General features: G+C 72.7%; 48 protein-coding genes. 30 read left to right on the top strand and 18 right to left on the bottom strand.

Translation table 11 applies throughout. The features are described from left to right. Positions 1-199 precede the first annotated feature (199 nt). The 5 genes from S1361_RS16520 to S1361_RS16500 all read left to right on the top strand — a co-directional run bounded on the left by S1361_RS16520 (position 200) and on the right by S1361_RS16500 (position 5,207). Complete coding sequence (locus tag S1361_RS16520; RefSeq protein WP_208032603.1) at positions 200-778, top strand: ATP-binding protein; 579 nt, start codon at positions 200-202, stop codon at positions 776-778. 205 nt (positions 779-983) lie between these two features. Continuing rightward, complete coding sequence (locus S1361_RS16515; protein WP_208032602.1) at positions 984-1,715, top strand: LPXTG cell wall anchor domain-containing protein; 732 nt, start codon at positions 984-986, stop codon at positions 1,713-1,715. Positions 1,716-1,945: 230 nt separating this feature from the next. Then, the gene (locus S1361_RS16510; RefSeq protein ID WP_243769191.1) at positions 1,946-2,758 is read left to right on the top strand and encodes a COG1470 family protein; all 813 of its coding nucleotides are present in this window, start codon (positions 1,946-1,948) and stop codon (positions 2,756-2,758) included. Between the two features lie 56 nt (positions 2,759-2,814). After that, on the top strand, positions 2,815-3,894 hold the full coding sequence (locus S1361_RS16505) for a hypothetical protein (RefSeq protein WP_425086693.1): 1,080 nt from the start codon (positions 2,815-2,817) through the stop codon (positions 3,892-3,894). Positions 3,895-3,896: 2 nt separating this feature from the next. Then, on the top strand, positions 3,897-5,207 hold the full coding sequence (locus tag S1361_RS16500; RefSeq protein ID WP_243769190.1) for a hypothetical protein: 1,311 nt from the start codon (positions 3,897-3,899) through the stop codon (positions 5,205-5,207). 183 nt (positions 5,208-5,390) lie between these two features. Here the strand turns inward: S1361_RS16500 and S1361_RS16495 are convergent, their stop codons facing one another. Further along, positions 5,391-6,896 carry a peptide MFS transporter gene (locus S1361_RS16495; protein WP_208032599.1) on the bottom strand — a complete coding sequence of 502 codons (1,506 nt, stop codon included), beginning with the start codon at positions 6,894-6,896 and terminating at the stop codon, positions 5,391-5,393. A gap of 492 nt (positions 6,897-7,388) precedes the next feature. Here S1361_RS16495 and S1361_RS16490 point away from each other — a divergent pair, with 492 nt between their 5' ends. Both S1361_RS16490 and S1361_RS16485 read left to right on the top strand, forming a co-directional pair. Further along, a complete protein-coding gene (locus S1361_RS16490; protein ID WP_189294696.1) occupies positions 7,389-8,066 on the top strand; it encodes a response regulator transcription factor in 678 nt (225 codons plus the stop codon). A gap of 167 nt (positions 8,067-8,233) precedes the next feature. Continuing rightward, complete coding sequence (locus S1361_RS16485; protein WP_208032598.1) at positions 8,234-9,505, top strand: ATP-binding protein; 1,272 nt, start codon at positions 8,234-8,236, stop codon at positions 9,503-9,505. A gap of 30 nt (positions 9,506-9,535) precedes the next feature. Here S1361_RS16485 and S1361_RS16480 read toward each other — a convergent pair whose 3' ends face one another. Then, a complete protein-coding gene (locus S1361_RS16480; protein WP_208032597.1) occupies positions 9,536-10,039 on the bottom strand; it encodes a GtrA family protein in 504 nt (167 codons plus the stop codon). 181 nt (positions 10,040-10,220) lie between these two features. Between S1361_RS16480 and S1361_RS16475 the strand changes: the two genes are divergently transcribed. The 4 genes from S1361_RS16475 to S1361_RS16460 all read left to right on the top strand — a co-directional run bounded on the left by S1361_RS16475 (position 10,221) and on the right by S1361_RS16460 (position 14,330). After that, positions 10,221-11,360, top strand: coding sequence for a 5-(carboxyamino)imidazole ribonucleotide synthase (locus tag S1361_RS16475; RefSeq protein WP_208032596.1), 1,140 nt, complete (start codon positions 10,221-10,223; stop codon positions 11,358-11,360). Beyond that, the gene (gene purE / locus S1361_RS16470) at positions 11,357-11,881 is read left to right on the top strand and encodes a 5-(carboxyamino)imidazole ribonucleotide mutase (RefSeq protein ID WP_208032595.1); all 525 of its coding nucleotides are present in this window, start codon (positions 11,357-11,359) and stop codon (positions 11,879-11,881) included. The genes S1361_RS16475 and purE overlap by 4 nt, the downstream gene beginning before the upstream one ends. Positions 11,882-11,886: 5 nt before the next feature. Further along, positions 11,887-13,080 (top strand): dipeptidase, encoded by a 1,194-nt coding sequence (locus S1361_RS16465; RefSeq protein ID WP_208036629.1) that lies wholly within the window; start codon positions 11,887-11,889, stop codon positions 13,078-13,080. A 113-nt stretch (positions 13,081-13,193) separates the two neighbouring features. Then, a complete protein-coding gene (locus S1361_RS16460; RefSeq protein ID WP_208032594.1) occupies positions 13,194-14,330 on the top strand; it encodes a dipeptidase in 1,137 nt (378 codons plus the stop codon). Between the two features lie 7 nt (positions 14,331-14,337). Here the strand turns inward: S1361_RS16460 and S1361_RS16455 are convergent, their stop codons facing one another. Further along, the gene (locus S1361_RS16455; RefSeq protein ID WP_208032593.1) at positions 14,338-14,730 is read right to left on the bottom strand and encodes a VOC family protein; all 393 of its coding nucleotides are present in this window, start codon (positions 14,728-14,730) and stop codon (positions 14,338-14,340) included. A 36-nt stretch (positions 14,731-14,766) separates the two neighbouring features. Next, positions 14,767-15,135 (bottom strand): VOC family protein, encoded by a 369-nt coding sequence (locus tag S1361_RS16450; RefSeq protein ID WP_208032592.1) that lies wholly within the window; start codon positions 15,133-15,135, stop codon positions 14,767-14,769. 86 nt (positions 15,136-15,221) lie between these two features. Here S1361_RS16450 and S1361_RS16445 point away from each other — a divergent pair, with 86 nt between their 5' ends. Then, positions 15,222-15,728 carry a CGNR zinc finger domain-containing protein gene (locus tag S1361_RS16445; protein WP_208032591.1) on the top strand — a complete coding sequence of 169 codons (507 nt, stop codon included), beginning with the start codon at positions 15,222-15,224 and terminating at the stop codon, positions 15,726-15,728. Positions 15,729-15,849: 121 nt separating this feature from the next. On the opposite strand, the gene S1361_RS16440 is transcribed toward S1361_RS16445, so the two are convergent. Then, complete coding sequence (locus S1361_RS16440; protein WP_208032590.1) at positions 15,850-17,193, bottom strand: UDP-glucose dehydrogenase family protein; 1,344 nt, start codon at positions 17,191-17,193, stop codon at positions 15,850-15,852. 190 nt (positions 17,194-17,383) lie between these two features. Between S1361_RS16440 and S1361_RS16435 the strand changes: the two genes are divergently transcribed. Together S1361_RS16435 and S1361_RS16430 are read left to right on the top strand one after the other, a co-directional pair. Further along, positions 17,384-18,541, top strand: coding sequence for an acyl-CoA dehydrogenase (locus S1361_RS16435; protein ID WP_279577614.1), 1,158 nt, complete (start codon positions 17,384-17,386; stop codon positions 18,539-18,541). 150 nt (positions 18,542-18,691) lie between these two features. Next, positions 18,692-19,066 (top strand): four-helix bundle copper-binding protein, encoded by a 375-nt coding sequence (locus S1361_RS16430; RefSeq protein ID WP_208032589.1) that lies wholly within the window; start codon positions 18,692-18,694, stop codon positions 19,064-19,066. A gap of 62 nt (positions 19,067-19,128) precedes the next feature. Here the strand turns inward: S1361_RS16430 and S1361_RS16425 are convergent, their stop codons facing one another. Beyond that, on the bottom strand, positions 19,129-20,454 hold the full coding sequence (locus S1361_RS16425; protein ID WP_208032588.1) for an LCP family protein: 1,326 nt from the start codon (positions 20,452-20,454) through the stop codon (positions 19,129-19,131). 92 nt (positions 20,455-20,546) lie between these two features. On the opposite strand from S1361_RS16425, the gene S1361_RS16420 reads away from it, so the two are divergent. Then, positions 20,547-21,122, top strand: a complete 576-nt coding sequence (locus tag S1361_RS16420) for an acyl-CoA thioesterase (RefSeq protein WP_208032587.1) — start codon at positions 20,547-20,549, stop codon at positions 21,120-21,122. Positions 21,123-21,270: 148 nt separating this feature from the next. Here S1361_RS16420 and S1361_RS16415 read toward each other — a convergent pair whose 3' ends face one another. Beyond that, positions 21,271-22,773 carry an LCP family protein gene (locus S1361_RS16415; RefSeq protein WP_481906719.1) on the bottom strand — a complete coding sequence of 501 codons (1,503 nt, stop codon included), beginning with the start codon at positions 22,771-22,773 and terminating at the stop codon, positions 21,271-21,273. Between the two features lie 128 nt (positions 22,774-22,901). Here S1361_RS16415 and S1361_RS16410 point away from each other — a divergent pair, with 128 nt between their 5' ends. Then, the gene (locus S1361_RS16410) at positions 22,902-23,930 is read left to right on the top strand and encodes a glycosyltransferase family 2 protein (protein WP_208032585.1); all 1,029 of its coding nucleotides are present in this window, start codon (positions 22,902-22,904) and stop codon (positions 23,928-23,930) included. A 57-nt stretch (positions 23,931-23,987) separates the two neighbouring features. Here the strand turns inward: S1361_RS16410 and S1361_RS16405 are convergent, their stop codons facing one another. The 4 genes from S1361_RS16405 to S1361_RS16390 form a co-directional block, all read right to left on the bottom strand. Next, positions 23,988-25,589, bottom strand: a complete 1,602-nt coding sequence (locus tag S1361_RS16405; RefSeq protein WP_208036627.1) for an LCP family protein — start codon at positions 25,587-25,589, stop codon at positions 23,988-23,990. A gap of 129 nt (positions 25,590-25,718) precedes the next feature. Then, positions 25,719-27,476: an LCP family glycopolymer transferase gene (locus tag S1361_RS16400; RefSeq protein ID WP_208032584.1), complete on the bottom strand. Its 1,758-nt coding sequence runs from the start codon at positions 27,474-27,476 to the stop codon at positions 25,719-25,721. A 239-nt stretch (positions 27,477-27,715) separates the two neighbouring features. Continuing rightward, positions 27,716-28,903: an LCP family protein gene (locus S1361_RS16395; RefSeq protein ID WP_208032583.1), complete on the bottom strand. Its 1,188-nt coding sequence runs from the start codon at positions 28,901-28,903 to the stop codon at positions 27,716-27,718. A gap of 127 nt (positions 28,904-29,030) precedes the next feature. Then, entirely contained in the window at positions 29,031-29,786 is a 756-nt protein-coding gene (locus S1361_RS16390) for a TIGR03089 family protein (protein ID WP_208032582.1), read from the bottom strand. 129 nt (positions 29,787-29,915) lie between these two features. Between S1361_RS16390 and S1361_RS16385 the strand changes: the two genes are divergently transcribed. Together S1361_RS16385 and manB are read left to right on the top strand one after the other, a co-directional pair. Beyond that, positions 29,916-31,427 carry a peptidoglycan recognition protein family protein gene (locus S1361_RS16385; protein ID WP_243769188.1) on the top strand — a complete coding sequence of 504 codons (1,512 nt, stop codon included), beginning with the start codon at positions 29,916-29,918 and terminating at the stop codon, positions 31,425-31,427. Positions 31,428-31,624: 197 nt separating this feature from the next. Continuing rightward, positions 31,625-32,707 carry a mannose-1-phosphate guanylyltransferase gene (gene manB, locus S1361_RS16380; RefSeq protein ID WP_208032580.1) on the top strand — a complete coding sequence of 361 codons (1,083 nt, stop codon included), beginning with the start codon at positions 31,625-31,627 and terminating at the stop codon, positions 32,705-32,707. Between the two features lie 241 nt (positions 32,708-32,948). Here manB and S1361_RS16375 read toward each other — a convergent pair whose 3' ends face one another. The 4 genes from S1361_RS16375 to S1361_RS16360 form a co-directional block, all read right to left on the bottom strand. After that, positions 32,949-33,971 carry a DNA-3-methyladenine glycosylase family protein gene (locus S1361_RS16375; protein ID WP_208032579.1) on the bottom strand — a complete coding sequence of 341 codons (1,023 nt, stop codon included), beginning with the start codon at positions 33,969-33,971 and terminating at the stop codon, positions 32,949-32,951. Positions 33,972-34,055: 84 nt separating this feature from the next. Then, positions 34,056-35,402 carry a coenzyme F420-0:L-glutamate ligase gene (locus tag S1361_RS16370; RefSeq protein ID WP_208032578.1) on the bottom strand — a complete coding sequence of 449 codons (1,347 nt, stop codon included), beginning with the start codon at positions 35,400-35,402 and terminating at the stop codon, positions 34,056-34,058. Next, the gene (gene cofD / locus S1361_RS16365) at positions 35,399-36,358 is read right to left on the bottom strand and encodes a 2-phospho-L-lactate transferase (RefSeq protein ID WP_208032577.1); all 960 of its coding nucleotides are present in this window, start codon (positions 36,356-36,358) and stop codon (positions 35,399-35,401) included. The genes S1361_RS16370 and cofD overlap by 4 nt, the downstream gene beginning before the upstream one ends. A 34-nt stretch (positions 36,359-36,392) precedes the next feature. Continuing rightward, positions 36,393-36,899: a cysteine dioxygenase gene (locus tag S1361_RS16360; protein ID WP_208032576.1), complete on the bottom strand. Its 507-nt coding sequence runs from the start codon at positions 36,897-36,899 to the stop codon at positions 36,393-36,395. Positions 36,900-37,575: 676 nt separating this feature from the next. Here S1361_RS16360 and S1361_RS16355 point away from each other — a divergent pair. The 3 genes from S1361_RS16355 to S1361_RS16345 all read left to right on the top strand — a co-directional run bounded on the left by S1361_RS16355 (position 37,576) and on the right by S1361_RS16345 (position 43,262). Next, positions 37,576-37,839 carry a WhiB family transcriptional regulator gene (locus S1361_RS16355; protein ID WP_003975777.1) on the top strand — a complete coding sequence of 88 codons (264 nt, stop codon included), beginning with the start codon at positions 37,576-37,578 and terminating at the stop codon, positions 37,837-37,839. A 180-nt stretch (positions 37,840-38,019) separates the two neighbouring features. Continuing rightward, a complete protein-coding gene (locus tag S1361_RS16350) occupies positions 38,020-41,739 on the top strand; it encodes a glycosyltransferase (protein ID WP_243769187.1) in 3,720 nt (1,239 codons plus the stop codon). Beyond that, a complete protein-coding gene (locus tag S1361_RS16345; RefSeq protein ID WP_208032575.1) occupies positions 41,736-43,262 on the top strand; it encodes a DUF5719 family protein in 1,527 nt (508 codons plus the stop codon). Before S1361_RS16350 ends, S1361_RS16345 begins: the two co-directional genes overlap by 4 nt. Positions 43,263-43,378: 116 nt before the next feature. Here the strand turns inward: S1361_RS16345 and S1361_RS16340 are convergent, their stop codons facing one another. Further along, positions 43,379-43,765 (bottom strand): metallopeptidase family protein, encoded by a 387-nt coding sequence (locus tag S1361_RS16340; RefSeq protein WP_208032574.1) that lies wholly within the window; start codon positions 43,763-43,765, stop codon positions 43,379-43,381. 351 nt (positions 43,766-44,116) lie between these two features. On the opposite strand from S1361_RS16340, the gene S1361_RS16335 reads away from it, so the two are divergent. The 6 genes from S1361_RS16335 (at position 44,117) to S1361_RS16310 (ending at position 49,986) form a co-directional block, all read left to right on the top strand. Further along, positions 44,117-44,542 (top strand): DUF3499 domain-containing protein, encoded by a 426-nt coding sequence (locus tag S1361_RS16335; protein ID WP_208032573.1) that lies wholly within the window; start codon positions 44,117-44,119, stop codon positions 44,540-44,542. 215 nt (positions 44,543-44,757) lie between these two features. Next, positions 44,758-46,122, top strand: coding sequence for a phosphomannomutase/phosphoglucomutase (locus S1361_RS16330; RefSeq protein ID WP_208032572.1), 1,365 nt, complete (start codon positions 44,758-44,760; stop codon positions 46,120-46,122). A 74-nt stretch (positions 46,123-46,196) separates the two neighbouring features. Next, a complete protein-coding gene (locus tag S1361_RS16325; protein ID WP_208032571.1) occupies positions 46,197-46,367 on the top strand; it encodes a Trm112 family protein in 171 nt (56 codons plus the stop codon). A 56-nt stretch (positions 46,368-46,423) separates the two neighbouring features. Beyond that, complete coding sequence (locus S1361_RS16320; protein ID WP_208032570.1) at positions 46,424-47,551, top strand: SIS domain-containing protein; 1,128 nt, start codon at positions 46,424-46,426, stop codon at positions 47,549-47,551. A gap of 135 nt (positions 47,552-47,686) precedes the next feature. Continuing rightward, positions 47,687-48,838: a mannose-6-phosphate isomerase, class I gene (gene manA, locus S1361_RS16315; protein ID WP_208032569.1), complete on the top strand. Its 1,152-nt coding sequence runs from the start codon at positions 47,687-47,689 to the stop codon at positions 48,836-48,838. A 167-nt stretch (positions 48,839-49,005) separates the two neighbouring features. Next, entirely contained in the window at positions 49,006-49,986 is a 981-nt protein-coding gene (locus tag S1361_RS16310) for a cation diffusion facilitator family transporter (RefSeq protein ID WP_208032568.1), read from the top strand. A gap of 349 nt (positions 49,987-50,335) precedes the next feature. On the opposite strand, the gene S1361_RS16305 is transcribed toward S1361_RS16310, so the two are convergent. Next, a complete protein-coding gene (locus S1361_RS16305; protein ID WP_279577655.1) occupies positions 50,336-52,414 on the bottom strand; it encodes a fructose-specific PTS transporter subunit EIIC in 2,079 nt (692 codons plus the stop codon). A gap of 456 nt (positions 52,415-52,870) precedes the next feature. Between S1361_RS16305 and ahcY the strand changes: the two genes are divergently transcribed. After that, positions 52,871-54,328 carry an adenosylhomocysteinase gene (gene ahcY, locus S1361_RS16300; protein ID WP_208032567.1) on the top strand — a complete coding sequence of 486 codons (1,458 nt, stop codon included), beginning with the start codon at positions 52,871-52,873 and terminating at the stop codon, positions 54,326-54,328. Between the two features lie 168 nt (positions 54,329-54,496). Continuing rightward, positions 54,497-55,111 carry a hypothetical protein gene (locus S1361_RS16295; RefSeq protein ID WP_208032566.1) on the top strand — a complete coding sequence of 205 codons (615 nt, stop codon included), beginning with the start codon at positions 54,497-54,499 and terminating at the stop codon, positions 55,109-55,111. A 42-nt stretch (positions 55,112-55,153) separates the two neighbouring features. Here the strand turns inward: S1361_RS16295 and S1361_RS16290 are convergent, their stop codons facing one another. Beyond that, positions 55,154-56,251, bottom strand: coding sequence for an RDD family protein (locus tag S1361_RS16290; RefSeq protein WP_208032565.1), 1,098 nt, complete (start codon positions 56,249-56,251; stop codon positions 55,154-55,156). Positions 56,252-56,394: 143 nt separating this feature from the next. Here S1361_RS16290 and S1361_RS16285 point away from each other — a divergent pair, with 143 nt between their 5' ends. Beyond that, positions 56,395-57,402 carry a stage II sporulation protein M gene (locus S1361_RS16285; protein ID WP_208032564.1) on the top strand — a complete coding sequence of 336 codons (1,008 nt, stop codon included), beginning with the start codon at positions 56,395-56,397 and terminating at the stop codon, positions 57,400-57,402. Positions 57,403-57,671 lie beyond the last annotated feature (269 nt).

The raw sequence follows: 57,671 nt of genomic DNA, 5'->3' as shown, positions 1-57,671 counted from the left end.
GACGGGACGGGACCCCGCCCGGGCGGCGGAGGAACGACGACCCGTCGGCGGACGGGACGGGGACGACCTGTGTACGACCCGCGGACGGCGTACGGACCGGCCGGCGCCGACGGTGCCGGACCCCTGGCCCGGCCGCCGGCCGGACCACTGACCGGACCTATTGAATCTTGAACTGGTGAATCGGTGAGGTGAAGCGCTGATGAGCACCACCCGGCCTTACTCGCCGGGCGACCGCGGCCCGGAGCCCAGCGGCGCTTCCGGGGCGTCCGAGGGGGAGGCGCCGGCCACCGGCGCAGCCACGGGGGCTGCCGCGCCGTCCGCGTCGTCTGTGCCGTCCGGGGCGGCCGACGGCACGTCGCAGGCCCGGGGGCGGCAGGCCCGCAGACTCCGCCTGGAAGGCGAGAGCGGGGTGGTCCCGCTCGCCCGCGACTTCACCCGCCAGGCGCTGTACGCGTGGGGCTGGCTGCCGGCGGCCACGGCCGACCAGCGGGCCGCCGCCGAGGACGTGCTGCTCGTCGTCTCCGAACTGGTCACCAACGCCTGCCTGCACGCCGAGGGCCCCGACGAGCTCCGTCTGGCCTGCGACAACAAGGTGATCCGGCTGGAGGTCTCCGACCGGGGCACCGGCCAGCCGGCCCCGCGCACCCCGCACCGCGCCGGCCGCCCCGGCGGCCACGGCATGTTCATCGTGCAGCGGCTGTGCCTGGACTGGGGTGTGCTCCGCTCGCCCGGTACGCCGGGCAAGACGGTCTGGGCGGAGCTGGGCGCCCCGGCCTGACCGCTCGTACGGCCGCCCGGACGCCGGTGCGCACCGGCACCCGCCGAGTGGCCGCCGCGTCCGGCGGTCTCCACTCCGGCACCTCTTCGCACGCGCCGGACCGCCACAACTCCGGCGTGTGACGCGTCTTCCAACCTCACGGCCCCCGGCGTACCTTGACGGCCGAATCTGATGTGCCGTCAGGAATGAATGGGGTGGACCGAACGTGTCGTACCCGAAGCGAACCGCCGCGCTCGTGTCCGCCGCGGCCCTGGCCGGCTCGGCGGTGCTGCTGGCCGCGCCGGCCGCCCACGCCGACGTCGTCGACGTCAACTATCGCTGCCAGACCCCGATCGGCGTGAAGAGCGCCGTCTCGCCCATCGACATCAAGAGCGTCAAGAGCGGCAGCGGCTACAAGGTCACCATGTCCTGGCAGAAGGGCGTCTCCTCCAGCCCGGTCGAGCTGGGCAAGGGGGCGATGACCCCGAGCGCCACCATCGCGCTGGGCGGCGCCGACAGCGGCACGCTCGCCGTCAGCGGCCCCGCCAACGCCGCCGCCATCCCGGCGAACACGCCCATCAAGATCAGCGACCTGAGCGGCACCTACACGCCGAAGAAGAGCGGAAAGGTGACCTTCACGGCGGCCACGCTCACCATCAAGGCGCTCGGTACGACGACGACCTGCACGCCGACCAACAGCCCGAAGCCCTCCCTGACCCTGGACGTGACAGCGGCCGGCGGCTCGTCGTCGTCCTCGGGGGGCTCCTCCTCGTCCTCGTCCTCGTCGTCGGGCTCGGGAGGCTCGGGCTCGGGAGGCTCGTCGACCGCAGGGCAGCTTCCGCAGACCGGCCCCGAGGACTCCGCGGTCGCCCTCGGCACCCTCGGCGGAACGGTCCTGCTCGCCGGTGCGGCGGGCGCCCTGTGGCTGACCCGGCGGGGCCAGACCGCCCGCCGCTGACCGGGCCCGGCCCGACCGCGCAGCGCCGCCCGCGTGCCGTCCGCCGCCGACCGGGACCGGCCGGACCGCACACCACCGCCCCGCACCACCGCCCCGCACCACCACCCGCGTGCCGTCCGCCGCCGACCGGGACCGCCCCGATCGCACACCGCCGCACCGGCGCCGCCCGCCGAACCGTCCGGCCACCACCGCTGGAGCCGCCCATGCCGCCCGCGCCGTCCCCTTCGCGGATGCCGCTGCTCGTCACCCTGCTCCTGCCACTGACGCTGCTGACCGCCGCCCCGCCCGCCCGCGCGCAGTCCGGCGGGTGGTCGCTCGCGCCCCTGGGCGGCGGGCGCCCCGCGTTCTACGCCGAGGGCGCGCCCGGGGCGGTGCTCCAGGACACCGTGGCCGTGACCAACCGCGGCCGGACACCGCTCACGGTCCGGCTGCGCGGCACCGGCGTGCCGGCGATCCTCGCCCGCGCCGCCCTCACCGTCCCGGCCCGGACCCGTGCCGATGTCCCCTTCACGGTGACCGTGCCGCGGGGTGCCGCGCCGGGCGAGCGCTCCGGCGCGATCGTCGCGCGCGACGCGCACGGCCGTACCGCGACCGTGCCCCTCCGGCTGCGGGTCGGCGGCCCGGCGCTGGCCGCGCTGACCGTGGAGCACCTCGCCGTGCACGCCGACCGGATCACGTACGAGCTGGTCAACCGCGGTACGACCGTCCTCGTACCGACACTCGCGGTCCGCGCCGACGGACTCCTCGGCCCGGTGCTGGACCGCGCCCCGCGCACCCTGCCGGTCCGGCTGGCCCCGGGTGCCCGGCGCGCGTTCAGCGAGCCCTGGCCCGGCCGGCCGGCGCTGGACGAGGTCCGCGTACGGCTGACGGTGACGGCACCGGGTGGCGCGCACGACACCGCGAGCACCTCGGCGACGTACGTCCCGTGGGGCGCCGTGGCCGGCACGGCGGGAGGGGTGGCGGCGGCCATGGCCGTACTCCGGCGGAGGCGGCGCGGAGCCCGCCGGCGCACCACCGGCGATCCGACGGGGGCGGTGTCGTGAGACCGGGGGTGCCGGGGCGGAGGCCGGTGCGGGGCCGGGGCCGTCACAGGGGAGGTGTGGGGGTGGGGGTCGTGGCCCTGCTGGCCCTGCTGGTGGGGCTGGTCGGGCCGGCCGGGCGGGGGTGGGCGGCGGAGCGGCCGGTGGTGAGGCTGTCGGCGGTGCAGGCCGGGGCCGGCGGGTCGGTCACCGTCAGCGGGACCGGCTGGCGGCCCCGCACGCTGCTGATGATGCTGGTGTGCGGGCGCGCCACCCCGGCCCGGGGAGTCGTCGGCGGCACCAACTCCTGCGCCAACGGCGACGGCCGGGCCGTGACCACCGGGGCCGACGGCTCCTTCAGCCGGAGACTCCCGGTCGCCGAACCCCCCGTACCCTGCCCCTGCGTGGTGCACGTGGCCACCGTCACCGGCACCGGGGCCGAGGCGGACGCCGTCCTCCAGGTCGCCGGGCACCCCGTGGCCCCGCTGCCCGCCGAGCGCTCCGCCGGCCGGCTGGCGGTGCTCTCCGACACCCGGCTGACCGGTTCGAGCGGGCTGCTGACCTGGTTCGGGGCGCCGCCCGGCCGCACCCTGGTCTTCACGGTCGGCAACACCGGCACGAGCCCGGTCGAGAACCCGGTGTTCCAGGTCGGCACCGCGCACGGCGTGTTCGCCCCCGAGTGGGACGAGCGGCAATGGCACGGCACCCTGGCCCCGGGGAAGAAGGCCCGGATCGAGCTGCCGGTCGTACTGCCGGCGGGGGCGCACGGCGACTACACCGTGACGCTGCGCCACGGCGGCCGGGTGCTCGCCGAGCAGCCGTGGGGCGTGGGCCGGCCCTGGGGCGTGACCCTGTTCTGGATCCTGCTCTGCCTGGTCGTACCGGCCGCCCTGTTCCGCATCGGCATGGCCGTGGTGGACCGGATCCGCCCGCGCCACCACGGCGGAACCCGCCGCGCGCCCCGGCCCGCCCCGCGCCTGCGCCTGCCGCTCCCGCGCTCCCGCACCGCCCGGCCCCCGGCCGTCCGGTCCGCTCCGACTCCGACCCTGCCGTGGTTCACCCCGGACTCCGCTCCGGGCGACCCGGCCGGCCGGTCCTCCGCACCGCACGACGACAGCCCGACGAGTCCTGCGACTCCCACCACGAAGGGACCCACGTGAGCATGCGAAGGAGAGGCACAGCGGCCGGGAGCACGGGCGCCCTGCTGGTGCTCTGCGCGGCGGGCGTCCTGCTGGGCCCGATGGTGGCGCCCGCGCAGGCGGCCGAGGTGGCGTACGCCACCCACTGCGTGCCGCCCGCGGGCATCGACCCCGTCGACGGCACCACGAAGGTCGAGATCACCGCGCCGGCCACGGCGAAGGTGGGTGACACGGTGGACGTCGTGTGGAAGTTCGTCCAGGCCGCCTCCAGGAACCCGGACATCATCGACCTGCCCGCGAACTCGGTCCAGCCCTCGGGCGTCCTGAAGGCGGCCGGAGCGCAGACCGCCGGCATACGGATGCAGGGCCCGCGGGAGAACCCCGCGATCCCCAAGGGCGGGGCCATGGTGCTGTCCGACATGAGGGGCAGTCTGAAGCTGACGGCGGCCGGCGAGGTGACCCTGACCCCGGACGCGTACACCGTCAACGCCATGTCGACCGACACCAGGTGCACACCCGAGGAGACCGTGCAGAAGGCGGCGACGATCCGGGTGACGGCGGGCGGCACGTCGACCTCCACCGCGACCCCGACGAGGACGGCGCCACCCACCCGCTCGGCCACGGCCACGGCGACCGGCGGCCCCGGGCAGACCGACTTCCCCGGCAAGGAGGTGCAGGTCCCGTACGCCTGCAAGACCCCGATCGGAGACAGGAGCGCGACCTCGCCGGTGCAGATCGACGCGAAGAAGGACGGCGGGAGCTACGCCCTCACCGTGCAGTTCAAGAAGTCGGTGATGGACAGCCCCGTCGACATCCCGAAGGACTCCGTGAAGCCGTCCATGGAGGTGGTGCTGGGCGGCGCCGACAAGGGCACGGTGCACGTGGAGGGGCCGGCGAACGCGGGTCCCGTCAAGGCGGGCGACCCGATCGAGATCCCCGACCTCACCGGCACCTACAAGCCCGGCGCGAGCGGCACCTCCACGCTGTCCCCGGGCGTCCTGACGGTCAAGGCCCTCGGCACCACCACGACCTGCACCCCGACGAAGACGTCGGTCTCCCTCACCCTGGACACCACCGAACAGCCGGGGGGCGCCGCGGGCGGCACCTCCGCCTCCGGCGGCTCCTCCTCGTCCGGCGGAAGCGGCACAGGCGGAAGCAGCACCGGCGCGAGCAGCACCGGCGCGAGCGGCACCGGCGACAGCGGCTCCGGCGGCCTGGCCGAGACCGGCGCGGGTGACCACGGCGCGCTGAAGGCCCTGGGCCTGATCTCGGGCACGGTGATCCTGCTCGGGGCGGCGGTCTTCACGGTCCTGCCGAGACGAAGGACGCGATAGCCGACCCCGGGGGGCGCGGGGCCGTGCCGGCATGCGGCCCCGCCGCCTGGGCGCGCTCGGCCACGAGGACCCGGCAACCGCCGACCCGCGGCAACCGGCACGGCGCTCCCGCACCCGCACACGGACGGAGGGCCACCCCATCCCAAGGATGCGGTGGCCCTCCGTCGGCCGAGCCCCACCGGGCTAGTGCACGCTGCCCATGAGCTTCTTCACCTTGCCGCGGTACATCCACACCGCGACACCCGCGACCACGGCGAGGCCGGCCTCAAGGGCGACGAAGCCCATCCGGTCGAGGTTGACGCCGCCGACGGCCGGGTTGGACAGCAGCGCGGTGACCGAGTCGCCCGCGGTGACCGCGAGGAACCAGACGCCCATCATCTGCGAGGCGTACTTCTTCGGCGCCATCTTCGTCGTCACGGACAGACCCACCGGGGACAGCGTCAGCTCACCGATGGTCTGCGCGAAGTAGATCGCGACCAGCCACATCGCCGCGGCCTTGTGACCGCCCTGCGCGATGGACAGCGGGGCGAGGAAGACGAAGAAGGACGCACCCACCAGCACCAGGCCGGAGGCGAACTTCACGATGGTGCTCGGCTCCTGGCCGCGGCGGTTCAGCCACAGCCACAGCCAGGCGAAGACCGGCGCCAGCGCCATGATCATGACCGGGTTGACCGACTGGTACCAGGAGACCGGGAACTCCCAGCCGAAGATGGTGTTGTCGGCCCGCTTCTCGGCGAACAGCGACAGCGTCGAGCCACCCTGGTCGTAGATCATCCAGAACACGGCGGCGGCGACGAAGAACCAGATGTACGCCGACACCTTCGACCGCTCGGCGGAGTCCAGGTCCTTGTCCCGCAGGATGCGGGTGATGACCAGGATCGGCACGAGCAGGCCGACGAGGGTGAGCGGGATCAGCGCCCAGTTCAGGGTGAAGTGGCCGGTGCCGCCGACGATGCCGTAGAAGACCACGGCGATGGCCAGCCAGATCAGGCCCTTGCGCAGGGTGGTCGCCTTCTCGGCGGGCGTCAGCGGGGTCGGGACCTCACTGCTCTTCGCGCTCAGGTGGCGTCCGCCGAGCAGGTACTGGGCGAGGCCCAGCGCCATGCCGAGCGCGGCCAGCGCGAAGCCCAGGTGCCAGTTGACGTTCTCACCGACGGTGCCGATGACCAGCGGGGCGACGAAGGCACCGAGGTTGATGCCGATGTAGAAGAGCGTGAAGCCGCCGTCCCGGCGCGGGTCCCCCGGGCCGTTGTAGAGGTGGCCGACCATCGTGGAGATGTTGGCCTTCAGCAGACCGGAACCGATGGCGACGAGACCCAGGCCGACGAAGAAGCTCGCGGCGACGGGCAGCGCCAGGCACAGGTGGCCCAGCATGATGACGATGCCCGCGACGGTGACCGTCTTGCGGGGGCCGAGCACACGGTCGGCGAACCAGCCGCCGGGCAGGGTGAGCAGGTAGACGAGCGAGACGTAGACGGCGTAGATCGCCGTCGCCGTGCCCGCGTTCAGGTGCAGGCCACCCGGGGCCACCAGGTACAGCGGGAGCAGGGCCCTCATGCCGTAGTAGGAGAAGCGCTCCCACATCTCGGTCATGAAGAGAGTGGCCAGTCCGCGGGGGTGGCCGAAGAAGGTCTTCTCGGAACCGGGGGTGCCCGGGCGGACCGAGTCCTTCGTCAGGCTGGACGCCATGGTCGTTCCTTGCTGGTCGGGACGCGGCTGCTGGAGCGTTGCGCGCCCGGTGGGGGTGCGGCCGGCACCGGCGGGTCGGTCGTCCACCCCCCACGCCCAGGGGGGAGTCCGCTCCGGATCACGGAGTGGCGGACGGCGACCACCGGGATCCACGCCCCGCGACGCTTCGGTTGCGTCCGGAGCCCGGCCAGAGGTCATTCCTTTCGAGCTGATCTTGGTCAGCCCGTACACAAAAGAGACCTTCAGCGTCCACTGCCCGCCAAAGGCCCCGGTGTACTACAGGCGTTCAGATCACCATACGGCAGGACACTGCCGGATATGGAAGGACTTGAGACCGGGATCACAGGTGTCGCGGGAACCGCACGCGGGAATCGAAGGTCCCTCCCAGGATCGCATCCGCAGGTCAATGGTTCGTACCAGCAGGCCGGAAGGTAAGAACCCTGCGAACCGATCACACCCCGGCACCGCACCCGGGCGGTCTACCATCACCTCATGACCCGTGTACTGCTCGCCGAGGACGACGCGTCCATCTCGGAGCCGCTGGCCCGCGCCCTGCGCCGGGAAGGTTACGAGGTCGAGGTGCGCGAGGACGGACCCGCCGCACTCGACGCCGGAATGCAGGGCGGCGTCGATCTGGTCGTGCTGGACCTGGGCCTGCCCGGCATGGACGGCCTGGAGGTCGCCCGCCGGCTGCGCGCCGACGGCCACACCGTGCCGATCCTCATCCTGACCGCGCGGGCCGACGAGGTGGACACCGTCGTCGGCCTGGACGCGGGCGCCGACGACTACGTCACCAAGCCCTTCCGGCTCGCCGAACTGCTCGCCCGGGTCCGGGCCCTGCTCCGGCGCGGCGCCGCCGAGCCGCAGCAGCCGCCGGCCACGCACGGGGTGCGGATCGACGTCGAGTCGCACCGGGCCTGGATGGGCGAGGAGGAGCTCCAGCTCACGGCGAAGGAGTTCGACCTGCTGCGGGTGCTGGTGCGGGACGCCGGCCGGGTGGTCACCCGGGACCAGCTGATGCGCGAGGTCTGGGACACCACGTGGTGGTCCTCGACCAAGACCCTCGACATGCACATCTCCTGGCTGCGCAAGAAGCTCGGGGACGACGCGGCGAACCCCCGGTACATCGCCACGGTGCGCGGAGTCGGCTTCCGGTTCGAGAAGAGCTGAGCTCCCCCGGAGGGGGCACCCCCGGCCGCTGGGGCTTGACCGGCATGACGGGTCGCGTCGTGGGGGCTCGGGCGGCCGCCCGGCCGCCGGTCCGCCGTGGCCGGTCGCGCCGTTCCCCGCGCCCCTTCGGGGCGTGCACCACTGGATAAAGCCCCCCGGAGAATCCCATGCGCCGACGTCTCATCCAGTCCACCCTCGCCGTCGTCCTCGTGGTGATCGCGGTCTTCGGCGTCTCCCTCGTGATCGTCGAGACGCGGACGATCAGCAACAGCGCCCAGGAGCGGGTGGAGTCGGAGGCGGTGCGGCTGGCCAGCATCGTGGACAGCCGGATCCTCGCCGCGGAGAACGTCAACGCGGACGTCCTGCGCAACCCGGTCAGCAAGGACCAGTACGCGGTCATCCGCCTGCCCGGCAGGTCGCCCATAGAGATCGGCAGCAAGCCCGAGGGCGACACCATCAGCTACACCCAGCACGGCGAGGAGGGCGAGACGGTCACCGTGCAGGAGCCCCGCTCCGCGGTGACCCGCGAGGTCGGCCGGACCCTGCTGATCATCGGGCTGGTCGCGCTGCTCGCCGTGGTGGCGGCGGTGCTGCTCGCCGTACGGCAGGCCAACCGGCTCGCCTCCCCGCTGACCGACCTCGCCGAGACCGCCGAACGCCTCGGCTCCGGCGACCCGCGCCCGCGCCACAAGCGCTACGGCGTCCCCGAGCTGGACCGGGTCGCCGATGTGCTGGACGCCTCCGCCGAGCGGATCGGGCGCATGCTGACCGCCGAGCGGCGCCTCGCGGCCGACGCCTCCCACCAGCTCCGTACACCGCTGACCGCGCTGTCCATGCGGCTGGAGGAGATCACCCTCACCGACGACCCGGACACCGTGAAGGAGGAGGCGACGATCGCGCTGACGCAGGTCGAGCGGCTGACGGACGTCGTGCAGCGGCTGCTGACGAACTCCCGCGACCCGCGCACCGGCTCCGCCGTCACCTTCGACCTGGACGAGGTCATCCAGCAGCAGCTCGCCGAGTGGCGGCCCGCCTACCGCAGCGTCGGCCGGGCCATCGTCAGCTCCGGCAAGCGGCACCTCCAGGCGGTGGGCACCCCGGGCGCGGTCGCCCAGGTACTGGCCGCGCTGATCGAGAACTCGCTCATGCACGGCGGCGGCACCGTCGCGCTGCGCACCCGGGTCACCGGCAACCAGGCCGTCATCGAGGTCACCGACGAGGGACCGGGCGTGCCGGCGGACCTCGGCGCGCGGATCTTCGAGCGCACGATCAGCGGGCGGAACTCCACCGGGATCGGCCTGGCCGTGGCCCGCGACCTCGCGGAGGCCGACGGCGGCCGGCTGGAACTGCTCCAGGCGCAGCCCCCGGTCTTCGGCCTCTTCCTGTCGCGCACACCCCCGCCGCGCAAGCCGGACCAGGACCGGCCCACGGTCCGCTAGCCGGCCGGGGCCGCGGGGACCGCGGCGGGACTACGGGACGCGCTGCCTCGGCGGCTGCTTCTTCGACTCCTGCTTCAGGATCGATTCCGCGCTCGCCACGGTCTCCCGGGCCGGCAGCGTCCGGAACACCCAGCTGCGGTACGACCAGAAGCGGAACAGGGTCGCGACGCCGATGCCGACGAACTTGAAGATGTTGCTCTGCAGCGGGCTGTCCCAGCCGAAGGCGTAGGTCGCCAGGTAGAGCACGCCGTTCTCGATCACCAGGCCGACGGCGCTGAACAGCAGGAACAGCGTGAGTTCCTTGGTGCGCCCGCCCTTGTCGCGGTCCCGGTACGTCCAGTAACGGAAGCCGACGTAGTTGAAGGCGATGGCCACGACGGTCGCGATGATGCTGGCCCGCACCACCGGCAGGTCGGAGACGTGCCGGACCAGGTTGAACACGCCCAGATTGACGAGGACGCCGGCACCGCCGACGGCCCCGAACTTGACGACCTCGCGTACGAGCCGTTGCAGCCCCGAGGAACGAGGTTCCATGGCTGTGCAGCTCCCGTCGGTAGGTTTCGTCGACCCCGCCATGCTAGCCGCGCGGGCCCACCGGTGCCTGTGGACCGGGCCACTGCCCGGAAACGGGTCGTAAAGAAGAGGGGAAGCCCTCGGTAAGAGTCTGCGCGAGGGACGGATTCGGCCTCCCCGGCGTGGCCGATACCCTAGGGGTGTGACGTTCCCGGTAGTCGGCATGATCGGCGGGGGGCAGCTCGCGCGTATGACGCACGAAGCGGGCATCCCGTTCGGCATCAGGTTCAAGCTTCTCAGTGACACTCCGCAGGATTCCGCCGCGCAGGTCGTGAGCGACGTCGTCATCGGCGACTACCGCGACCTGGAGACGCTGCGCGCGTTCGCGCGCGGCTGCGACGTGATCACCTTCGACCACGAGCACGTGCCCACCGAGCACCTGCGCGCCCTGGAGGCGGACGGCATCCCCGTGCGCCCCGGTCCGGACGCGCTGGTGCACGCCCAGGACAAGGGCGTGATGCGGGCGAAGCTCGACGCGATCGGCATCCCGTGCCCCCGGCACCGGATCGTCAGCGACCCGGAGGACGTCGTCCGGTTCGCCGCCGAGGGCGACGGCTTCCCCGTCGTCCTCAAGACGGTCCGCGGCGGCTACGACGGCAAGGGCGTGTGGGTCGTGGACAGTGCCGAGGAGGCCGCCGAGCCCTTCCGCGCCGGCGTCCCCGTGCTCGCCGAGGAGAAGGTCGACTACGTCCGCGAGCTGGCCGCCAACGTCGTCCGCTCCCCGCACGGCCAGGCCGTCGCCTACCCCGTGGTGGAGTCGCAGCAGGTCGACGGCGTCTGCGACACGGTCATAGCCCCCGCGCCCGACCTCCAGGAGGACCTGGCGCTGCGGGCCGAGGAGATGGCGCTGACCATCGCCAAGGAACTGGGCGTCGTCGGCCACCTCGCCGTCGAGCTGTTCCAGACCCGCGACGGCCGCATCCTCGTCAACGAGCTGGCGATGCGTCCGCACAACTCCGGCCACTGGACCATGGACGGCGCGATCACCTCGCAGTTCGCCAACCACGTCCGCGCGGTCCTGGACCTGCCGCTGGGCGACCCGCGCCCGCGCGCCCGGTGGACCGTGATGGTCAACGTGCTGGGCGGCGACTACCCGGACATGTACTCCGCGTACCTGCACTGCATGGCCCGCGACCCCAAGCTCAAGATCCACATGTACGGCAAGGACGTGAAGCCCGGCCGCAAGGTCGGACACGTGAACACCTACGGCGACGACCTGGACGAGGTGCTGGAGCGCGCCCGCCACGCAGCCGGCTACCTGAGAGGCACCATCACCGAATGAGCCCCGTTGTTGGCATCGTCATGGGGTCGGACTCCGACTGGCCCGTCATGGAAGCCGCCGCCAAGGCCCTGGACGAGTTCGAGATCTCCTACGAGGTCGACGTCGTCTCCGCGCACCGCATGCCCCGCGAGATGATCACGTACGGCGAGCAGGCCGCCGACCGCGGCCTGAAGGTGATCATCGCCGGCGCGGGCGGTGCCGCCCACCTGCCCGGCATGCTCGCCTCCGTCACCCCGCTGCCGGTCATCGGCGTGCCCGTGCCGCTGAAGTACCTGGACGGCATGGACTCGCTGCTCTCCATCGTGCAGATGCCCGCCGGCGTCCCGGTCGCCACGGTCTCCGTCGCCGGTGCCCGCAACGCCGGTCTCCTCGCCGCCCGGATGCTCGCCGCGCACGACGAGGACCTGCTGCACAAGATGCGCGACTTCCAGCAGGACCTCAACGACCAGGCCACCGAGAAGGGCAAAAGGCTGCGCGCCAAGGTCGAGGGCGCCGGCAGCGGCTTCGGCTTCGGGAAGTGACCGCCGTGGCCGCCCTGGACGAAGCCCGCGCGCTGCTGCGCGAGTTCCCCGTGGTCGACGGGCACAACGACCTCCCGTGGGCGCTGCGCAAGCAGGCCGGCTACGACCTGGACGCCCTGGACATCGCCGGCGACCGGCACGAGCAGCTGCACACCGACCTGCCGCGGCTGCGCGCGGGCGGCGTCGGTGCCCAGTACTGGTCGGTGTACGTCCCCTGCGAGGAGCCCGAGCCGGTCGCGGCCACGCTGGAGCAGATCGACTGCGTCCGCCGGCTGCTGGACCGCTACCCGGCGGACCTGGCGCCCGCGCTGACCGCCGCGGACATGGAGGCGGCCCGCCGGGACGGCCGTATCGCCTCGCTCATGGGCGCCGAGGGCGGCCACTCCATAGCCAACTCGCTGGGCACCCTGCGCGGCCTGTACGCGCTCGGCGTGCGCTACATGACGCTCACCCACAACGACAACGTGGACTGGGCGGACTCCGCGACCGACGAGCCCGGCGTGGGCGGCCTGTCCGCCTTCGGCCGCGAGGTCGTCCGCGAGATGAACCGCCTCGGCATGCTCGTCGACCTCTCCCACGTGGCGGCGACCACCATGCGGGACGCGCTGGACGCAGCCTCGGCGCCGGTGATCTTCTCGCACTCCTCCGCCCGCGCGGTGTGCGACCACCCCCGCAACATCCCCGACGACGTCCTGGAGCGCCTGCCCGCCAACGGCGGCATGGCCATGGTGACGTTCGTGCCCAAGTTCGTGCTCCAGGCCGCCGTCGACTGGACGGCCGCCGCCGACGAGCACCTGCGCGCCCACGGCCTGCACCACCTGGACACCAGCCCCGAGGCGATGAAGCTCCACCGCGCCTTCGAGGAGCGCCACCCGCGCCCGGTCGCCACGGTGTCCACGGTCGCGGACCACCTGGACCACATGCGCGAGGTCGCCGGCATCGACCACCTGGGCATCGGCGGCGACTACGACGGCACCGCGTTCACCCCGGACGGCCTGGACGACGTCTCCGGCTACCCCAACCTGCTCGCCGAACTGCTCGAACGCGGCTGGTCCAGGGCCGACCTGGCCAAGCTGACCTGGCAGAACGCGGTCCGCGTCCTGGGCGCCGCCGAGGACGCGGCGCGGGACCTCCAGGCCACCCGCGCGCCGTCCCTCGCCACCATCGAGGCGCTCGACGGCACGCCCGGCGGGAGCTGACCGGGGTACCCCCGAACGCCCCACTCACCAGGAAGGCCACCTCCGCTCCGTGCGACCGTGTCGGTACGCCTGCCACAGCACGCCGTAGCCGACGACGACGTACGGAGCCCGCCATGGCCGACCTCCAGGACGACATCCCCACCACGACCGAGGTCGGCCGGGACGACGGCCTGCCGGACGGCGACGGGGCGGCCCCGGCCTCGCTCGACCCGGCGTACCCCCCTTCCGCGCAGCAGGCCGGCGAGTTGCTGGAACGGGCGCACGCCCTGCTCGCCGCCCACCCGGTCGCCGACGGCTACAGCGGCCTGCCCTGGGCCCTGCGCCACCTGCCCTGGTACGACCTGGAGCTGGGCGAGGCCGCCATCGACACGGACGTGCCCCGGCTGCGCGAGGGACATGTCGCCGCGCTGTTCTGGTCGCTGCACCTGCCCGAGGAGCCGAGCGGCGAACGTGCCGTGACGACGACCCTGGAGCAGCTGGACCTGGTCCGCATGGTCGTCGACAGCCACCCGGAGGGGCTGCGGCTGGCGCGCACCGCCGGACAGGTCATCGACGCCCACAACTGCGGCCGGGTCGCCGTGGTGCCGGGCCCCGCACCCGCCGCCGCCCTGGACGACTCCCTGGGCCTCCTGCGCATCCTGCACACCCTCGGGCTGCGCGTGCTCACCCTCGCGGACACCGCCTGGGCGGGCACCTCGGGGCTGACCCGGTTCGGGGAGGAGGTCGTCCGCGAGATGAACCGGCTCGGGGTGCTCGCCGACGTCTCGGGAGCCACCCCCGACACCGTCGAGCGGACCATCGCCCTGTCCAAGACCCCGGTGCTGTGCAGCCGCTCGGCCGCCCGCGCCCTGCGCCCGCACCCGGCCAACCTGCCCGACGAACTGCTCGCCGCCCTGGGCCGGGCGAAGGGCCTGTGCATGGTGCCGCTGACCGCCGAGCAGACCGGCCCGACCGTCCCGGACGTCGCCGACCACCTCGACCACATCCGCGACGTGGCCGGCCCCGACTGCGTCGGCCTGTCCGGCACCTATGACTCCGGGGCCGTCCACCCCCGGGACCTCGCCGACGCCTCCCGCTACCCCCACCTGATCGCCGAGCTGCTCCGGCGCGGCTGGTCCGAGACCGAGCTGTCCCTGCTGACCTGGGGCAACGTGCAGCGGGTGCTGCGCAGCGCGGACTTCGTCGCACGGGCCACGCAGCTGCGCCGGGAGGCGTCCACCGCGAAGATCACCGAGCTGGACGCCTCCTAGGACGTCGTCACGCCCCCTCGATCCGGCACAGGCAGAACGGGTGCCCGGCCGGGTCGGCGTACACCTGGAAGTCCTTCTTCTCGCGGTCCTCCAGGTCCAGCGGGCGGGCACCCAGCGCCAGCACCCGCTCGTGCGCCGCGTCGAGCTCCGCCCAGGTCGCACCCGCGTCGAAGTCCAGGTGAAGCTGCTGGCCGTTGCGGTCCGCGCGCGGCCACTCCGGCGGGGTGTGCCCCTCGGCCCGCTGGAAGGCGAGCCGGGGACCGTCCGGGACCTGGAGCACCACCCAGTCGTCGTCCTCCGCCTGCGGGGTACCGCCGGCCACCGCCGCGTAGAAGGCGGCCAGCGCGTGCGGGTCGGGGCAGTCGAGCACGACGTTACGGAAACGGGCCACGGACGTCATGGAGTTCTCCTTCGAGACGGTTGCGCGGGCGCCCCGTCAGCAGGCGCACAGACAGAACGGGTGCCCAGCGGGGTCGGCGTAGACACGGAAGGTCCGCTCGCGGTCCTCCGCGTCCAGCGGCTTGGCGCCCAGCTCCAGGACCCCCTTCTCCGCCGCGTCCAGGTCCTCCACGGTGAGGTCGAGGTGGAACTGCTGCGAGTGGTCCGGCGCGGGCCACCGCGGCGGCACGAAACCGGGCGCCTGCTGGAAGGCCAGCGTCGGCCCGCCCGGCACCTTCAGATCCACCCACGAGCCGTCCTCGGGGTTCTCCTCGACCGTCCCGCCCAGCACACCGGCGTAGAAGCCGGCCAGCGCGCGCGGATCGGGACAGTCCAGGACCACGACATCGAGCTTGGCGAGCGCCATGACTACCTCCTCCATGGGTTACCTGCAGAAGCGGGTAACCGGTAACGGTTACTGCATGCTCCCGCATCGGGGGTAACGTCGCAAGCATGAGCGAGAGATCGGCCGCTCCCGGCGGCCTGGCCCTGATCGAGTCCCTGGTGAACACGCTGGACATCGAGACGGGCGCCGACTCGCTGGACACGCCGGAGGGTCGCGGGCGCCTCGGCATCACGGAGGCCGAGCTGGCCGACGCGCGGGAGCTGCGCGAATCGCTGCGGGCGGTACTGCTGGCCCACGCCGGCCATCCGCCGCACCGCGCGGTGACCCCGCTGGGCGCCCTGCTGGCGCGCGCCCCGCTCCGCGTCGCCGTCGACGAGCGGGACGGCTCGGCACGCCTCGCCCCCGCCGAGGAGGGCCCGCTGCTCTCCCGGGTGGCCGCCGCCGTCGCCGAGGCACTGGTCGCCGGAACCTGGACCAGGCTGAAGGCGTGCGAGGCCGGCACCTGCCACTGGGCGTACTACGACCGCAGCCCCGCCGGCCGCGGCCGCTGGTGCTCGATGCAGGTGTGCGGAGCCCGCGCGAAGATGCGCCGGTACCGGGCCAAGGGTGCGTGAGTCACAGCGGAGTGGTGCACAATGCGGACAGACGCCGGTTCGGCCGACTGAGCCTCGGCCGAACCGGCGTCACCCGATGCCGCCGCGTTCTTCAGTCGGTGGGGCGTCATGCGGTGGGGCGTTATGCGGTGGGGCGGCCCATCGCCCGGTACGTCCAGCCCGCCCGCCGCCACTGCTCCGGGTCCAGGGTGTTGCGCCCGTCGAGGATCACCCGGGCCGTCACCGCCTCGCCGAGCGCCGCCGGGTCCAGCTCGCGGAACTCGCCCCACTCGGTCAGGTGCAGCACCACGTCGGCGCCCCGGGCGGCCTCCAGCGCCGAGTCGGCGTACCCCAGGGTCGGGAACACCTTGCGGGCGTTGTCCATGCCCTTCGGGTCGTACACCGTCACCTGGCCGCCCTGGAGGTGGATCTGGCCCGCGACGTTCAGCGCGGGGGAGTCGCGGACGTCGTCGGAGTCCGGCTTGAAGGTGGCGCCGAGCACCGCGACCCGCTTGCCGAGGAAGGAACCGCCGCCCAGCGCCTCCCGGGTCATCTCCACCATCTGCCCGCGCCGGCGCATGTTGATGGAGTCGATCTCCCGCAGGAAGGTGAGCGCCTGGTCCGCGCCCAGCTCGCCCGCCCGGGCCATGAACGCCCGGATGTCCTTGGGCAGACAGCCGCCGCCGAAGCCGATACCGGCGCGCAGGAACTTCCGCCCGATCCGGTCGTCGTGGCCGATGGCCTCCGCCAGCTTCGCCACGTCACCGCCGGCCGCCTCGCAGACCTCGGCCATCGCGTTGATGAAGGAGATCTTGGTGGCGAGGAAGGAGTTCGCGGCCGTCTTCACCAGCTCGGCGGTCGGGAAGTCGGTGACCACGAACGGCGTGCCCTCGCCGACCGGGCCGGCGTACACCTCGCGCAGCAGCTTCTCCGCGCGCTCGCTGCGCACCCCGACGACGATCCGGTCCGGGTGCAGGGTGTCCTGGACGGCGAAGCCCTCGCGCAGGAACTCCGGGTTCCAGGCCAGCTCGGCGTCCGCGCCGGCCGGGGCGTGCTCGGCGAGGTAGGCGGCCAGCCGGTCGGCCGAGCCCACCGGCACGGTCGACTTGCCCACCACCAGGGCCGGGCCGTGCAGGTGCGGGGCGAGCGAGGCGATCGCGGAGTCGACGTACCTCATGTCACAGGCGTACTCGCCGTGCTTCTGCGGGGTGTTCACGCACACGAAGTGCACGTCGCCGAAGGCACCGACCTCGGCCCAGTCCGTGGTGAACCGCAGCCGTCCCGAGGAGCCCTCGATCCCGGCCACGTGCCGGCGCAGCAGTTCGTCGAGCCCCGGCTCGTACATCGGGGTCTCGCCGCGCTCCAGCAGGGCGATCTTCTCCGGTACGACGTCCAGGCCCAGCACCTCGAAGCCCAGCTCGGCCATGGCCGCGGCGTGTGTGGCGCCGAGATAGCCGGTGCCGATCACGGTGATCTTCAGGCTCATGGGTGTGCTCCAGCTCCGGTCCGTCGGTCCTGCTCGGTCATGCGGTGCCTGAGCATAGTCGGGCCGCTCAGCGGGCACTTTTTCCGCTGTCAGCAAGCTCACGTAGGCGTGTTCACGCCGGCGCTCTAAAATTCAGTTACTTAACGGTAATTAGCGTCAGTATCACTGCGTCTTTGGAGCGTGAGACACCGTGGCCGGATCGGCTGACTTCGACCTGTACCGCCCGTCCGAGGAGCACGACATGCTCCGGGACGCCGTCCGTTCGCTGGTCGAGGCGAAGATCGCGCCGTTCGCCACTGCGGTGGACGAGGAGGCCCGTTTCCCGCAGGAGGCCCTCGACGCCCTCGTCGCCAACGAGCTGCACGCCGTGCACGTCCCCGAGGAGTACGGCGGCGCCGGCGCCGACGCGCTCGCCACGGTCATCGTGATCGAGGAGGTGGCCCGCGCCTGCGTCTCCTCCTCCCTCATCCCGGCCGTGAACAAGCTGGGCTCGCTCCCGGTGATCCTCTCCGGCTCCGAGGAGCTGAAGAAGAAGTACCTGGGCCCGCTCGCCCAGGGCGACGCGATGTTCTCGTACTGCCTGTCCGAGCCGGAGGCGGGCTCGGACGCGGCCGGCATGAAGACCAAGGCCGTCCGCGACGGCGACCACTGGGTGCTCAACGGCGTCAAGCGCTGGATCACCAACGCGGGCGTCTCCGAGTACTACACGGTGATGGCCGTGACGGACCCCTCGAAGCGCTCCAAGGGCATCTCGGCCTTCGTGGTCGAGAAGTCGGACGAGGGTGTCTCCTTCGGCGCCCCGGAGAAGAAGCTCGGCATCAAGGGTTCCCCGACCCGCGAGGTCTACTTCGACAACGTACGCATCCCCGCCGACCGCATGATCGGCGAAGAGGGCACGGGCTTCCTGACGGCCATGAAGACCCTGGACCACACCCGCATCACCATCGCCGCCCAGGCGCTCGGCGTCGCCCAGGGTGCCTTCGACTACGCCAAGGGCTACGTCCAGGAGCGCAAGCAGTTCGGCAAGGCGATCGCCGACTTCCAGGGCATCCAGTTCATGCTCGCCGACATGTCCATGAAGATCTCGGCGGCCCGCGCCCTGACCTACCAGGCCGCCGCCGCCTCCGAGCGCGGCGACTCCGACCTCACCTACCTGGGCGCCGCCGCCAAGTGCTTCGCCTCGGACGTGGCCATGGAGGTCACCACCGACGCCGTCCAGCTCCTCGGCGGCTACGGCTACACCCGCGACTACCCGGTGGAGCGCATGATGCGCGACGCCAAGATCACCCAGATCTACGAGGGCACGAACCAGGTCCAGCGGATCGTCATGGCCCGCAACCTGCCGTAAGGCGTCCGCTCCCCCGAAAGGCGCCCCTCGGGGCGCCTTTTCCGCGTTGGGCAGGAAGCCGTAACCCGACGTGCGGGACACCGCTCCGCGGCGTAGGACGGAAGCACACGGGGCCCGCCCCGGGGCCCACCCGCCTTCCCAGGAGGAGCCATGACCCAGTCCCAGTCCCGGTCCGGGATGATGCCCGCCCTCACGCAGCAGATGCAGGACTGCATCGAGGCCTGCATGAACTGCCACAACATGTGCGAGGAGACCATGAGCTCCTGCATGCAGCAGGGCGGCCAGGCGCAGATGCAGGTCATGCGGGCGCTCATGGACTGCTCCGAGACGACCCGCATGTGCGCCGACATGATGATGCGGCGCTCGCCCATGGCCGGCGAGATGTGCGCGCTCTGCGCGAAGGTCTGCGACATGTGCGTCGAGGCGTGTATGTCCATGCCGGACGACCAGCAGATGATGCGCTGCGCCGAGGCGTGTCGCCGCTGCGCGGAGACCTGCCGGGCGATGGCGGGCGCCGCCATGTGAGCCCACCGCGCACGGCCGAGGGCACCCCGCGGGGTGCCCTCGGACCGTCGCGCGCGCCGCCGTCAGTTGCCGGAGACGGTGACCTTCTCGTCGTTGTTCAGCTGGTCCACCAGCGTCTTCACCTTCGCCTTGTCCCAGACGAGGTTGCCGCCGGAGGAGCCGGAGATGGGCATGTTCATCGAGGTGCCGTCACCGCCGCTGACGCCCTTCATCGCCCAGAACATCGAGGCCAGGTCCCACAGGCCCATGTCCTTGTCGACGATCAGGGAGTCCAGGCCCGCGCCCATGGTCGGGTAGAACTTGAAGGGGTTCAGCACCGTGGACGGGGTGGCCACCTGGTGGGCCAGGGCGGCCAGGAACTTCTGCTGGTTCTTGGTGCGCTGCAGGTCGGACGCGGCGAACGCGTGCCGGGTCCGGACGAAGGCGAGCGCCTGCTGGCCGTTCAGGGTCTGCTTGCCGGCCTCGAAGTCGGCGCCCGACCACTTGTCCTTGAAGCCCTTGTCGATGTCGATCTCGACGCCGCCCACCGCGTCGACGATGTTCGCGAAGCCCTGGAAGCCGATCTCCACGTAGTGGTCGATGTGCAGACCGGTGTTCGCCTCGATCGTGCGGACCAGCAGCGTCGGCCCGTCCTCGGCGTAGGTGGCGTTCAGCTTCGCGTGCCGCCCCCGCGCCGGGTACACCTTCCCGGACGTCGACCCCTTGTACGACGGGACCACCACGTCCGAGTCGCGCGGCAGCGATATGAGCGTGTCGCCGTTGTCGCCGACGTGCAGGATCATCATCGAGTCGGTGCGCTTGCCCTCGGCGCCGCCGGTGTGCAGCTTCTTCTCGTCCTCCTTGGACATGCCCTCACGGCTGTCCGAGCCGACGATCAGGTAGTTGGTGCCCGACCCCGACCCGGGCCGGTCGATGACCGTCGACAGGTCCACCTCACGGCGCAGCTTGGAGTCGGCCCAGAAGTAGGTGGCCACCGAGGTGACGACCAGCACGGTAGCCAGCGTGATCGCCGTCCACTTGATCCGGCGCCGCCAGTTCGGCGCGGGGCGCGGGGCACGGGTGGACGCGCCTTCCGGGCCGCCCGGGCCCCGGCCGCCGGGGCTGCCGTAGACCTGGCCCGTGTTGTAGCCGCTGTCGTAGTCGCCGTAGCCGGCGCCTTCCTCGCGTCCGCTGCCGTTCACGTACGACGGCTGCTGCGGCACACCGGCCCCGTACGGCGGCGCCGCCGGGCCGGGGTCGCCGTACGCCGAGCGCGGTCCGGGCGGTACCGCCGGGCCGCGCCGCACCTGACGCATCACGCGAGCCCCCTCCGGCTGTGCGCCGGCACTGCCGCGTCCGTAGCGCGGGCCGCGGTTGTCGTCGGACCATCCCTCGGGCCAGTCATTCATGCGCCCCAGTGTGCAGGGCGCCGATACGTGCTCGACAAGGGATGTCGGGAAATCAGGGCCCCGCTGTTGCGAACCCGACACAAATTCCGCGAATGCGCCGTCGGCATAAGGTGGAGGGCATGACAGACCAGGTCACGGGCACGGATCCGGACATCCCGGGCAAGCCCACCTCAGCCTCGCGCACCACCCTCAGCCACATCATGACCCACAACGACACCAACCTGCTGGGTACGGTGCACGGCGGGGTGATCATGAAGCTGGTCGACGACGCGGCGGGCGCGGTGGCCGGCCGGCACTCCGGCGGTCCCGCCGTCACCGCGTCCATGGACGAGATGGCGTTCCTGGAGCCGGTCCGCGTCGGTGACCTGGTCCACGTCAAGGCGCAGGTGAACTGGACCGGCCGGACCTCGATGGAGATCGGCGTCCGGGTGCTCGCCGAGCGCTGGAACGAGTCGGACCCGGCCACCCAGGTGGGCTCGGCCTACCTGGTCTTCGCGGCCGTCGACGCCGACGGCAAGCCGCGCCGCGTGCCGCCGGTCATACCGGAGACCGACCGGGACCGCCGCCGCTACCAGGAGGCCCAGATCCGCCGCACCCACCGCCTGGCCCGCCGCCGGGCGATCCGTGAGCTGCGGGAGAAGCGGGCGGCGGAGGGCTTCGACGACTAGCCGCGGACGCAACGGCGGACCGGACGCGGACGGGACGACGGACTGGACGGCGGACCACACGCGGGCGGGACGGGCGCACTCGACGCGGACCGTACGGCGGCGCCGGGCGAGGGCCGCACGGCGTGCTGCGGTGCTCCGGGCCGAGCGCTCAGCACGCCACCTCGTTGCCCCGCACCACGTTCTGCTCCGGCCGCGCCGGGTCGTCGAACCGCACCTTGCGTACCTTCCGCACGTCGGCGAAGTCCGCGCCGGCCGTCACCTTCAGCAGCGGCCCCTGCCCCGGCACCGCGCGCAGCTCGCTGCCCGGCAGGGCCGCGGCCAGGGAGCGGGCGGAGCGGTCCCAGCGGGGGTCGTAGGAGATCACCGTGCGCGGCACACGGACGGGCGCGGTCACCGGCAGGCGGGTGGTGGCGAAGCCGGTCGCCGCGAGTGCCGCGTCGACCCGCCTGGCCAGCCCGACCGTGCCGCTGCCGTTCGCCACCTGCACCCGGATCGTGTCCGGGGCCACCTCCACCGGCACCGCGGTCCGCGCCGGGTCCCGGTGCGGACGCTCCCCGGCGAGCGGCTTGTCGTCGCGCAGCGCCCGGAACAGCTCGTCGGCCTTGGCCGGGTCCCACTTCAGGGTCGAGCCGATGCCCTTGACCTGGTAGTTCAGCTGTCCGATGGGGACGGTGGCGAACTCGGACGAGGAGGGGGAGAAGTCCCGCATCGCGCGGCCGAGGTCGAGCAGCTCGTCGGTGCCGAAGCCCTCGTCGGCGCGGACCGAGCCGAGCACCGCCCGGGTCACGTCCCGGAACCGCATCGGGTTCAGCAGCACCCCGGAGGAGGTCGTCCGCTCCAGCAGCGCGGCCAGGAACCGCTGCTGCCGTTTCATCCGGCCCAGGTCGCTTGCGCCGTCGATGTGCCGGGCGCGCACGTACTGCAGCGCCTGCCCGCCCAGCAGGGTGTGGGTGCCGGGTCCGAGGTCGAGCCCGGTGTACGCGTCCCTCAGCGGCGTCGGCGTGCACACCTTGACCCCGCCGAGCACGTCGACGGTCTTCATGAAGCTGGTGAAGTCGACCTCCAGATAGTGGTCGATCTTCACGTGGGTCATGTTCTCGACCGTGCGGATGGTCAGCTGGGGGCCGCCCTCGGCGTAGGCCGCGTTGAGCCTGACCGGGTGCGGTCCGTGCCGCCGCCCCGAGTTCATGTCGGTGTGCGCGGGCATCTCGGCGTAGGAGTCGCGCGGCAGGCTCACCACGGTGGCCCGCTCCCGGTCCTCCGAGATGTGCACGATCATCATCGTGTCGGTGCAGTGGCAGGGCTGCCCGCCCAGCCGGTAGGCGCGCCGGTCCTGCTCGCTGATCTTGTCGCGGCCGTCGGTGCCTACCAGCAGCAGGTTCATGCCGTGGCCGGCCCGGGGCCGGTTCTTCATGTCCTTGAAGGCGTCGATCCGGGCGATCCCCGCGTCCAGACTGGCGACGACCGCGTGCCCGATCCCGGCGGAGGCGAGCACCACGACCGAGAGCGTGGTGACCGCCCGCATGGCCCAGCGGGGCCGCCGCCGCGGCGGCCGGACGGACCGCACCGGCCGCCGCTCGGGCGGACGCGGCACACGGCGGGGCGGCTGGCGGCGTTGCGGAGGCGCGGGGGACCGAGGCGGGCTGGGCAAGGAGGACACCTCCGGACGAGGCCGTACGTGGGATCCGTGAGCACAGTAGGCCGATACGATCTCCAGCCCGCGTCGCAGCCCCGGCGGCGCGCATCCGTGTCCCCCGTTCGCGGTAACGTGAGGCTCCTATGAACGCCAAGCCCGACGTGCGGCTCCCCGCCGTGTCAGTGATCATGCCCGTGCTCAACGAGGAGCGGCATCTGCGCGGGGCCGTCCAAGCGATCCTCGCGCAGGAGTACGCCGGCGAGATGGAGGTCGTGATCGCCCTCGGTCCGTCCACGGACCGCACGGACGAGATCGCCGCCGAGCTGGTCCGTGACGACCCGCGCGTGCACACCGTCCCCAACCCGACCGGCCGCACCCCGGCCGCGCTGAACGCGGCGATCAAGGCGTCCCGGCACCCGATCGTGGTCCGCGTCGACGGCCACGGCATGCTCTCGCCGAACTACATCGCGACCGCCGTGCGCCTGCTGGAGGAGACCGGCGCGCAGAACGTCGGCGGCATCATGCACGCCGAGGGCGAGAACGACTGGGAGCACGCGGTGGCCGCCGCGATGACCTCGAAGATCGGCGTCGGCAACGCGGCCTTCCACACCGGCGGCCAGGCCGGCCCCGCGGAGACGGTCTACCTCGGTGTGTTCCGCCGCGAGGCGCTGGAGCAGCAGGGCGGCTACAACGAGGAGTTCATCCGCGCCCAGGACTGGGAGCTGAACTTCCGTATCCGCGAGGCGGGCGGGCTCATCTGGTTCTCGCCCGAGCTGAAGGTGTCGTACCGGCCGCGGCCGTCGGTGCGGGCGCTGGCCAAGCAGTACAAGGACTACGGCCGCTGGCGGCACGTCGTCGCCCGCTACCACTCCGGTTCCATCAACCTGCGCTACCTGGCCCCGCCGGTGGCGGTGTGCGCGATAGCGGCGGGCCTGGTCGTCGGCGCGGCGCTGACCCCGTGGGGCTTCCTGGTTCCCGGCGGCTACCTGGCGGCGATCGTCGCGGGCTCCCTGCCGGCCGGCAAGGGGCTGTCCCCGAAGGCCCGGCTGCAGATCCCGGTGGCCCTCGCCACCATGCACATGTCCTGGGGCTGGGGCTTCCTGACCAGCCCGAAGTCGCTGGCGAGGAAGGTCATCGCCTCCCGGCGGCCCGCGGTCCTGGACGCCGTCTGACGATCCGCGAAGGGCCCCTCCCGTCCGAGGAGGGGCCCTTCGCGCTGCGCCGGTCCGTCAGTGCCACTGGTAGGGCTTGTACACGTCCATGCACGTCGGCTTGTCGGAGGCGTTGGCGGCGTCGGTGCCCTCCGGCAGGTCTCCGGCCTTCGGGGCGGACTGCTTGGGATAGGCGGTGCCGGTGCGCCAGTCCGCGCCGACGACGACCGTGACCCCCGACACGTCGGTGGACTTCTGCACCTGGCTCATCGGGATGCCCAGCGCCTTGGCCACGGCCTGGGCGTCACCTTCGAGGTCCGCGCTCGGATACCGCACGATCGTCTTGTCCTCGGCCAGGCTCCCCGAGGTGTCGGCCTGCGCCCGGGCGTAGCCCTTCTGCACGAGCACCTGGCCGATCGCCGAGGCCCGCTGCGAGACCGCGGCCTCGGTGGAGGTCCGGGTGGCGTTCTGCACCAGCACGCCGAGCCGGGCCGCGTCGACCGAGGGGGTCTTGGCCGGCTTGTCCTTGCCCGCGTCCTTCTTGCCGCCGGACTTCCCGCCGTTCTTGTCGAACGGCACGTCGTCCTGGAGCATCTGCCACACCTTGTCGGCCTTGGCCTTGTCCGGCACGACGTGGTTGTCCGGGTCGTCGGGGTCCGGGACGTTGGGCATGGTCACACTGGTGATGCGGTCGGTCGGCACCGACTTCATCTCCATGCCGAGGTCGTACAGCTTCTTGACCGTGCCGATCTCCTCGGAGACCTTCAGCGACTTGGTGGCCGCCTCGGCCAGGTCCATCAGCCGGCCGGTGTCGGTGAACACGTTCTGCTTCTTCAGCGTGCGGATCATCGAGTTCAGGTACATGTGCTGGGCGCGGGCGCGCATCAGGTCGCTGCCCCAGGCGTGCCGGGTGCGCAGCCACTGGAGGGCCTGCTCGCCCTTCACCTTGTGCGATCCCCTGGTCAGCTTCAGGCCGGAGCCGCCGCGCTGACTGGGGGTCGAGTGGTCCCAGACGTTCTGGTTCACGCAGACCTCGACACCCCCGATCGCGTCCGCCATCCGCACCACGCCCGCGAAGTCGATCGTCATCCAGTGGTCGATGTAGACCCCGGTCAGCTCCTCCCAGGTGAGCAGCGTGCAGCCGGCTCCGCCCCGGGCCAGGGTGACGTTGATGATGTCGTCCGTCGGCGGGAAGTCCTTGCCCTTCTCGTCCTTGCACTCGGGTATGTGCACGCGGGTGTCCCGCGGGATGCTGACCATGGCGGCGCTCTTGCGGTCCGCCGAGAGGTGGATGAGCATCTGCACGTCCGCGAGCGGCGGGTCGCCGACGTGGTCCCGGCTGCCGCCGAGCTTCACGTTCTCCTTGGAGTTCCGGCTGTCGGAGCCGATCAGGAGGATGTTCAGCGGGGTCTGGCCCGCCGCGTTCGGGGCGGTCCGGTGCGCCTTGGAGTCGTCGCCGCCTGCGCGCTTGCCCTTCTGGATGTTGCCGTTGAGATGCTGGTAGTACAGATATCCGGCCCCCGCCGTGCCGAGTATCACCACCGCCAGCACGGTCGCCGACCAGCGCAGCACCCGCCGTCTGCGTGTCCGCCGGTCGGTCTTCGGACCGCCGGCCCGCCGTCGGCCGCCGTGCCGGCCGGAACGCGCCGGGGCGTCCGTGATCCGCGACGTGAGCGACATCGTGTCCTCGACCGCCGGAGCCTCCCCGCGCACCTCGCTCTGCGCCAAACTCCCTGCCCTCCCCACCCTGCGCCAAGCAACGGGCCCGTCCCGCGTCCGTTTAGACGCTTGACGGGCCCATAGGGTTACCTACGAGGCGCACTTCACCTTGTCTGCCGTGGACTTGTCGACGTCCGGCGCCTTCGTCGGCACCGTGAGGGGCACGCCCGCACCCTTGAAATCCCTGCCCAGGGTCAGCGTCATGGCCGGCAGCCCCTGGGAGTTGGTCACGCTCTTGCCCGGTTTCATGGCGGCCCCGGACAGCCCCATGATCGCGGCCAGCCGGCGGGCCTGGGCCGCCTGGTCGGGCGCGTACTCCAGCGTGGTCCTGCCCAGCGGGGCGGGCGCGTTGCCGGCGTTCTCCGACTTGGTCACGCCCTCGTCGTTCTGCAGCCAGCTGAGCACCGCCTGGGCGCTGCCGGCCGCGGCCCCGCCGTTGAGGATGCGCACCCGCACCTCGGAGGCGGGCGCCTTGGTGCCCTTGAGCCGGGCGGCCTGGGCGTTCCTGGCCGCCTTCTGCTTCTTCTTCACGTCGGTGAAGGAGACGTCGTTGCGGATGGCCTCGAAGACCGCCGGGGCCTTCGACCCGTTGAGGACGACCGTGGACTTGACCTTCTCCGCCGGGTTGTCCACGACCGGCACCGTGGTGAAGGTCAGGTTCTTCGGGTTGAGCTTGCCCAGCTCCAGACCCAGGTCCTTCAGCTTGCCGATGGTGTCCAGCTTGTCGTCGACCGTCAGCGCCTTGGTGCCCGCCTCCGCCAGCTTCAGCATCTTCGTCGGGCTGCTGAGCGTGGAGTTGCCCTTCAGCTTGCGCATCAGCGCGCTCAGGAACTGCTGCTGCAGCCCGATCCGGCTCAGGTCGCCGCCGAAGCCGACGGAGTGCCGGGTGCGCACGAACGCCAGCGCCTGCTCACCGGAGATGTTGTGCGTGCCCTTGGACAGCTTCAGATGCGAGTCCTTGTCGTTGATGTCCTTGGCCAGACAGACCTCGACCCCGCCGACCGCCTCGGTCAGCGTCTTGACCGCGTTGAAGTCGGCGACCATGAAGTCGTCCGGCTTGATCCCGGTCAGCTCCGTCACCGTGCGCATCGTGCAGCTCGGCGTACGGTCGTCCTGCCCGAGGCTCGTGTTGAAACGGACACCCCGCGAGCCGGGGATGACCTTGCGGCTGCCGTCCTCCTGCTGGGTCGGGCAGTCCGGGATGTCGACGATCAGGTCACGCGGGATGCTGAGCGCGGTCGCGTTGGACCGGTCCTTGGAGACGTGCAGCAGGATCGTGGTGTCGGCGTGGCCGACGCTGCCCGAGTCGCCGTAGCCCTCGTTGCCCTTGCCGGTGCGCTTGTCGGTGCCGATCAGCAGGATGTTGATCGCCTCGTCCTTGCGGAAGCCGCCGGTGCCGGCGCCGTCGTCGGACACGGAGGTGATGTTGTCGTTCAGGTGCTTGATGTAGAGGTAGCCGGCGGCCGTCACGGCGACCAGCACGAAGGCCATGGACCCGCCGGTCCACAGCAGCACCTTCTTCGCCGTCGACTTCTTCTTGACCGGCCGCCGGGACGCGCGCCGTCCCTGCGGCGGCTCCGGTTCGGCGCCCCGGCGCCGGGCCGAGCGCGGCGCGGGCACATCGGTGCCGCGCGCCCGGGGGGACTGCCGGTTCTGCCCGGCCGGCTGCCGCGTACGGCCGCCCGTCGCACCGCCCCCGTCCCGGGAGGACGGTCTACGCGGTCCGGGAACCGGCGACTGCGCTGCGGAAGGGCTCAGTCGCAGTTCGTATTCGCCGGTGTTCGGATTGAATACCCACTGGTCTGCGGGGTCGATGTTGTCCGCCCGCCCACGGCCTTGCGCGTCCACGGTTGTCCGAATCCTCCGTCGGGGCCACGCGGCGCCTTCCCCCTCCAAGGCGCTCGGGTCTCGGTGAATCAGTGCACGGCCCCGACTAAGCCCGTCGGACCTCGCGGCCAGGTGCACCGGATCGCTCACACTATCCGCCCAGTTCAGCGTCGAGCGACGCCGGTGACAAATTCCACCTGCCTACAACCGGGCAATCCCCCTCATTTTCTGAACGGAAGTTCGGGTTCTTACCCAGCGCCTTACTCACAGGTCTGTTCGGCGGCGGTGTTCCCGCGAAACGTCGGTGCGGGCGCGGGGCCGTCCGGCCCGCCCGACCCTGTGTCCGCCCCGGGAACGTTCTGTGGAATCTCCTGGGTCACCACCACCGGCTGGTCGGCCCGCAGCCGCGCGAACAGCTTCTCGGCCTCCGGCTCCACGAGTTGATCACGGTTGGCGTCGTAGACGTACGACTCCCTCGGCACGGTCAGGAACTGCACCCGTTCCGTGGGGATGTCACGCAGCCCGCGCACCAACTGGTACAAGCCACGCAGACTGGCCAGTTCCGGGTCGGTGGTCAGCGAGGAGGTCGCCGCGTCCAGCACCGGATACAGCTTCACGGGGTTCAGCAGCACGTCGTTGCTCTGCACCTTGTTGACCAGCGCGCCGAGGAACCGCTGCTGGCGTTCCATCCGTTCGGTGTCGCTGCCGTTGCCGAGCGACTTGCGGGCCCGGACGAATCCGAGTGCCTGCTCCCCGTCGAGCGTGACCTTCCCCGCGGGCAGTTTCAGCTTCGCCGCCGCGTCGTCGACGGGTTCCTTCAGGCACACCTCCACCCCGTCGACGGCGTCCACCATCTCCTTGAACCCGCTGAAGTCCACGACCATGTGGTGGTCGACGCGGATGCCGGTCAGCTTCTCGACGGTCCGGATCGTGCACGCCGAACCGCCCACCTGGAAAGCGTGGTTGAACATCGCGAACACCGGGTCGCTGCGTCTGCCGTCCTCCTGCCGGCAGCCCGGGATGTCCACCATCAGGTCCCGGGGCAGCGAGACGGCGGTGGCGCTGTGCCGGTCGGCGGCCAGGTGCAGCAGGATCGTGGTGTCCGACCGCTCGCTGCCGAGGTCACGGCCGTACTTGCCGTTGCCGTCCCCGGCCCGGGTGTCGGACCCGATCAGCAGGATGTTCTGCGCGTCCCGCACCAGCGCGGTGGGCCGCTCCCGCTCGTACCGGGCGAGTTCGGCGGCAGCGGCGTCGTCGGCGGTGATGTTGCCGCTCAGCTTCGCGTAGACGGCCCAGCCGGCGCCGCCGGCCGCGGCGACCAGGACGGCCGCCGCCAGCGCGGAACCGTGCAGCCTGCGCCGGCGCCGCCGTCGTGTCAGGCCGTCCCCGGTCGCCGAGGCGCCCGACCCGAGACCGGGACCGAGGGGCTTGCCTGCGGTGTCGGTCACGATGGGGCCATCCCCTCACGGCGTACGAGCGTCGCGTCCTGCACTTACGACGATGGCGGGGGAGGGGGCCGGAAGCGCCCTGTACTACTCCGATCGGGGGAACGGCGGCCCTGCCCCCGCCGCGCCCTCACCGTCGTACTGCCGTCACCCGCTCGCTCTCCACCCGCTTGGCGAGCGCGTCCTCGTCCAGCCGCTCCAGGTTCCGGCACAGCACCACGGACCCCCCGACGGCCAGCGGCGAGAACAGTCCCGCGCTCAGCCCCTCCCAGGTGTCGTACGGCAGCCCGGACAGCAGCCTCGAACCCGGTCCCGTCAGTCCCAGCGCGCCCGCCTCGGAAGCGGCCCGGTCGACGACCTCGGCTCCGCTGAACTCCCGCCCCGCGACGATGAGCGCCGGCTCCTGCGGGTCCACCGGCGCGAACGGGGCGAACCGGTCGCCCTGTCCGGGCACTTCCACGGCGTAGTCGAGGAAACCGGCCGGGGTCTGCGGGAAGCGCCCGCCCAACGGCCGCAGCGCCAGCGCCACTCGCTCACCGGAGCAGGCCAGCGCGGCGTCCAGCGAGTCCGGCCCGCTCACCACCACGTCGGCCGCCGCCGGATTCCCGCCGACGTCCGCGACCGCGCCCACCGAGGAACAGGCCACCAGCCACACCGCCGTCTGCCAGTGCGCGGGCAGCAGCAGCGCGACCCGGTCGCCGGGCCCGGCGGAGAGGTCGCCCTGGAGGAGGTTGGCGGTCTTGGCCACCCAATTGGCGAAGGTGGCCACGGACAGTTCGACGCGTTCGCCCGTGGCGTCGTCGTAGAAGGTCACCAGCGGGCGGCCGGGATCCGTGGCGAGCGCGGAAGTCAGCAGGTCGGCAGGGGTGCGATCGGTGGCGTTCACCCGGGACAGGGTACGCGCGGGCGGGCGGGTGCGCCGGGCGGTGGGGCCACCGGTTCGGCGGAACGCCTCCCGACACCCCGTCAGTTTCCGGATGGACATATTTGTCTGACTATGTCCAAGATCATGCTCATGCGTGGATTCCTCACTTCCTGTCCCGGCGTCTCCCCGCTCACCGCCTGCTCGATCGGCGTCGGCCTCGCCGCGGCCGTCGCGCTCGCCCCGGCCCTGCCGGCGACCGCCGCGACGGCACCGGCCGGGTCCGCCGTTCCGGGCGGCACCCGGTCGCTGCCGCTCGTCCCCCTCGCCCGGGAACGCGTCCTCGGCACCGCCCCGGAACAGGGGCTGTACCGCACCGGCCTCGAACGGTTCGCGCTGCTCGGCGTCGTCTGGGACGACCCGGGCACCGAGTTGCGCGGCCGGGTGCAGGTGCGCACGCGGTCCGCCGCCACGGGCGAGTGGTCCGGCTGGCAGGACGTCGAGACGCACACCGCCGACCACGGCGCCGACCCGGGTGCGACGGAGGGCTCGGCCCGCCGGGTGCGCGGGGGGACCGCGCCGCTGTGGGTGGGGGAGTCGGACGGCGTGGACGTACGGGTGCAGGCGGAAGGGGCGGGGGGCGCGTCCGGGAAGCGTGCCGGAGTCCCGCGGCCGCTGCCGGCGGGGCTGCGGCTGGAGCTGGTCGACCCCGGGAAGGACGGAGGCGACGGCGGGGGCGGAGGCGACACGGGCGTCGCGGACGCCGTGGATGCCGACGAGGCCGGTGAAGCACTGGAGGCGCAGGAGGCGAAGGAGGCCAAGGCCCGGGAGACCAAGGAGGCCGGCGAGGCCGGCGAAAGGGTGCCCGAGCCCCTGCCGGCCGACGACCCGCCCCGCACCGCCCTGGACACGGAGGCCGCGATCGCCGCGTCCGGCGCCAACGCCGACATCACCGAGTTCGGCGCCACCGCGATCCCGGAACTGGACCGGAAGGCCACCGAACTGGAGCTGGGCCGTCTCCAGGGCACCACGCTCGACGACTCCTCGCGGGGCAAGCCGTACATCGGGCCGCGCCCGCGGATCGTCACCCGCCGGGGCTGGGGCGCGGACGAGTCACTGCGCGAACGCGGGTTCGTCTACACGAAGAAGGTCAAGGCGGCCTTCGTCCACCACACGGCCTCGGGCAACAAGTACACCTGCGCCCAGGCGCCGTCCGTCATCCGCGGTATCTACCGCTACCACGTCAAGAGCATGGGCTGGCGGGACATCGGCTACAACTTCCTCGTCGACAAGTGCGGAACCCTCTACGAGGGCCGGGCCGGGGGCGTGGCCAAGGCGGTGCTCGGCGCGCACACCCTCGGGTTCAACACCAACAGCATGGGCATCGCGGTGATCGGCACGTACGCGTCGAGCAAGCCGTCGGGCAGCGCGGTGACGGCCGTCGCCCGGCTCACCGCGTGGAAGCTCGGGCTCTATGGGGCCAATCCGCTCGGAAAGACATATCTCACGTCGGGCGGTGGCAATCTCTACCCCAAGGGGAAGAACGTACGACTGAACGTCATCTCCGGCCACCGCGACGGGTTCGCCACCGAGTGCCCCGGCAAGCGGCTCTACGCCAAGCTCGGCACGGTCCGCTCCAGCGCGGCGACGTACCAGGGGCGCTGAGGCCGGGGCCCGCGTTCACCGCCGTCGGGGGACGAGTGGGGGGACGGGTGGGGGACGGGTGGGGGAAACCGCACGCCGATCTCGCGGGACACCGCGCGGCCATCGAGGGCGTCGTCGCACGGTCTGCATACACTGACCGGCCGGAACGAGTGTTCACGAGAAGTTCGGCCGGTCCCGGCAGGAAGCAGAGACGACAGGTGACAGAAGCGATCCTCCTGGTCGGCGGCAAAGGCACCCGGCTGCGGCCGCTCACGGTGCACACGCCCAAGCCGATGGTGCCGGCCGCCGGGGTGCCGTTCCTCACCCACCAGCTGGCACGGGCGCGGGCGGCGGGCGTCGAGCACATCGTCCTCGCGACCAGTTATCTGGCCGAGGTCTTCGAGCCGTACTTCGGCGACGGATCCGCGCTGGGCCTGCACATCGAGTACGTGACGGAGGAGGAGCCGCTCGGCACGGGCGGGGCCATCCGCAACGTCGCCGCCCGCCTGCACTCCGGGCCGGACGACCCGGTGCTGATCTTCAACGGCGACATCCTGACGGGCCTGGACATCAGGGCCCTGGTGAACACCCACGAGTCGACGGGCGCCGACGTCTCGCTCCACCTGACGAAGGTGACGGACCCGCGCGCGTACGGCCTCGTGCCCACGGACGAGACCGGCCGCGTGCTGGCCTTCCTGGAGAAGCCGCAGACCCCGGAGGAGATCGTCACCGACCAGATCAACGCGGGGGCGTACGTCTTCCGCCGCTCGCTGATCGACACGATCCCGGCCGGCCGTCCGGTCTCGGTGGAGCGGGAGACCTTTCCCGGCCTGCTGGCCGCGGGCGCGCATCTGCAGGGCATGGTCGACTCCACGTACTGGCTGGACCTCGGCACCCCGGCCGCGTTCGTCCGCGGCTCGGCCGACCTGGTCCTCGGCCGCGCGCCGTCCCCGGCCGTGCCCGGCCGCCGCGGCGACCGCCTCGTGCTGCCCACGGCCACGGTGGCGCCGGACGCCAAGCTGACGGGCGGCACGGTGGTGGGCGAGGGCGCGTTCGTGGCGGAGGGCGCGCGGATCTTCGGCTCCACCATCCTCGCGGGTGCCGTCATCGAGCCCGGGGCCGTCATCACCGACTCCCTCATCGGGGCTCGCGCCCGCGTCGGGGAGCGTTCCGTCCTCACCGGGACGGTCATCGGTGACGGCGCGGTCGTGGGCGCCGACAACGAGCTCCGCGAGGGGGTACGGGTGTGGTGCGACGCCCACATCCCGTCGGGCGCCGTCCGCTTCTCCTCCGACCAGTAACCTCCCGAGTTCTCCTCGGGCCGGTCCCCGGGCGCCGTCCATGGGGGCTGCGCCCACCAGACCCCCATCGGCCCAGCGCCCCCGCCGTCGTCCTGCGCGGCCCGCCGGGGGCTCCTCGCGCGGTTCCCCGCGCCCCTGGGGAACTGCCCCACCGCCGGCTACGAGGCACCGTTGCCGCGCGGCGGCCCCGTTAAGTGATCCGGCCCCCGGCCGGCTCGGGCTCGGGTGTCGTGACGGCGGGTCAGAGCAAGCCGATGTCGACGCGGCGCATCTTGGGGGCGCGTCGCGCCGGTACCGCCCCGCTCAGCAGGATCAGGCGAGCCGCCCGATGCCGCTGCCCGGCATACGGCTCCAGCAACCGCAGCATCTCCGCGTCGTCCGCGTCCCGGTCCCCCGCCAGCGCCCAGCCCACGATGCCCGGCAGATGCAGGTCCCCGACGGTCACCGCGTCCGCCGCCCCATGACTGCGCTGCACCACTTCCGCCGACGTCCAGGGTCCTACCCCCGGCACGACCTCCAACCGCGCCCGGGCCTCGGCCGCCGGCATCCCCACCGTCTGCTCCAGCCGCGCGGCGACCCGCACGGCCCGCAGAACCGTGGACGCCCGCTTGTCGTCGACCCCGGCCCGATGCCACTCCCAGGACGGAATCAGCGCCCAGGTCCGCGGCGCCGGCATCACCCGCATCGGCCGTTCGCCCGACCCCGCGGGCCCCGGCGCCGGCTCACCGAACCGCCGCACGAGCCGCCGCCACGCCCGGTACGCCTCGTCGGTGGTGACCTTCTGCTCCAGCACGGACGGGATCAGCGACTCCAGCACCAGCCCGGTCCGGGTCAGCCGCAGCCCCGGCCGCCGGTGCCGCGCCAGTGCCACCAGCCGGTGCCGCGGCACGAACGCGCCGGGATCGTCGGCGGCACCGAGCAGCTCCGGCAACTGCTCCAGCAGCCACTCGGCGCCCGGCCCCCACGCCTCACCGAGCACCTCGCCGCCGTACGCCCGCACCCGCAGCGTGCCCGGCCCGGCGGGCGTACGGCAGGCCCGCCACACGGAGCCGTCCGCCGTGGCCCGGAACGTCGGGTCGGCGGGCCCGCGCCGCAGCGGGCCGAGGGTCAGCCCGAGGTCCAGGGGCCCGTCCGGCACCCACCGCCGTACCCGCGCGGGAACCGCCGCCTGCCGCGGTATCCCGGCAGCGGCCGCCGCGGGCGCGGCGACCTGTCCGCCGCGCACGGTCGTGCGTGTGGGCCGCTGGGGGAAACGTCCTGCCACGAGTGGGTCCTAGGGGTGCCGGTCGGTATCTGGAGGTGCCGGTCGAGCCCCGGCGTGCCGGTGCCGTCCTACGAGACTAGGCGCTCAGCGCACCGTCACGAACGCCCCCGCGTCCCGCTCCGGCCGCGGTCTGGGCTCCTCCGCCGGACGGCCGACCGCCACCGCGCCCATCGGATCCCAGTCCGCCGGCAGCTCCAGCACCTCGCGCACCACGTCCCGGCAGAACATCGTGGACGACACCCAGGCCGAGCCCAGCTGCTCCCCGGCCAGCGCGACCAGCAGGTTCTGCACGCCCGCGCCCATGGCGACCACGAACATCTCGCGCTCGGCACCGTCCCGCCGGGCGTCCCCGTAGGTGTGCGAGCCGTCCATCACGAGGCACGGCACGATCAGGTACGGCGCGTTGCGCAGCACGTCACCGCGCCGGATCCGCTTGGCGACGGACTCCTCGCTCTTGCCGTCCCGGCGCAGGTCGGCGATCCAGGCGTCCCGCATCGCGTCCAGCAGCCGTACCCGCGACTCCCGCGACTCCAGCAGCACGAACCGCCAGGGCGTGGTGTGGTGCGGGGCGGGCGCGGTGACCGCCGCGGCCACCGCGCGGCGGACCGCGCCGGGGTCCACGGGCTCGTCGGTGAAGGCCCGCACGGTACGGCGCTGGGTGACGGCCTCCCGCACCGCCTCGGAGGTGCCGAGCCGGAACATGTCGTCCCGCGCGGTGCGCACCAGCGCCCGCGCGCCCTCGTCGGCACCGCCGTCCTCGCCGTCCTCACCGGCCAGGACGTGGGGCAGTCCGCGGACCACGGCCACCGGCCGCCCCGCCGTCTTGCCCTTGACCAGGTCACCGGCGGCGGCCAGCTCGTCCGCGGTGGCGACGACGGTCGCGCTCAGCGGGTTGCCGTGGGCGTCCGTGCCGCCGCGCAGATCGTCCAGCACGCGCACCCCGGCTGCGCCGATCGCCACGTCGGTGAGCCCCGCGCGCCAGGGCCGCCCGAAGGTGTCGGTGACGACGACGCCGACGTCGACGCCGAGGGAGTCGCGCAGCCCGGCCCGGATCGCGCGCGCGGACGCGTCCGGGTCCTCGGGCAGCAACAGCACGGTCCCGGCAGGGGTGTTGGACGCGTCGACGCCCGCCGCTGCCATGACCAGGCCCTGCCGGGTCTCCACGATGCGCAGCGGACCGCGCCGGGCCACGACCCGGACCGTCTCGGCGTCGATCGCGGCCTCCCGGTCGGCGGCCTGCACGACCCGCCCCTCCGCCTTGGAGACGATCTTGGAGGTGACGATCAGCACGTCCCCGTCGGCCAGGCCCGGCTCGGCGGCGGCGATCAGCTTGGCGACGTCGTCGCCCGGCCGCACCTCGGGGATGCCGGACAGGGCCCAGACCCGGTACCCGGGCTGCTCGGCCGGCCCGGCGGACGCCGTTGCGCTCACGCCCCCCGCACCTCCTCGGCCAGCGCCAGCGCCTCCCGCACCATCTGCGCGGTCGCGTCCACGTCGGTCATCATCAGCGGTACGGCCCGGCAGCGGATGCCGTCCGCCTCGATCCGCTCGACGGCGTCCGCGTCGACGGTGTCGACCAGCCAGCCGTCGAGCAGCCCCGAGCCGTAGTGCTCGGCGACCGCGGCGGCCGTGGACTCCACGCCGACCGCGGCGAGCACCTTGTCGGCCATGCCGCGCACCGGCGCGTCCCCGACGATCGGGGAGAGGCCGATCACCGGCACGCCCGCCTCGGCGATGGCCTCCCGGATGCCGGGCACGGCGAGGATGGTGCCGATGGACACGACCGGGTTGGACGGCGGGAAGAGGATGACGTCCGCCTCCGCGATGGCCTCCAGCACGCCCGGGGCCGGCTTGGCCTGCTCGGCGCCGACCGGGACGACCGCCTCGGCCGGGACCGAGGCCCGCAGCTTCACCCAGTACTCCTGGAAGTGGATCGCCTTGCGCTCACCCTCCAGCTCGACGGCCACGTGCGTCTCGACGCGGTCGTCGGTCATCGGGATGAGCCGCACGCCCGGCTTCCAGCGGTCGCACAGCGCCTCGGTGACCGCGCTCAGCGGATAGCCGGCGCCCAGCATCTGCGTCCGCACGATGTGCGTGGCGAAGTCCCGGTCGCCCAGCCCGAACCACTCCGGGCCGACGCCGTAGGCCGCCAGTTCCTCCTTGAGGTGGAAGGTCTCGTCGGACCGCCCCCAGCCCTGCTCCTCGTTGATGCCGCCGCCGAGCGTGTACATCACCGTGTCCAGGTCCGGGCAGACCTTCAGACCGAAGAGGTGGATGTCGTCGCCGGTGTTGCCGATGACCGTGATGTCCGCGTCCGGCACGGCCCGCTTCAGACCGCGCAGGAAACGGGCACCGCCGATGCCGCCTGCCAGAACCACAATGCGCATGGGGGCAAGTCTTGCAGGCGGGTCCGACAATGCGTCAGGCAGTCACGGCACCCGGCGTGGTCCGCGCCTCGCAGTGCGGGGAGGTGTGCATCGGCATCTCGGTCAGGCCGGGGTGGTACACGTGCAGGCTGACCGCCGGTTCCAGCGCGTCGTTGACGACCTCGTGCACGTACCCCGGCGCGAACACCCGCTGGGTGCCCGCAGCCAGCGCGCGCGTGCCGCGCTCGGTGCGCTCGGTGAGGGTGCCGTCCAGGACCGTGAGCACGCCGGACGAGCGCCCGTGGTCGTGCAGCCCGCTGCCCTGCCCGGGCACCCAGGACAGCAGCCACACCTCGTAGCCGGGGCCGGTGCGCAGCCGGTGGTACCAGCGGGTGGTGGCGTCGTACCGGACGAGGTGGGCCCACTGGGCGCGGTCGTCGGCGATCGAGCGGGCGAGGCCCACGAACTCGGCGACGGTGGCAGGGTGCTCGCGCGGCGGCTGGAGCAGGTGCGGGACCTCGAGGATGTCGCCGGCGATCTGGAGGTCGTTGTCGCTGTTCATCGGGGTGCGCTGGTCCTCGGTGAAAGAGTGGGGGCTGATGCTGGGTGACGCGTTCGGTCCGCCCGGGTCACGGGCGGGCGGGGTGCCCTGGATGAGGGATCACTGAGCGGGAGACGCGACCGAGCCGGGATGGACTCGGGGACAGCCGGAGCGGGCTCGGCTCAACAGCTGGGACAGCAACAACAGCTACAGCGCGCGCGGGCGGCACCGAGGGACCCGGCGGTGCGGGTCGAGGTGGGTGCCAAGTTCGCGAGCATGCCCACTAGGACACCGGTTCACACCCGCACTGTCAACTCCGCGCCCGGTATGTGGGACATGTTTCACCTCATCCGGTTCATCTGCGCGGTGAAAGGTTTGCTCACCGGGAGGTGGGGACACATGGGGCACATCCGAGCGCTCGAGCCTCGCGGAACGCGATCGAACACGGAGACGTCCTTCTCCGTACAGAGTTCTGTACGGAGGTACGGCCGCCCCCGCGGGCCCCGCTGCGTGCCGAGGTTTATGCCGATTTGAACACTTTCCGCACGGCCTTGGTTCCGCAGAGTGAATAACGGGCTCAATAGCAGATCTCGGCTTGACTCGCCCGGAGCAGCACACTTGTAATTTCACTCGTGTCGTTCAGCCGAAATCGGTAACGGCTACGCACGGGGACGCGAAAGACAGACGAGGGGCGCACATGACCGAGCTGGTGCAGCAACTGCTGGTCGACGACGCGGACGAGGAACTCGGCTGGCAGGAGCGCGCGCTGTGCGCCCAGACCGACCCCGAGTCCTTCTTTCCCGAGAAGGGCGGCTCCACCAGAGAGGCCAAGAAGGTCTGCCTCGCCTGTGAGGTCCGCTCCGAGTGCCTCGAGTACGCCCTCGCCAACGACGAGCGTTTCGGCATCTGGGGCGGCCTGTCCGAGCGCGAACGCCGCCGCCTGAAGAAGGCCGCCGTGTGACGGTACGTACGACCGCAAACGTCACGAACGGCCCGTCGCCCGTGGGTTGTCCACAGGCGGCGGGCCGTCGTCATGGCCAGCCGATAGTGTGGTCGCTCGTCCGAGACGCCCCGCTGTCCCCTCGTCCCCGAGAAGACGCGGGCGTCCACCGCAGTCCATCGAACCGGGGCCCGTACCTCGATGTCCGTGCACAGCCATACGGCCGCCCGCACCGGCGCCGCCACCGCTGGGTTTGACCCGACCCGCCCGCCAGAGTTCCCGCGTCATGTGGTGACCGCGGTCCTCGTCTCCCACGACGGCGCCCGCTGGCTGCCCGACGCGCTCGCCGGGCTGCTCGGCCAGGAGCGCCCCGTCCAGTACGCGGTGGCCGCCGACACCGGCAGCGCGGACGACTCCGCCCAGCTGCTCACCGACGCCCTCGGCGACGCCCGGGTGCTGCACCTCGCCCGCCGCACCGGCTTCGGCCAGGCCGTGGAGGAGGCGACCCGCACCGCACCCCTCCTCACCCCCGAGGACCTGCCGTACCTCAAGCGCCCCAGCGGCTGGGACCCCGTCACGCGCAGCTGGCGCGACGACGCCTACGACCTGCCCGAACTGCCGCACGGCGAGCCCGTCCACTGGCTGTGGCTGCTGCACGACGACTGCGCCCCGGAACCCGACGCCCTCGCCCAGCTGCTGCGGGTCGTCGACAACGAACTCGAACTCGGCCGCGACGACGTCGCGGTCGTCGGCCCCAAGCTGCGCGGCTGGTACGACCGCCGCCAGCTGCTGGAGGTCGGCGTCTCCATCGCCAACTCCGGCCGCCGCTGGACCGGCCTGGACCGGCGCGAGCAGGACCAGGGCCAGCACGACCACGTCCGCACCGTGCTGTCCGTGTCCACCGCCGGCATGCTCATCCGCCGGGACGTCTTCGAACAGCTCGGCGGCTTCGACCGCCGGCTGCCCCTCATGCGTGACGACGTCGACCTGTGCTGGCGCGCCCACACCGCCGGCCACCGCGTCCTGATCGCCCCCGACGCGGTCGTCCGGCACGCCGAGGCCGCCTCCCGCGAGCGCCGCACGGTCGACTGCGCCGGCCGCACCGCCGCCTCCCCGCACAAGGTCGACAAGGCCGGCGCCGTCTACACCCTGCTCGTCAACACCCGTGCGGCCGCGCTGCCCTGGGTGCTGCTGCGGCTCGTCGTCGGCACCGTCCTGCGCACCCTCGCCTACCTCGTCGGCAAGGTCCCCGGCCAGGCCGTCGACGAGATCCGCGGCCTGCTCAGCACGCTGCTGCGGCCCGAGCGGATCCTCGCCGCCCGGCGCCGCCGCGGCCCCGCCCGGATCGACAAGGGCGAACTGCGCCCGCTGTTCCCGCCGCCCGGCGCCACCGTCCGGGCCACTGTGGAACAGATCGCGGGCAGCTTCACCAGCGGCACCGACACCGACACCTCCTCGGCCGGCCGGCACGGCGGCGCCGTGGAATCCGGGCCCGGCGGCGACGACGCCGAGTTCCTGGAGGTCGAGCAGTTCGCCCGGCTCAAGCGCATCGCCCGCAAACCCGGCCCGGCGCTCTTCCTCGCGCTGCTGCTCATCTCCTTCGTCGCCTGCCGCGCTCTCCTCGGTGGCGGTGCCCTCGCCGGCGGCGCCCTGCTGCCCGCCCCGGCCGGCGCCGGCGACCTGTGGTCCCGCTACCTGGACGCCTGGCACCCGGTGGGCGCCGGCGGCACCCCGTCCGCGCCGCCCTACCTGGCGATCGTCGCGGCCCTCGCCTCGATCCTCTTCGGCTCCACCGGACTCGCCGTCACCGTCCTGCTGGTCTGCTCGGTGCCGCTCGCCGGATGCACCGCCTACTTCGCCTCCCGGCCCTTGGTCTCCTCCCGGCTGCTGCGCGCGTGGGCGGCCATCGCCTACGCCTTCCTGCCCGCCACCACCGGCGCCCTGGCCGGCGGCCGCATCGGCACCGCCGTCCTCGCCGTGCTGCTGCCGCTCGTCGCGCGCGCGGGCATCGCCGCGAGCGGCCTGGCCAACCGCACCGGCGCGCGCGGCAGCTGGCGGGCCACCTGGGCGTACGCGCTGCTGCTGACCATCACCACCGCCTTCACCCCGATCGTCTGGCCCATCGCGCTGATCCTCGGTTTCGGCGTGCTGGTGCTGCGCCGCGGCGACCTCGTCGCCCACGGCCTGCGCTTCCTCGCCCAGCTCGGCACCCCGCTGCTGGTACTGGCCCCCTGGTCGCTGACCCTGCTGCCGGCCGGCTTCTTCCGGGAGGCCGGCCTGGAGTACGGCCCCTCGGCCGCCTCCGCGCTCGACCTGCTCGGCGCCGCCCCCGGCGGCCCCGGCACCGTGGACGGCCTGATGCTCATCGGCATCGTGCTCGCCGCGCTCGCCGCCCTGCTGCGCTCCGAGCGGCAGCTCGGCATCCGTACCGCGTGGGCCGCCGCCCTGGTCGGCCTGGTCTTCGCGGTCCTGTCCAACAAGTCCGCCTGGGCCGGACCGGCCACCCTCGTCTACGGCATCGCCCTGCTGGCCGCCGCGGCCCTCGGCGCCGACGGGGCACGCGCGCGCGTGGCCGAGCAGAGCTTCGGCTGGCGCCAGCCAGTCGCCGCACTGATCGCCTTCGCCTCGGCCGCCGGCCCGCTGCTCGTCGCCGCCGGCTGGATGATCGGCGGCGCCGACGGCCCCCTGGAGCGCCGCGACCCCGCCCAGGTTCCCGCGTTCGTCGCCGAGGACTCCTCCGGCGGCGACCAGGCCCGCACCCTGGTCCTCGACAGCGACTCCACCGCGCGCGTGCGCTACACCCTGGTCCGCGGCTCCGGCGCGCGCATGGGCGACGCCGAACTCGCCGCCGCCGACGGCGCGAACGCCCGCCTGGACAAGATCGTCGCCAACCTCGTCGCCGGCTCCGGAGCCGACCAGGCCGACGAACTCGGCGGCTTCGCCGTGCGCTACGTCCTCGTCCACAAGGGCGCCCCCCGCGACATCACCCGGATCCTCGACGCCACCCCCGGCCTGTCCCGGCTCAGCCAGCAGAACGGCAACGCCCTGTGGCGCGTCGGCCAGGACGTCGCCCGCGCGGCCATCGTGCCCGCCGCCGGCCCGGGCAAGGCCCAGCCCGTCACCGCGGGACCGGTCGAGATCCACACGACGATCCCCGCCGGCTCCGGCAGCCGCGTCCTGCGCCTCGCCGACAGCGCCGCCGACGGCTGGACGGCCACCCTCGACGGCAAGCCGCTCACCCGCACCACGGTCGACGGCTGGGCCCAGGGCTTCCGGTTGCCCTCCGCCGGAGGCAGGCTGGACGTCACCTACGACGCCCCGATCGCCCACACCGCCTGGCTCTGGGCGCAGGGCGCGCTCGCCGTCGTCCTGGTCGTCCTCGCGCTGCCCGGCCGCCGCCGCGACGTCGACGACGACCTGCCCGAGGAGCAGCCCCTGCCCGCCCAGGCCACCACGGGCGAGGGCCGCCGCGCCCGCCGCCTGCGCGCCCAGGCCGAGGAAGCCTCCGCCGAGGACCACCCCGGCACACCCCCGCAGCCCGAGCAGCCCCCGGCCGCCGCACCGGCCGTACCACAGCAGCAGTCGTACGACGAGGAGGTCGCCCCGGCCGGGCAGGGCCGGGACTGGGGGAGCGACCCGGCCGCCTACGGGAACTCCGGATACGCCGGTTACGGCGGCACGGACCCGTACCAGACCGGGACGGGCTACGACCAGCAGCCGTACCAGCAGCCCGACCCCTACCAGACGGCCCCCTACGACCCGTACGCGTACAACGGCACCGCCGACCAGATGACGTACGACCCGGCCGCCTACCAGCAGCAGGGCTACGACCCGGCGTACGACCCCGCCCAGCAGGGCTACGACCCGGCCCAGCACCCCCACGGCACCGGCAGCCAGCGCCCCGACGGGAGCCAGCAGTGAACCGCACCACCCTGTCCCTGATCGCCGGTACGACCGCGCTGGCCGCCGTCACCGCGTTCGCCGCGTTCGACTCGCCGTCGGCGTCCGGCGCCGCCGCCCCGGAGGCAGCCGCCCAACTGCCCGTGGAGCGCACCGGTCTGCTGTGCCCGGCGCCGAGCATGTCGGACATCGCCGACACGGCGTACACGTCGTTCACGCCCGTCACCAAGGGGGCCGCGAGCGGCGGCAAGGCCCAACTCCAGGCCGCCGGCGGGCAGTCGGCGGACGGCGCGGAAGGCGGCAAGGGCGGCAGGAACGGCAAGGGCGGCAAGGCAGCGGGGAAGAAGGCCGAGGAGCCGGTGCTCACCCCGAAGGCACCGGGCACGCCGGTCACCGGCGAGACCTCCGGCGCCGAGACACCCGCGCTGATCGGCACCGCGGACGGCCGGTTCGCGCCCGGCTGGACCGTCCAGGAGACCACCGAGGTCGCCGCCGGCACCGGCCGGGGCCTTCAGGGGGTCAACTGCACCGGAGCGGACACCGAGTTCTGGTTCCCCGGCGCCGCCACGGCCACCGGCCGCACCGACTACGTCCATCTGACCAACCCCGACGACTCCGCCGCCGTGGTCGACATCGAGCTGTACGGCAAGGGCGGCGCGATCAAGTCCCCGCTGGGCGAGAACCTCACGGTCAAGCCGCATGCGAGCGAGCCGATCCTGCTCTCCACCCTCACCGACGAGCGGCAGGCCGACGTGACCGTGCACGTCAGCGTGCGCAGCGGCCGGGTCGGCGCGGCCGTGCAGGCCCTGGACGACAAGGCGGGCGGCGACTGGCTGGCCGCCGCCACCGACCCGGCCGGCAGCCAGGTCCTGCCCGGCATCCCGAAGGACGCCACCGACGTCCGCCTGATCGCCTTCACCCCGGGCGACGACGACGCCGACCTGAAGATCCGCCTGGCCTCGCCCGACGGCCTGATCACCCCGGCCGGGAACGAGACCGTGCACGTGAAGTCCGGCATGACGACGGCGGTCGACCTCGGCGACGTCACGCGCGGCGAGCCCGGCTCCCTGGTCCTCACCCCCACCGGCCAGACGGTCCCGGTCGTGGCGGCCCTCCAGGTCGTCCGGGGCAAGGGCGACAAGCGGGAAACCGCGTTCATCCCGGCCACCGCCGCCGTCGGCGCGCGCGCGACCTCCGCCGACAACAGCGCCAAGGGCACGACCCTCGCCCTGACCGCCCCGAGCGGCACGGCCACGGTCAAGGTCACCGCCTCCGCCGGCAGCGAGGGCGGCACCCCGGCGACCAAGACCTTCACCATCAGGTCCGGCACCACGCAGGACGTCGACGTCCCGGCCCCGGCCGGCCTGAAGGGCACGTACGCCCTGACGGTCGAACCCGTCTCCGGCGGCCCGGTCTACGCCTCCCGCACCCTCGCCGCCAGCGAGGGAGGCATCCCCGCCTTCACCATCCAGACCCTCCCGAACGACCACGGAACGGTCGCGGTACCGCAGACGAAGGAGGACCTGTCGGTCCTGCAGAGGTAGGAACGCGCGGTCGCCCGGAAGCACAGGGCGCCCGGGAGGCACAGGGGCGCCGGAAGGCGGAGGACCCCGGAAAGCAGAGGACGCCGGAGAGGACGGGGTGCCAGGAAGAGGCGCGCCTAGTCCTCCCCGTACCGGGGATCCACCGTCTCCGGTGTCAGCCCGAGCAGCTCCGCCACCTGCTCCACGACCACCTCGTGCACCAACGCGGCCCGCTCGTCCCGTCCCTTGGTCCGGATCTCCACCGGCCGCCGGTACACGACCACCCGGGCCCGCCGCCCGTCCCGCGCAGGGATGATCCCGCCGAGCGGCACGGCATCGTCCGCCCACGTCACCTGGTCGCCCCGCCCCTCCAGCCGGGGCACCTCCAGCACCAGGAAGTCGATGTCGGCCAGCTGCGGCCACCGCCGCTCCAGGCGCTCCACGGAGTCCTGCACCAGGTCCGCGAACACCTCGGCACGGCTCGCCGCCAGCGGCACCTGGGGCGGGGCGATCGGCCCCCGCATGCCCCGCCCGTGGCGGTCACGGCGACGGGGCCCGGGGCCGGCGGCACGGGGCGGTACACGGTTGTCCATCACTGGTGAAGCGTAGTCCCCGCACCCTCCGCCCGTCCGGCTCCACGCGGCAACCGGCCCACAGCCCCCTCTGTCGCAGTGTGAACATTCCAGCCAAGCTCTGGCTCGTTTCCGTAACTCTCCGAGACTGCCGAACTCAAGCCAATTGACTGTGTTTGTACCGACTCATGACCGGATGCTGCCTCGCCCGGCGCTCGCCGGAAATCCGTCCGCGCAGGTCAACAGGCCCTGTATGAAGGGGTATGTGGGGCGTCTCACAGCACGACACGGTGGAGTGACCTGGTGGAGAGTCGTCGCGGCCCGCTCAAGAGTGCGGTACCGTCCAACGTCGTGAGCCCTGTACGTCGCTGTTCGCGCACCGCCTGCGGCCGACCCGCCGTCGCGACGCTGACGTACGTCTACGCCGACTCGACCGCGGTCCTCGGCCCGCTCGCCACCTACGCCGAACCCCACTGCTACGACCTGTGCGCCGAGCACTCCGAGCGCCTCACCGCCCCGCGCGGCTGGGAGGTCGTACGACTCCTGGACGCCTCCGCGCCCGCGCGGCCCAGCGGAGACGATCTGGAAGCGCTTGCCAACGCCGTGCGCGAGGCGGCCCGCCCCCAGGAGCGCGCGGCCGAGGCGGGCGGCGGCGGTACCCGCGCCGCGGACCCGATGGAGGTCGCCCGCCGCGGCCACCTGAGGGTGCTGCGCTCCCCGGACAACTGAGCGCCCCGGCCGAGGACGACTGAGCGCCCCGGCCGAGCGCCATCCCGCGCCACCCCGCCGTCGGCGTGACGGTCCGGCCCGTCCGGGCGTTACCGAGGGGGGTCCGCAGAGGGTCCCCCGAGAGGTCGCCGAGGGGCCACCCGGTGTCCGCGCACCGCTCCCTTACTCCCGGCGGGTAGTTTGTGGGCACCCATAGGACTTCAGGAGGGTTGGCCGTGACTGCTGATCTGTCGCAGATCGTGAAGGCGTACGACGTACGCGGAGTGGTCCCGGACCAGTGGGACGAGGCACTGGCCGGACTCTTCGGCGCCGCCTTCGCGGAGGTGACCGGAGCGGCGGCCATCGTCGTCGGCCACGACATGCGGCCCTCGTCCCCCGGTCTCTCCCGCGCCTTCGCGCGCGGCGCGGCGGACCGCGGCGTGGACGTCACCGAGATCGGCCTGTGCTCCACGGACCAGCTGTACTACGCCTCCGGCGCGCTGAACCTGCCGGGCGCGATGTTCACGGCCTCCCACAACCCGGCCCAGTACAACGGCATCAAGCTGTGCCGCGCGGGCGCCGCCCCCGTCGGCCAGGACACGGGTCTCACGCAGATCCGCGAGCTGGCCGAGCGCTGGCTGGCGCAGGGCGCCCCGGAACCCGTGGAGCGGCCGGGAACCCTCTCCTCGCGCGAGACGTTGGAGGATTACGCGGCGCACCTGCGCTCACTGGTCGACCTCACCTCCATCCGCCCCCTGAAGGTCGTGGTCGACGCCGGCAACGGCATGGGCGGCCACACGGTCCCCTCGGTCTTCGCCGGTCTGCCCCTGACCCTCGTCCCGATGTACTTCGAACTGGACGGCACCTTCCCCAACCACGAGGCCAACCCGCTCGACCCGGCCAACCTCGTGGACCTGCAGAAGCGGGTCCCGGCGGAGGGCGCCGACCTCGGCATCGCCTTCGACGGCGACGCCGACCGCTGCTTCGTCGTGGACGAGAACGGCGACCCGGTCTCCCCGTCCGCGATCACCGCCCTGGTCGCCGCCCGCGAACTGGCCCGCAACGGCGGCACGGGCACGGTCATCCACAACCTGATCACGTCCCGCACGGTTCCGGAGGTCGTCCGGGAGAACGGCGGCACGCCGGTCCGCACCCGGGTCGGCCACTCCTTCATCAAGGCCGAGATGGCCCGCACCGGCGCCATCTTCGGCGGCGAGCACTCGGCCCACTACTACTTCAAGGACTTCTGGAACGCCGACACGGGCATGCTGGCCGCCCTGCACGTCCTCGCGGCCCTCGGCGGCCAGGAGGTCCCGCTGTCCGCCCTGGTCGCCCAGTACGACCGCTACACCGGCTCCGGCGAGATCAACTCCACCGTCGCCGACCAGGCCGCCCGCCTCGCCGCGATCCGCACCGCGTACGAGGGCCGCGCCGACGTCACCCTGGACGACCTCGACGGCCTCACGGTCGCCGGGACCGACTGGTGGTTCAACGTCCGTCCGTCCAACACCGAGCCGCTCCTCCGCCTGAACGCCGAGGCCAGGGACGAGGCCACGATGACGAAGATCCGCGACGAGGCACTGGCGATCATCAGGGGCTGAGCGTCCTGCCCATCAGCGGTACGCTGACCGGGCCTATCCACATGACACACACCCGCCCCCCGAAGGGACTTCCCATGGCGCTCGAAGCCGGCCTCCTGGAGATCCTCGCCTGCCCGGCCTGCCACGCCCCCCTGAAGGAGCAGGACACCGAGTTGATCTGCACGGGACAGGGCTGCGACCTCGCCTACCCGGTCCGCGACGGCATCCCCGTCCTGCTGGTCGACGAGGCCCGCCGCCCCGAGTGACGAGGCCCCGCACCTCGTAGGACCCCCAGATCCCCGGCGATCGGAGGCTGCCGCCCATGCTGGACGAATCGCTGCTCGACACCCCGGAAGGCCTCGCCGAGGCCGACCGCCGCGGTCTGCTGCGCGGCGCGGCGGAGGCGGGCGCCCGTGTCCGCACCGCCGCCCGGCACGCCGCCGAGGCCGGCATCGGCGACCTCAAGCCGGACGGCCGCCCCCGCGCGGTCCTCATCGCGGGCCCCGGCGCCGCCGCCACCCACACCGCCGACCTCATCGGCACGCTGGCCGGGGTGGGCAGTCCCGTCGTCCGGCTGGCCCCCATCGGCGTCGCCCCGGCCGCGGGCGCCCTGCGCTGGGAGCTCCCGGGCTGGGCCGGTTCCGTGGACCTGCTGCTGATCGCCACCCCGGACGGCACGGAACCGAGCCTCTCCCTCCTCGCCGACCAGGCCTACCGCCGCGGCTGCTCGGTCGTCGCCGTGGCCCCGCCGCACACCCCGCTCGCCGAGGCCGTCGCCGGCGCGCACGGCCTGTTCGTACCGATGGCGACGGCACCGTACGACCAGGAGGAACCGCTCGCCGCGTCCTCCCCGGGCGTCTTCTGGGCGCTGCTGACCCCGCTGCTGGCGCTGCTGGACCGGATCGGCCTGATCACCGCTCCGGGGGACGCCCTGGAGAAGGTCGCCGACCGCCTGGACCACATCGCCGAGCGCTGCGGCCCCGCCATCGCGACCTACAGCAACCCCGCCAAGACCCTCGCCGCCGAACTGGCCGACGCCCTGCCCCTGGTGTGGACCGAGGGCGACTCGGCCGGTCCGGCCGGCCGCCGGTTCGCCTCCGCCCTCGCCGAACTCGCCGGCCGCCCCGCCCTGGTCGCCGAACTTCCCGAAGCGCTCGCCGCGCACAGCGCCCTGCTGGCCGGCCCGCTCGCCGCCAGCGCCGACCCCGACGACTTCTTCCGCGACCGCGTGGAAGAGCCGCCCGCGCTGCACGCGCGCGTGGTGCTGCTCCGCGACCGCCCGATCGGCGGCCTCACCGCCGCCCCCGCCGCCCGTGACGTGGCCCTCAGCCACGACACGCCGATCAGCGAACTCGAACCGGAGGAGGGCGGCGAACTGGAGACCCTCGCGGAACTGATCGCCGTCACGGATTTCGCCGCCGTTTACCTGGCGCTCGCTTCGGGGGCCTGATCTGACTCCTGGCCGACCGCCCGCGCCCGCCGACGGCACGACACGTGCCCCGGCGGCCCGGGGAGTCCCGCCGGCGGCGCGACAAGACGCGACAGCGCCGGCTGAGCAGCGCACGTACGGAGACAGAGAAGACACATGGACCGCCTCGACAACACCATCCGCCCCTACGCCTGGGGTTCCCCCACCGCCATCCCGCACCTCCTCGGCGTCGAGCCGACCGGCGAACCCCAGGCGGAGATGTGGATGGGCGCGCACCCCGGTGCCCCCTCGCGCACCCCGCGCGGGACGCTCGTCGAGGTCATCGAAGCCGACCCGGAGCGGGAACTCGGCGCCCGCGCGGTCGCCAGGTTCGGGCCGCACCTGCCGTTCCTGCTCAAGATCCTCGCCGCCGGAGCGCCCCTGTCCCTCCAGGTGCACCCCGACCTGAAGCAGGCCACGGAGGGCTACGCCGACGAGGAGCGGCGCGGCATCCCGGTCGACGCCCCGCACCGCAACTACAAGGACGCCAACCACAAGCCCGAACTGATCTGCGCGCTCACCGAGTTCGAGGGCCTGTGCGGCTTCCGCGACCCGGTCCGGGCCGCCGACCTGCTCGACGGGCTCGGCGTCGACTCCCTCAAGCCGTACGTCGACCTGCTGCACGCCCACCCCGAGGACGCGGCCCTGCGCGAGGTGCTCACCGCGATCCTGAGCGCCGACCCGGAGGAGATGGCGCACACGGTCGCCGAGGCCACCGCCGCCTGCACCCGCCTCGGTGGCGCCTACGCCCCCTACGCCGACATCGCCCACCACTACCCGGGCGACCCCGGCGTGATCGCGGCCATGCTGCTCAACCACGTCCGCCTCCAGCCCGGCGAGGCCCTGTTCCTCGGTGCCGGCATCCCGCACGCCTACCTGAGCGGCCTCGGCGTCGAGATCATGGCCAACTCCGACAACGTCCTGCGCTGCGGCCTGACCCCGAAGCACGTCGACGTCCCCGAACTCCTGCGGATCGTCCGCTTCGAGCCGGCCGACCCGGGCGTGCTGCGTCCCGAGGCCTCACCGGAGGGCGAGGAGGTCTACGAGACGCCGACCGACGAGTTCCGGCTCTCGCGGTACGTCCTCCCCGAGGGCGGCACCGCCCACGACCTCACCCGGGACACCCCGCAGATCCTGCTCTGCACGGCAGGCACCGTCCGCGCGGGCGAACACGAACTGCGCCCCGGTCAGTCGGTCTTCGTCCCGGCCGGCGAGCGGGCGGAGATCTCCGGCGCGGGCACGGTCTTCCGCGCCACCGTGATCGTATGACCAGGCCTGTGGGCGACCGTCGGATCGTATGACCGGGGTTGTGGATACCTGACGCTCCGCTGCCCGGCCGGGCTGCAAGAATGACCCACCGGCAAAGGCTGGGCAAAACCGGGCACACGCCTGGACGGAGCCATGAGGCGACAGAGGCGAAGGGACAACGCGGACACATGAGCGCGTCAGGCGGTACCAGGGCGATCGTGGCGGCACTCGGCGCCAATCTCGCGATCGCGGCATCGAAGTTCGTGGCGTTCGCGTTCAGCGGCTCCTCCTCGATGCTCGCCGAGGGCGTCCACTCGCTCGCCGACTCCGGCAACCAGTTCCTGCTGCTCGTCGGCGGCAAGAAGGCGCAACGCGAGGCAACCCCGCAGCACCCCTTCGGCTACGGCCGCGAGCGGTACATCTACGCCTTCCTCGTCTCGATCGTGCTCTTCTCCATCGGCGGCATGTTCGCCATCTACGAGGGCTACGAGAAGATCCGCCACCCGCACGAACTGGAGCACTGGTACTGGCCGGTCGGCGTCCTCGTCTTCGCGATCATCGCCGAGGGCTTCTCCTTCCGCACGGCCATCAAGGAGTCCAACGAACTGCGGGGCAAGCTCTCCTGGTCCCAGTTCATCCGCCGCGCCAAGGCGCCCGAGCTGCCCGTCGTCCTCCTGGAGGACTTCGGCGCGCTCATCGGTCTGGTGCTCGCCCTCGGCGGTGTCGGCCTGGCCCTGCTCACCGGCGACGGCACCTGGGACGGCATCGGCACCGTCTGCATCGGTGTCCTGCTCGTCCTGATCGCCCTGGTCCTGGCCGCCGAGACCAAGTCGCTGCTGCTGGGTGAGGCGGCCGGCCTCGAGGACGTCAGGAAGATCGAGGCCGCGATCGTCGACGGCGACACGGTCACCGGCATCATCCACATGCGCACGCTGCACCTCGGCCCCGAGGAGCTGCTGGTCGCCGCCAAGATCGCCGTGCGGCACGACGACACGGCCGCCGAGGTCGCGAGCGCCATCAACGCCGCCGAGGCCCGCATCCGCGCCGCCGTCCCGATCGCCCGCGTCATCTACCTGGAGCCGGACATCTACAGCGAGGCCGAGGCCGCCAAGGGCCCCGACCCGGAGGCGACCCCGGGCGGCCCGACCCCGCACTCCGCCGGGCACTGACCGGTACCGTCCTGCGAGACCGGCGCCAACCTCCGACCGGCATCGCTCTCGCAGGACGGGCGTCCGCCCTGGACCGGCTGCGTCGGCCAGGGCGCCGACGGCACCGGTCGGCGCCTTCCGCTCTCCGCGGGGGGCCTGTCGGACCCGGGCCCTCGCCCTGAGCGGCCTTCCCGTCCGGGGCGGGCTCGGGAGGCCTGTTGCGGGACGACGGTCCGGGCCCGCCGGATTCCGCGGGAGTCCAGGCGGAACCCCGCCCTCGCCCCGGGCCGCTCGCCGGCTCCCGCGCGGGCCGGGGCGGAGGCCCGTACGCGGAACCCGCCGCCCCAACTGCCCCGTCAGCCCTGTCGGCTCACCCCACCTCGGCCAGCACCTCCAGCACCGCCCGCTCGTCCGGCGCCGCCAGCAGCCGCTCCCGGAACCCGGTGTCCATCAGCTTGCGGGACAGAAGCGCGAGGATCCGCAGATGCTCGTCGCCCGCGGCAGCCTCCGGTACGGCGATCATGAAGATCAGCCGGGCCCTCGTACCGTCCAGCGAACCCCACTCCACGCCCTCCGACGACCGCGCGAAGCCGACGACCGGTGCCGTCACCGCGTCCGTCTTGGCGTGCGGTATCGCGATCTCCTCGCCGAGGCCGGTGCTCCCCTGCTCCTCGCGCCGCAGCGCGGTCGCCACCAGCTCGGCCACATCGGCGACCCGGCCACTGCGCGCCAGCAGCTCCGCCATCTCCCGGATCGCGGGCTCCTTCTCCACCGCCCCGAGCGCCACCCGCACGGTCCGCTCGGTCAGATACCCGGACAGCACCTCGGGCACCGCGTCCCCGGCGGTCCGCGCAGCGGCCCCCGTCGCCGTACCGCGCGCAACCGGACCAGCTGCCACCTCGACGGCAGCGGCCCCGACCGGCGACAGCTCCCGCCCCGCCTGTCCCGGTACGACAGCCCCGGCACCACCCTCGCCGACGGCCTCCGTACGCCCCCGGCGCCCGCTCACGTCGACCAGGGCCACCGTCGTCAGCGCCGTCACCACCGTGCCGATCGCCACGGCCACGAAGAACATCGGCACCCCGCTCACCGCGCCCAGCACCGCCACGATCGGCCCGCCGTGCGGCACCGCGTCCTTCACCCCGGCCAGCCCCGCGACCGCGCCGGCCACCGCGCCGCCGAGCATGTTCGCCGGGATGACCTGCGCGGGCCGCGCCGCAGCGAACGGGATCGCACCCTCCGAGATACCGAAGCACCCCATGAACAGGGCCGCCAGACCCGTCTCCCGCTCCTGCTCGGTGTACAGCCGCCGGCGGATCAGCGTGGCCACGCCCTGGCCGAGCGGCATCACCGGGATCGCCGCCGCGCACATGCCCATCACCGTCTGGTTGCCGCTCGCGATGAGCCCCGCGCCGAACAGGAACGCCGTCTTGTTCACCGGGCCGCCCATGTCGAACGCGATCATCAGGCCCAGGATCGCGCCGAGCAGCACCGCGCTGGTGCCGGTCATCCCGCCGAGCCAGCTCGTCAGATGTTCGAACACCCACGAGATCGGCTTGCCGATGACGTAGATGAAGAACAGTCCGAGTGCCGTCGTCGCCACGATCGGGATCACGATGATCGGCATGATCGGCTGCACGAACCTCGGCACCCGGACCTTCTTGATCCACAGCACCAGGTACCCGGCGAGGAACCCCGTCACGATGGCTCCGATGAAGCCCGCGCCGGCCTCGGAGTCGTACAGCGCCCCCGTGTTGGCGATCCAGCCGCCGATCATGCCCGGCACCAGCGCGGGCCGGTCGGCGATGGCGTAGGCGATGTAGCCGGACAGGACCGGGATCATCAGCTGGAAGCCGATCCCGCCGACCGCGTTGACGTGCGCCCAGAAGGTGCCCTCCGGGATCACGTAGCCCTTGGCCGTGGCATGGCCGCCGAGCGCCAGCGAGACCGCGATCAGCAGGCCGCCGGCCACGACGAACGGGATCATGTACGACACGCCGTTCATCAGCGCCTTGTACACCGCTCCCCGCTCGCTGCTCCCGCCCGGGGCGGACGGCAGGCGGCCGTCGCCGGCCCCGACCGCCCGGTGCACAGGCGCCGACCGCACCCGCTCTATCAGCTGCTCGGGGTGGTGGATGCCCTCGGCGACCCCGACCGTGAGCACCCGCTTCCCCACGAAACGGCTCAGGTCGACGTCCTTGTCGGCGGCGACGATCACACCGTCCGCGTGTCTGACATCGTTGTCATCGAGGACGTTCTCGGCCCCGATGGACCCTTGCGTCTCCACCTTCATCTCGATGCCCCGGCCGGCAGCGGCCTGGGCGAGCTTCTCCGCCGCCATGTAGGTGTGCGCGATGCCGGTCGGGCAGGCGGTCACCGCCAGCAGCCGCAGCGGCTGCCGCCCGTCATCGAGGCCACCCGTGGCGGGCGGCCCGGCCGGATTGGTCACGTCGATCTCCTCACGCCGTCGTCGCACGGGGTGTCGTCCTCGCCACCCCGCGAGCGCAACCGGAACTCCCGGTCCCCTGCATCCTGCACCACCCCACCTCCGGCCCAAAGACGTAAAAGTCCCTGTTCATGCCGCTCTGGCGGCACCGGCTCCACGGTTTCCGCACAACCACCAGCGCCCGCGCCCACCCCGCGGCCCGCCCCGCATGCGGCCCCGCGAATGCCCAGGCGGGCTGGGGCCGACCGGGCCGTCCGGTGTAGCTTGGGACGGAGCCAGACGTCGCTGCTGATGGCGGTCGGGCGGTCCCGAGCGGACCGACCGAGGGAGAGAGGGCCTCCGACGGACTGCGCTGCGCGTACGTGGGCATGCCTGTGTCCTCTTCTCGGGCACCCCTGTGTCCGCCGCCGCGCAGACCAGCCGTACCCACCTCGACCCAACCCCGAGGAGCAGCTCGCAATGACGACTGTCGAGAACCGACAGGACTTCAAGGTCGCCGACCTCTCGCTGGCCGAGTTCGGCCGCAAGGAGATCACCCTCGCCGAGCACGAGATGCCCGGCCTCATGGCGATCCGCAAGGAGTACGCCGAGGCCCAGCCCCTCGCCGGCGCCCGCATCACCGGCTCGCTGCACATGACCGTGCAGACCGCCGTGCTCATCGAGACCCTGGTCGCCCTCGGCGCGCAGGTCCGCTGGGCCTCCTGCAACATCTTCTCCACCCAGGACCACGCGGCCGCCGCCATCGCCGTCGGCCCGAACGGCACGCCCGACAACCCGCAGGGCGTCCCGGTCTTCGCCTGGAAGGGCGAGACCCTGGAGGAGTACTGGTGGTGCACCGAGCAGGCGCTGACCTGGCCGGACACCCCCACCGGCGGCCCCAACATGATCCTGGACGACGGTGGCGACGCCACCCTCCTCGTCCACAAGGGCGTCGAGTACGAGAAGGCCGGCAAGGTCCCCGCCCTGGAGACCGCCGAGTCCGACGAGCACCGCGTCATCCTCCAGCTGCTGCACCGCACCCTGGACGAGAACCCCCAGAAGTGGACCCAGCTGGCCTCCGAGATCCGGGGCGTCACCGAGGAGACCACCACCGGTGTCCACCGCCTGTACGAGATGCAGCGCGACGGCTCCCTCCTCTTCCCGGCGATCAACGTCAACGACGCCGTCACCAAGTCGAAGTTCGACAACAAGTACGGCTGCCGCCACTCCCTGGTCGACGGCATCAACCGCGCCACCGACGTCCTGATCGGCGGCAAGACCGCCGTCGTCTGCGGCTACGGCGACGTGGGCAAGGGCTGCGCCGAGTCCCTGCGCGGCCAGGGCGCCCGGGTCATCGTCACCGAGATCGACCCGATCTGCGCCCTGCAGGCCGCGATGGACGGCTACCAGGTCACCACCCTGGACGAGGTCGTCGAGACCGCCGACATCTTCATCACCACGACCGGCAACAAGGACATCATCCTCGCGTCGGACATGGCGAAGATGAAGCACCAGGCGATCGTCGGCAACATCGGCCACTTCGACAACGAGATCGACATGGCGGGTCTCGCGAAGATCCCGGGCATCGTCAAGGACGAGGTCAAGCCGCAGGTCCACACCTGGACCTTCCCCGACGGCAAGAAGATCATCGTGCTGTCCGAGGGCCGCCTGCTGAACCTGGGCAACGCCACCGGCCACCCGTCGTTCGTGATGTCCAACTCCTTCGCGGACCAGACCCTGGCCCAGATCGAGCTGTTCACCAAGCCCGACGAGTACCCGATCGGCGTCTACGTGCTGCCCAAGCACCTCGACGAGAAGGTCGCCCGCCTCCACCTGGACGCGCTCGGCGTCAAGCTCACCAAGCTGCGCCCGGAGCAGGCCGCGTACATCGGCGTGGAGGTCGACGGCCCGTACAAGCCGGACCACTACCGCTACTGAGCCGGCGATCCCACAGCCCGGCCGGCCGGGGGAGCGCCGGTGCACCGACGCATCCCCTGGCAGCAGGTCCTCCGAGGCAGGCCCCCGCACCCCCGTGCCGGGGGCCTGCCCCTTTGGCCCCCCGACCTATGGCTTCCGGCCGGACCAGCCCCGAGACCCAGGACCCCCATGCCCCGCGGCCGCTATTCGCTCCACGATCCGCACGATCACACCCCCCTCGCAGAAGAACACTTCCAGTGCGCCCCCGGCCCGTCCGGCTGGCGCTATGTCTCGCGACTGACCGGCCCCGCCGGTGACCAGCGCGGCTCGGTCGACCTCGCCCTGGACGACCTCGGCCGTCCCATCCGCCTCGAACTCCACGCGGGCGGCTGGCAGGTGCGCGGCGCCGCCCTCGACGGCGTCACCTGGGTCCGCACCGACCCCACCGGCACCCATGCCACCGAAGGCAATGTGCGCGCCCACGCCTTCACCGGCACGTCCCCCGCGTTCCTCGTCGCCACTGCCCGGCTCCTGCGCCTCACCCCCTCCTCCGCCGCGACCCGCGTACGCCTCGTGGCCTTCACCGACCCCGTCCTCGCCCCCCGGACCCTGGACCAGTCCTGGGCTCTGGTGAACAGCGAAGCACACGCCACTGACAACGGCCCCCTGACCGTGGACGAATACCAGGTCACGGCCCTGGACACCGGCGAACAGCACGCCGTCCACATCGCCGGCGACGTGGTCCTGGCCGCGCCCGGGATCGAGCTGGAGGACCTGGAGTCACCGCCGTCCAGATTCGACTGACGCCGCCTGCTCCCGCTGCTGCGCCGACGGACCCCGGCCGCGTTACGCCGGCGGCGCGAACCCGGTGGCCGGCCGGTCGACCCGCGACTCGTCGCCCTGCGGCACAGGCGCCGGAGCGAGCGGGGCCTGCGGCTGCGCAGCCCGGTCCTGGGCGGAATGCGGGACGGAACCCTGGGGCTGGTGCCCGGCCGACGGCTGGGAGGCAGTGGGAGGCCGGGACGACGCCGGAGCCTGAAGGGGGGACCCGGACCCATGCGAAGACCGGTACGGGGTCTGAGGCGGCGACGGGTACGAGACCGGCGCCGGGGCCTGGTGGGCGGCCCGAGCCGGATACGAGCCCGGCGCACCGGCCTCTGCGACCGGCGGCGGGAAGCCGTCGGACACCACACCGCCGTGACCGAACGCCTGCCGGGCCTCTCGGGACTGCCGCTCGTGGACCACGGCCGCCAGGAAAGCGGCGGGCGGCAGATCCTGCGGCACCGGAGCCCCCGTACGGCCCGCGAGCTCGGCCGCCAGCCGCTGTGCCATCCCCGCCGACACCTGCGGATCGAGCTGGTGCATCCGGGTCAGGTACTGCCGGACGGCCAGCCACAGCCCGTCCGGCACCGCCGACAGATCCAGCCCGGCGAACCGCCCCGCGAGCCACGGCGGCGGAGGCGGAACGAACCCGGTCCGCCCGGCAGGTATCCGCTCGCGCACGACCAGCGTGCCGGCGAACACGTCCCCGAGCCGCCGCCCCCGCGCCGAGACCAGCGAGGCGATACAGGCCACCACCCCGAACGTCATCAGGATCTCGACCACTCCGATCGCGCCCCGCACCAGCGCGTGCCGGAACCGGATCGGCCCCCCGTCGTCCCGCACCACCCGGAGCCCGAACGCCAGCTTCCCCAGCGAACGCCCGTGACTGAGCGTCTCGACGGCTATGGGCCCGCCGACCAGCACCAGCAGAAACGTCGCGATCGACAGCGCCACCTGCGCGGCCTCGTCCAGCGAAGCCGTCGACGCCACCAGCACCATGATCACGACCAGGTACGCGACCATCGCCACCACCAGGTCGAGCAACACGGCCAGCGCCCTGCTCGGCAGCTTCGCGGGCCGCAGTTCGAGGGCCACCGCCTCGCCCGTCACCAGCTCACTCACGCCCGACGTCCTTCCCTGGTCAGCCCTCTGCACCGCAAGTCTGCCAAGCTGTGGGCGCATCGCGCCGCAGTACGACAAGCTGACAGCAACGACGAGCATCCACGACGAGTCGTGGACGACCAGCCGAGGAGCATGCAGACCCGATGGACCTGGACGTCTTCGTCTCCGTACACCGAGCCGAATGGGACCGGCTCGACGCACTTCTCCGCCGTCGGCGCCGGCTCACCGGCACCGAAACAGACGAACTCGTCGCCCTCTACCAGCGCACCGCCACCCATCTGTCCCTCATCCAGTCCAGTGCGCCGGACCCGCAGCTGACCGGACGGCTCAGCCAACTCGTGGCACGCGCGCGCAGTGCCGTCGCCGGCACCCGTCGCGCCTCATGGCGCGACGTGACGCGGTTCCTGAGCCAGGGCTTCCCCGCCGCCGTCTACCGCACCCGCCACTGGTGGGTCCCCACGGCACTCGTCTCCACCGCCGTCGCCATCCTCCTGGGCTGGTGGATCGGCACCCACCCCGAGGTGCAGTCGTCCATCGCGGCGCCCGGCCAGCTGCGCGAGCTGACCCGCCCCGGCGGAGAGTACGAGACCTACTACTCCAGCCACCCCGCGGCCGCCTTCGCCGCCCAGGTGTGGACGAACAATGCCCAGGCGGCGGCGATGTGCCTGGTCCTGGGTGTCTTCCTCGGACTGCCCGTCCTCTGGATCCTCTTCCAGAACATGCTCAACCTCGGAGTCGGCTTCGGCCTCATGTCCTCGGCCGGCCGCCTCGACACCTTCCTCGGCCTGGTCCTCCCGCACGGGCTGCTGGAACTGACCGCGGTCTTCGTCGCCGCCGGCACCGGCCTGCGCCTCGGCTGGACCCTCATCGACCCCGGCCCGCGCACCCGGCGCGCCGCCCTCGCCGAGGAAGGACGAGCCGCGGTCGGCATGGCGATCGGCCTCGCCCTGGTCCTGTTCGTCTCCGGCGCCATCGAAGGTTTCGTCACCCCCTCCGGCCTGCCCACCTGGGCCCGCATCGGCATAGGAGTGGCGGCCGAGCTGGCATTCCTGGCCTACGTCTACGTCCTGGGTGGTCGTGCGGTTCGCGCCGGCGAGACCGGTGACGTCGAAGCGGCGGACCGCAGCGCCTCCGTGCCCGTGGCTGCCTGACCCCACCGGATGTGCGCCCGGCCCCGGTGACCTGCTAGTCTCCTCTTCGCCCCGCGAGAGCCGTTGACACGGAGGGAGTGGGGAGGTAGATTCAAACAGTTGCCCGGAGTTGGACACATCCGCCGGGCGGCCGATAGAATCTAATCGCTTCTTCCAGTCGTCGTGAACGACGCTCCGAGAAGCATTCCGATTACTCAGAAATGAGCAGCCGGTCAGACCGGCTGAGAACTTCTGATAAAGTCGGAACCGCCGGAAAGGGAAACGCGAGA

The organism is Streptomyces cyanogenus, assembly GCF_017526105.1.
Classification (GTDB): Bacteria; Actinomycetota; Actinomycetes; order Streptomycetales; family Streptomycetaceae; genus Streptomyces; species Streptomyces cyanogenus.
This window is presented reverse-complemented; position numbering and strand designations above follow the sequence as displayed.

Coding starts and splice junctions, on each gene's coding strand:
- S1361_RS16445 (WP_208032591.1), top strand. CDS start 15,222: ATGAGCGAGAGATCGGCCGCTCCCGGCGGCCTGGCCCTGATCGAGTCC.
- S1361_RS16460 (WP_208032594.1), top strand. CDS start 13,194: ATGGCCGACCTCCAGGACGACATCCCCACCACGACCGAGGTCGGCCGG.
- S1361_RS16450 (WP_208032592.1), bottom strand. CDS start 15,135: ATGGCGCTCGCCAAGCTCGATGTCGTGGTCCTGGACTGTCCCGATCCG.
- S1361_RS16360 (WP_208032576.1), bottom strand. CDS start 36,899: ATGAACAGCGACAACGACCTCCAGATCGCCGGCGACATCCTCGAGGTC.
- manA (WP_208032569.1), top strand. CDS start 47,687: ATGGACCGCCTCGACAACACCATCCGCCCCTACGCCTGGGGTTCCCCC.
- S1361_RS16440 (WP_208032590.1), bottom strand. CDS start 17,193: ATGAGCCTGAAGATCACCGTGATCGGCACCGGCTATCTCGGCGCCACA.
- S1361_RS16520 (WP_208032603.1), top strand. CDS start 200: ATGAGCACCACCCGGCCTTACTCGCCGGGCGACCGCGGCCCGGAGCCC.
- S1361_RS16405 (WP_208036627.1), bottom strand. CDS start 25,589: ATGTCGCTCACGTCGCGGATCACGGACGCCCCGGCGCGTTCCGGCCGG.
- S1361_RS16325 (WP_208032571.1), top strand. CDS start 46,197: ATGGCGCTCGAAGCCGGCCTCCTGGAGATCCTCGCCTGCCCGGCCTGC.
- purE (WP_208032595.1), top strand. CDS start 11,357: ATGAGCCCCGTTGTTGGCATCGTCATGGGGTCGGACTCCGACTGGCCC.
- S1361_RS16420 (WP_208032587.1), top strand. CDS start 20,547: ATGCGCCGTCGGCATAAGGTGGAGGGCATGACAGACCAGGTCACGGGC.
- S1361_RS16500 (WP_243769190.1), top strand. CDS start 3,897: ATGCGAAGGAGAGGCACAGCGGCCGGGAGCACGGGCGCCCTGCTGGTG.
- ahcY (WP_208032567.1), top strand. CDS start 52,871: ATGACGACTGTCGAGAACCGACAGGACTTCAAGGTCGCCGACCTCTCG.
- S1361_RS16480 (WP_208032597.1), bottom strand. CDS start 10,039: ATGGAACCTCGTTCCTCGGGGCTGCAACGGCTCGTACGCGAGGTCGTC.
- S1361_RS16425 (WP_208032588.1), bottom strand. CDS start 20,454: ATGAATGACTGGCCCGAGGGATGGTCCGACGACAACCGCGGCCCGCGC.
- S1361_RS16350 (WP_243769187.1), top strand. CDS start 38,020: ATGTCCGTGCACAGCCATACGGCCGCCCGCACCGGCGCCGCCACCGCT.
- S1361_RS16485 (WP_208032598.1), top strand. CDS start 8,234: ATGCGCCGACGTCTCATCCAGTCCACCCTCGCCGTCGTCCTCGTGGTG.
- S1361_RS16285 (WP_208032564.1), top strand. CDS start 56,395: ATGGACCTGGACGTCTTCGTCTCCGTACACCGAGCCGAATGGGACCGG.
- S1361_RS16340 (WP_208032574.1), bottom strand. CDS start 43,765: ATGCGGGGGCCGATCGCCCCGCCCCAGGTGCCGCTGGCGGCGAGCCGT.
- S1361_RS16410 (WP_208032585.1), top strand. CDS start 22,902: ATGAACGCCAAGCCCGACGTGCGGCTCCCCGCCGTGTCAGTGATCATG.
- S1361_RS16355 (WP_003975777.1), top strand. CDS start 37,576: ATGACCGAGCTGGTGCAGCAACTGCTGGTCGACGACGCGGACGAGGAA.
- S1361_RS16495 (WP_208032599.1), bottom strand. CDS start 6,896: ATGGCGTCCAGCCTGACGAAGGACTCGGTCCGCCCGGGCACCCCCGGT.
- cofD (WP_208032577.1), bottom strand. CDS start 36,358: ATGCGCATTGTGGTTCTGGCAGGCGGCATCGGCGGTGCCCGTTTCCTG.
- S1361_RS16320 (WP_208032570.1), top strand. CDS start 46,424: ATGCTGGACGAATCGCTGCTCGACACCCCGGAAGGCCTCGCCGAGGCC.
- S1361_RS16430 (WP_208032589.1), top strand. CDS start 18,692: ATGACCCAGTCCCAGTCCCGGTCCGGGATGATGCCCGCCCTCACGCAG.
- S1361_RS16510 (WP_243769191.1), top strand. CDS start 1,946: ATGCCGCTGCTCGTCACCCTGCTCCTGCCACTGACGCTGCTGACCGCC.
- S1361_RS16385 (WP_243769188.1), top strand. CDS start 29,916: ATGCGTGGATTCCTCACTTCCTGTCCCGGCGTCTCCCCGCTCACCGCC.
- S1361_RS16295 (WP_208032566.1), top strand. CDS start 54,497: ATGCCCCGCGGCCGCTATTCGCTCCACGATCCGCACGATCACACCCCC.
- S1361_RS16455 (WP_208032593.1), bottom strand. CDS start 14,730: ATGACGTCCGTGGCCCGTTTCCGTAACGTCGTGCTCGACTGCCCCGAC.
- S1361_RS16490 (WP_189294696.1), top strand. CDS start 7,389: ATGACCCGTGTACTGCTCGCCGAGGACGACGCGTCCATCTCGGAGCCG.
- S1361_RS16310 (WP_208032568.1), top strand. CDS start 49,006: ATGAGCGCGTCAGGCGGTACCAGGGCGATCGTGGCGGCACTCGGCGCC.